The organism is Arthrobacter sp. Z4-13, assembly GCF_054792705.1.
Map to the genome: position 1 here is coordinate 171,054 of NZ_CP096459.1, position 57,051 is coordinate 228,104.

Here is a 57,051-nt window from a genome sequence, read left to right on the forward strand (position 1 = left end):
GCACGGATTGACACTGACAAGGGCCTGGAACTGCTTGCCGGCGACAACGTCGAGCAGGCCAAGATCTTTGACGGTGAAAACCGCGTTGACCTGGTGCTGAAGGAAAACTACCAACAAGACGGGCAGGACAAGGGCAAAAGCGTCCAGTTCTTCTTTGTTGACGCCCGTGCCCAGGACGTTGTCCGGGCCGTCACCGCTTCCGCTCCCACCGGCGGCTACACGGACCAGCCGATCGAAAGCAACTGGTTCTCCGGCCTGCTCTCCCTCCTGATCCCGGTCATCCTGCTGGGCGCCCTCTTCTGGTTCCTCATGACCCGCATGCAGGGCGGCGGCTCCAAGATCATGCAGTTCGGCAAGTCCAAGGCCAAGATGGTCAGCAAGGACATGCCGCAGGTGACGTTCGCTGACGTTGCAGGCTCCGACGAAGCCGTGGAAGAACTGCAGGAGATTAAGGAATTCCTGCAGGAACCGGCCAAGTTCCAGGCGGTTGGCGCCAAGATCCCCAAGGGCGTGCTGCTGTACGGTCCTCCGGGTACCGGCAAGACGCTCCTGGCCCGCGCCGTAGCAGGCGAGGCCGGCGTTCCCTTCTTCTCCATCTCCGGCTCGGACTTTGTGGAGATGTTCGTCGGTGTGGGCGCTTCGCGTGTCCGTGACCTCTTCGAGCAGGCCAAGGCCAACTCGCCGGCCATCATCTTCGTGGACGAGATTGACGCCGTCGGCCGCCACCGCGGTGCCGGTATTGGCGGCGGCAATGACGAACGCGAGCAGACCCTTAACCAGCTCCTGGTGGAGATGGACGGTTTCGACGTCAAAACCAACGTCATCCTGATCGCCGCCACCAACCGTCCGGACGTGCTGGACCCCGCGCTGCTGCGTCCGGGCCGCTTCGACCGGCAGATCGGTGTGGACGCGCCGGACCTGATCGGCCGCGACCAGATCCTGCAGGTGCACGCCAAGGGCAAGCCCATGGCGCCCGGCGTGGACCTCAAAGCCGTCGCCAAAAAGACCCCCGGATACACCGGCGCCGACCTGGCGAACGTCCTCAACGAGGCCGCCCTCCTTACCGCCCGCTCCAACGCGAACCTGATCGATGACCGCGCCCTGGACGAGGCAATCGACCGTGTGATGGCCGGCCCGCAGAAGCGCAGCCGCGTGATGAAGGAACACGAGCGCAAGATCACCGCGTACCACGAAGGCGGGCACGCCCTGGTGGCGGCTGCGCTCCGGAACTCCGCGCCGGTCACCAAGATCACCATCCTTCCCCGCGGCCGGGCACTCGGCTACACCATGGTGGTCCCGGAAAACGACAAGTACTCCGTGACGCGCAACGAGCTGCTGGACCAGATGGCCTACGCCATGGGCGGGCGCGTTGCCGAGGAAATCGTTTTCCACGACCCCTCCACCGGCGCCTCGAACGACATCGAGAAGGCCACCGGCACTGCCCGCAAGATGGTCACGGAATACGGCATGAGCGAGCGTGTCGGTGCGGTCCGGCTGGGCCAGGGCGGCGGCGAGCCGTTCCTGGGCCGCGACGCCGGGCACGAACGCAATTACTCGGACCAGATCGCCTACGTGGTGGATGAGGAAGTACGCCGGCTGATCGATCAGGCCCATGACGAGGCCTACGCCATCCTCACCGAGAACCGGGAAGTCCTGGACCGGCTGGCCCTCGAGCTGCTGGAACGCGAGACGCTGAACCAGATCGAGATCGCCGACATCTTCCGTGACATCCGCAAGCGCGATTTCCGCGAGGTGTGGCTCTCCAAGGAAACCCGTCCGGTGCAGAAGGCCGGCCCGGTGGAATCCCGTCTGGAAAGGGCAGAACGCGAGGCCCAGGAGGAAGCCAAGCGGGCGCGGCTGGATGAGCCGCTGGACGCCCAGCCGCCGCATCCGCAGGGAGTCCCGGAAGACGCCCCGTTCCAGGGAGGGATCCCCGACTCGGGGCCTGACGCCCTTCGCGGCTAAGCTTCTTACGTGACCCACTTCGACGACGACGACGTTTCCCCCTCCGCCGGACACCCTGCGGAGGGCGGCGCCCACCACTCCAAACACCTGAAGGTGGACCGGCCCCGGATCGAGGCAGCCGTCCGCGAGATTCTCCTGGCCATCGGAGAAGATCCGGACCGCGGCGGCCTCGTGGACACCCCAAAGCGGGTGGCCAAGGCTTACGCCGAGGTGTTTGCCGGGCTGCACCACGACCCCGCCGACGTCCTGTCCACCACCTTTGACCTGGACCATGAGGAACTGGTGCTGGTCAAGGACATTCCCTTCTACTCCACCTGCGAACACCACCTGGTGCCGTTCCACGGGGTGGCCCACGTGGGCTACATCCCCTCACATGACGGCAAGGTCACCGGGCTGAGCAAGCTGGCCCGGCTCGTGGACATCTACGCCCGCCGTCCGCAGGTGCAGGAGCGCCTCACCACGGAAATCGTCGAAGCGATGGTCACCCACCTCAAACCCCGTGGCGCGATCGTCGTTGTTGAATGCGAACACATGTGCATGTCCATGCGCGGTATCCGCAAGCCCGGAGCGAAGACCGTCACCAGTGCGGTCCGCGGGCAGCTTCATGACCCGGCCACCCGTGCCGAAGCCATGAGCCTCATCCTCGGAAGGTAATCATCAGACCATGGATTCACTAGCTGCAGCGCCGGGAACCGGCCCCGCAACCTCTCCACTGCCTGTCCTCCGCAAACCGCGGCCGGCGGCACGGTTCGAAGACCTGCCCACCGGCCGGACCCTGGTCATGGGCATCGTTAACGTCACCCCGGACTCCTTCAGCGACGGCGGCCAGCACGCGACGGCGGACACCGCCATAGCCGCAGGCCTGCGGATGTTCTACGCCGGCGCGGACATCATCGACGTCGGCGGCGAATCCACCCGTCCCGGTGCTGAGGACGTCAGCCCCGAAGAAGAGCAGCAGCGCGTGATCCCCGTGATCAAGGCGCTGGTGAAAGCCGGTGCCTTGGTCAGCATCGATACCATCCACGCGTCCACCGCCGCTGCTGCCCTGAACGCCGGCGCCGCCATCATCAATGACGTCTCCGGCCTCACCATGGAACCGGAAATGGCCGAGCTCGTGGCCTCGTCCAAGGCCCCCTACATCCTTACGCACCGCCGCGGCGACGCCCGCACCATGAACTCCCTTGCCGAATACACGGATGTGGCCGGTGAAGTAGTGGCAGAGCTCGCGGGAGTGCGGGACAAGCTTTACGCCGCCGGGGTCAGCCAGGAACAGATCATCATCGATCCGGGTCTGGGGTTCGCCAAGAATGACGCCCAGAACTGGGAGCTCCTGCAGAACCTGGACCAGCTGGAGAGCCTGGGCCACAGGATCCTCTTGGGCGCCTCCCGCAAGCGGTTCCTTGGCACCCTGCTGACGGTGGCCGGCAAGTCCGCCGCGCCTCAGGAGCGGGACGCGGCTACCGCTGCGATCACTGCGATCAGCGCGTCCCGGGGTGTCTGGGCTGTTCGCGTGCACGACGTCGGCCCGAGCCTCGACGCCGTCAAGGTTGCCGCGCGCCTGGCCACGCCCAGAACAACCCAGTAGGCCAGGCCATGGACAGGATTACGCTGACCGGCGTCACCGCTGTCGGCCATCATGGTGTCTTTGATTTTGAACGCCGCGAGGGCCAGCCTTTTGTTGTGGATGCGGTGCTTTATCTGGACTTCGCCAAGGCGGCGGAATCCGATGACGTCCGGGACACCGCGCACTATGGCGAAGTGGCTCAGCGTATTACTGAATGGATCTCGGGGGAGCCGCTGAACCTGATCGAGGCGCTGGCGGTCCGGATCGCGGACAGCCTGCTCAGCGAATTCCGGCTCCACGCCGTGGACGTCACCGTGCACAAACCCCAGGCCCCCATCGAGGTGCCCTTCGGGGATGTGGCCGTCAGCGTTCACCGTGCCCGCAACAACAGGGATGGACCAGTCCAGGGGGAGACGCGATGAACTCCGGTTATTCCAAAGTGGTACTGGCACTGGGCAGCAACCTGGGCGAACGCAACGAGACCCTGACTGAGGCGGTTGCGGACCTCGTTGACCCGCCCGAGATCCGGCTCCTCGCCGTTTCGCCGATAGTGCAGACCAAGGCTGTGGGGGGCCCTCCCAACCAGCCGGACTTCCTGAACATGGTGGTCACCGTCGAAACCAACCTCACCCCGTACGAACTGCTGGAACACTGCCAGTCAGTGGAGAACAAGCACCACCGCGTGCGGGAGGTGCGCTGGGGGCCGCGCACGCTCGACGTCGACATCATTACTTACGGTGACCTCCGCAGCGATGATCCTGTCCTCACCCTTCCGCATCCCCGCGCCGCCAGCCGCGCGTTCGTCCTTTACCCCTGGTCGCTCATCGAGCCGGCCGCCACCCTGAATGGTGAACGCATCAGCGCCCTGGCCGCGCGGGCGGAGGACTTCGGCGACCTTGCCCTTTTCGACGGCTTTGGTGAGTTCGACGGCCTGCCCACTGCGGGGGCGGTGGAGGAGCGATGAAACCCCTCAATCCGCTGCGCCTCCTGCTGATCGGTTTCATCCTGGCCGTTGCGGGCTGGTCCGCCACCGTAGTGACCAGCCGTTACAGCATGGCCACCCCGGTCCTTCCGCTCACGGCGCTGGCCACCATGGCCGTCATAGTTGTCATCACTTTGGTCCTCGGCATCAGGGTTCTTCGGTGGCGCAACAGCATCAAGCCCAACAGCACCAAAGAGAAAAGGGCACTCGATCCGCTCCTGGCAGCACGGACACTGGTGCTGGCCCAGGCCTGCGCCTATGCAGGGACGGTCCTGCTCGGCTGGCACGTGGGGATCTTCCTGGACCAGCTGAGGATCTGGAGCCTGCGCAGCAACCAGGGCATCACGTGGCTGGCGCTGGCCATGGCCGGCGGCGGACTGGTGATGATCGTGGTGGGCCTGCTGGTTGAACGCTTCTGCAGGATCCCGCCTGAGGACGGCGACACCAACGGCGCAGACGGCAAACCGGGCCGCGCGGTACGCGGAGAAGCCGCAGGGGAAGGCGAATATGCATACCGAGGCGATTGACCCGCCGGGAATCGTCTGGCAGCGGGTGTCACCCAAATACATCACGGTCCGGCTGGTCCAGTGGGCGCTGGGGAACCTCATCACGGTGCTTGTCCTGTCCCTGCCCCTGCTGTTTGTCCTCCTGGACGTCTGGGCCTGGCCGCCGCTGTGGCTGGCCGTCGCCGTGCCGGCCGCGGCGATGGTGCTCGCCATTTGGCGGCTGGTGCTGATTCCGCGCCAGGTACGGGCCATAGGGTACGCCGAGCGGGACGACGATCTCCTCATCAGGACGGGTATCTTCTTCCAGCGCACCATGGCCGTTCCCTACGGCCGGATGCAGTACGTGGATATCGGAGTAGGTCCCGTGGAACGCGGGCTCGGCCTCTGCTCCCTGAAGCTGCACACGGCCTCGCCCGGCACCAATGCCCAGATCCCCGGGCTGCCCGGGGCCGAGGGCGCGCGGCTGCGTGAGCAGCTCGCGGCCCGGGGCGAAGCCAGGCTGGCAGGACTGTGACGGCAGAGGGGCCGCGTCCGGAACCGGGGGGCCCTGTCACTGCCCCTGCTTCCGAGGGCGCTGCCCCAAACCCTTTGCCAGGCACCGCTGCCGACGGCGAATGGCTGCGCGTGCACCCGGCGTCGCCTTTCGTGCGTGGCTGGGTGGCCCTGGCGGCCATCGGGTTCTTCTTCGGCCGGGACGTCTTCGAGCGGGCGCTGCAGGGCCGGCCCATCCTGGAGGACGGATTTGCCGGCCGGGCGCCTTTGCTGCTGGCCGGGGGCGGAGTGCTGCTGCTCATCGCGGTGCTGGGCTTCATCCTCACCTGGTACTTCACCAAGTACCAGGTGTCAGGTGGCTACGTCCGGGTCAACACCGGGTTTATCTTCCGGCAGCAGCGCCAGGCGCGGCTGGACCGCGTACAGGCCATCGACATCGTGCAGCCCCTGCTGGCCCGGATCTTCGGCCTGGCCGAGCTCAAGTTCGAGGTGGCCGATGCCGGAGAGTCGGCCGTCCGGCTGGCCTACCTGAAGATGGACGATGCCCGGCAGCTCCGGGCCACCATCCTGGCACGGGCCGCCGGGGTGCCCCTGGACCCGTCGCGCCCCGAGGAGCCGGCACCCGAGGCGCCGGAATTTCCGGTACTGTCCGTGCCGCCGTCGCGCCTTGTCGGTTCCCTGCTGCTCAGCGAGCAGAGCATTTTTGTGGTGGCGGGCGCGGTGAGTGCAGTGGTCCTTTCCGCCACCACCGGAAACGCCGCCTTCTACTTCTACCTGATCCCGGCCGCCCTTGGCCTGGCGGCCAGCTACTGGGGCCTGTTCAACAAGGGGTACAACTTCACCGCGGCAATCTCGCCCGATGGCATCCGGCTCCGCTACGGACTGCTGGATACGCAGGCGCAAACCCTTCCGCCCGGCCGCATCCAGGCTCTCAAAGTAGCGCAACCGCCAATGTGGCGGGCGCTGGGCTGGTATCGGATCCAGGTCAATGTGGCCGGCTACGGTGCCCTTGAGGGTGCCGGCGAGGGCTCGGCACGGACCACGCTCCTGCCCGTGGGCAGGCTCGAGGACGTGATGTCGATTCTCGCGCTGGTGCTTCCGGACCCCGGGACGCCGCAGCCCGCCGTTGTGTTTGGTGCGGGCCTCCACGGGCTGGATTCCGACGGCGGATTCGTCACCACTCCGCGCCGGGCCCGCCTCCTGGCGCCGCTGGGATGGCGGCGGAACGGATTCTCCGCCACCGGTACCGCCCTGCTGATCCGCTCCGGCCGCTGGTGGCGCGAACTCGTGGTAGTGCCGCACCAACGGACCCAGTCCATGGCCTTGCACCAGGGCCCGCTGGCGCGCCGGTTCGAGGTGGCCGACCTGGTGCTGCACACCACCGCCGGGCCCGTCGTGCCGCGCCTTCGGCAGGCAGGCGTGGGGCAGGCGCTGGCGCTTTTCGATGCACAGTCTGCCCGCGCCCGGCTGGCTCGGAAGCGGCAAACCACCGAACAGTGGCTCGCCCAGGTGGCACCAGGTGCCCAGGTGGTTGAGCCTGTCGAAACCCCGGGCGCCACCTCTGGCCCCGCCCGGGCCACCACAACGCAGGAAGGCCAGCAGCATGGCTAAACCCGGACGCCTCGGCGTCGGAATCGTCGGTGCCGGCAAGGTGGGCGCCGTGCTCGGCGCAGCACTGCGCGCGGCTGAACACGCCGTCGTCGGAGTCTCAGCCGTTTCCGAAGCAAGCCGTGAACGGGCCGAGACGCTGCTCCCCGGCGTGCCCATCCTGGAGGTCCAGGAGATTGTGGAGCGCTCCGAGCTGGTGCTGCTGGCAGTGCCCGATGACGCCCTGCCCGGCCTGGTGGACGGCCTCGCGAAACTGGGTGCCTGGCAGCCGGGCCAACTCGTGGCGCACACGTCCGGCCGGTTCGGGGTGGGGGTGCTGCATCCGGTGCGTGCCGCGGGGGCGGTGCCGCTGGCCCTGCATCCGGCGATGACGTTCACCGGGATGAGCCTTGACCTGACACGCCTCCTGGACTGCACGTTCGGCGTCACCGCGGACGCGGCCATGCTGCCCATCGCGCAGGCATTGGTGGTGGAGATGGGGGCGGAGCCGGTGGCCATCATGGAGGCGGACCGGACGCTGTACCACGCAGCCTTGGCGCACGGTTCCAACCACCTCGTCACCCTCGTGGCGCAGGCGTCCGAGCTGCTTCGTGAGGTTGGGGTGGCGGCGCCGGAACGGATGCTGGGTCCGCTGTTGCGGGCAACCCTTGAGAACGCGCTGGCCTCCGGCGAGTCCGCCCTCACCGGACCCGTGGCCCGCGGCGACACTGGAACGGTGAAAGCACACGCCGAGGCACTGCGGGAGTTCGACGCCGGCGGGCACGGCGATGTGCTCGCGGCTTACCTGGCAATGGCGCGTGCCACAGCCCTGCGCGCCGAGGGCCGCGGACTGCTGAAGCCGAACCAGTTGGGGGAGCTGCGCAGGGCCCTGGAACCGGAGGAAGACTGAAGATGCCCATCAAAATCGTGACTACTGTTGCTGACCTGCACGCGGAGAGCGCCCGGTTGCTGACGCTGAAAGGCGGCACTTCGCAGGGCCTCGTCCCCACCATGGGAGCGCTCCACGAAGGGCATGCCGCCCTGGCCCGCACCGCCGTCGAACAAAACGACGTTGTGGTGGCCAGCATCTTCGTCAACCCGCTGCAGTTCGGCGACGCGACGGACCTGGACCGCTACCCGCGGACCCTGGACGCTGATGCTGCCCTGCTGGAAGAACAGGGCGTGGACCTGGTCTTTGCCCCGTCCGTGGACGAGGTGTACCCGGGCGGTGAGCCGCTGGTGCGCGTCACCTCCGGGCTCCTCGGTGACAAGTGGGAGGGTGCGTCACGGCCGGGCCACTTCGACGGCGCCCTGACGGTTGTGGCGAAGCTGCTGCACTATGGAATCCCGGGGTCTGGGCTGCCGGCTTCCGGAAGGGCACAGGGTGGGCTGCCTGCCTACCGCGCCTATTTCGGCCAGAAGGACGCCCAGCAGCTGGCGCTGGTCCGGCGGATGGTGGCGGACCTGAATTTCCCGGTTGAAATCGTCGCTGTGCCTACCGTTCGTGCGGAGGACGGGCTGGCGCTGTCCAGCCGCAACCGCTTCCTGGACGAGGACGAAAGGGAGGCCGCGCTGGTGCTGTCCCGCGCGTTGCGTTTGCTGGAGGGGCGGGCACGATCCCGCGAACCCCTGGACCTGGAGTCGGCGCAGGCGATGGTGGAGTCCCAGCCGCTGGTGGCTTTGGATTACTTTGATGTGGTGGATCCGGACACCCTGGAGCCGTTGGCCGAAAACTGCCGCGAGACTCCGTTCCGCGGGGAAGCGCTGGCACTCATTGCTGCCAAGGTGGGACCGGTCCGGTTGATAGACAACATGCCCCTGAGTTCGTAGCCGCCCGGTGAACGGCCCTAAAGCCTGTACCTAGATTCCTGGCCGTTCCCGGTTGAACGTCAACTGTTCGAGAAGCGCCCGCTCCGGTGCCCCTGGATGCCTGGCGACGCAGCGGCGCAGCCTCGCCCTGACCAGCTCCTCGGCCGGTTCCTCCCTGCACAGCACTTCGTCAATGATTTCCTGGGCCTGCCACCGAAGGGACTCGATGGCGAACTGACGAATCTCCGCAGGCGTGTCGGTGGCCATCCACGGGTCAGGGTCCGAGGGGACGCTCTGAAACATCCGCTCCGCTGACATAGGGGCCTCCTTGCACCAAGCCGAAGCGGTCGGTGGATGACCTCTACGGCGTCGTAAGCACTGCGCTAGAAGAAACACTACAGTGGGCAGACCGGTCTGTCTTTACCCGGCGGCGGTAAACTGGAAATGCCATGAACCCAGAAGCGGAATTCCCACAGGCTGCGGTGGGCCTCGAACCTTCAGCCACGCTTTCCGCGGCGGCTCCTTCACCTATGGTCGCCGAAGCACCCGCTCCGGAAAGCACCACCGCGAAGTCCGTCTCCAAAATTATGGCCGTGGCCTACGAACTTTTCTCACGGCGGGGCGTGCGGGACGTCGGCGTCAACGAGCTGATTGAACGGTCCGGGGTAGCCAAGGCCACTTTTTACCGGCACTTCCCGTCCAAAGACTCCCTGGTCCTGGCCTTCCTCGAACAGCGGGACAAACAGTGGACCGTGGACGCCATCGTCTCGGAGGCGCGCCGCCGGGGAGAAACGCCCACAGAACAGCTGCTGGCCATCTTCGACGTCTTCGGGGACTGGTTCCTGCGCGAGGATTTCGAGGCCTGTTCGTTCATCAATGTCCTGCTGGAGATGGGACCGGCCCATCCGCTGGGTCAGGCGAGCATCGATTACCTCGCCAGGATCCGCGGGCATGTGCAGGCACTGGCTGAGGAAGCCGGGCTTCAGCGGCCAGGGGAGTTCGCACGGTCCTGGCACATCCTGATGAAGGGGTCCATCATCTCTGCCACCGAGGGCGACATGCAGGCGGCCAAACGCGCCCAGCAGATGGCCGGCTGGCTGATTGAGCACCACCGAAGCTAGTCAACCGAACGGCTTGCACCCCGAAATACTCAGCTTGCTTATTACTTTCGTCCTTCCTAGGCTGGATCCTGTCAGGCAAACAACTCTCGAAGCGGTCCCGGCGCGCCCGAGGTGTAATGGGAATCCGCCTCAAGCGAGGAGGAAGAATGTCAGAACACAACATCGCAGGCAAGAAGGTCGCATTCCTTTTGACCGACGGCGTGGAGCAGGTTGAGCTCACCAGCCCATGGCAGGCAGTCAAGGACGCCGGTGGCCAGCCCACCCTGGTGGCGCTGAAGAGCGGCAAGCTGCAGGGATTCGAGGGGACCGAAAAGGGCGATACGTTCGACGTCGACCTGACGGTCGCAGAGGCGAACGCCTCGGACTTCGACGCGCTGGTGCTCCCTGGCGGCGTTGTTAACGCAGACCACCTCCGCGTGGACAAGGACGCCCAGAGCTTCACCAGGCGCTTCTTCGAACAGCACAAGCCGGTGGCATCCATCTGCCACGGACCGTGGCTGCTCATTGAGGCCGGCGTGGTGCGCGGACGGAACCTCACGTCCTACCACACCCTTCAGACGGACCTGAAGAATGCCGGCGCCAACTGGACCGACGAGGAAGTGGTGGTGGACCAGGGCCTGGTCACCAGCCGCAACCCGGATGACCTCCCGGCCTTCAACAGCAAGATGGTGGAAGAAATTTCGGAGGGCCAGCACGCCGGCCAAACGGCCTAGGCAGCTTGGCGGGGGCGGCCACGGCCGCCCCTTCAGACCCGCACTGTTCCCTCAGGGTTCAAGAAAAATCCAGCGCGGCGGAATTACTCCAAGCGGTAGAGTGTTGGAGACTGCAGCGGCATTGACCGCGCACCACTCACTTCCACAACTCCCTGAGGGAACACGCATGTCTACCGAAGTCTCTCCGAACGCCAGCGGCCAGTCCGTGCAAGCTCCCGGAACCAAGCCCGCCGCCCCGGAGAAGATGTCCCGCGAATCGGTGACCGTCATCAGCACGCTGCTGGTGGCGACGTTTGTGGTGATCCTCAACGAGACCATCATGAACGTCGCCCTGCAGCGGCTCATGGTAGAGCTCCAGGTGGACGCTCCCACGGTCCAGTGGCTCTCCACCGGATTCATGCTCACCATGGCCGTGGTCATCCCCACCACCGGGTTCATCCTGCAGAGCCTGTCCACCCGCGCCGTGTTTATGCTGGCCATGGGGCTTTTTGCAGGCGGCACTGCACTGGCCGCCGTGGCTCCCGGATTCGAGATCCTGTTGCTCGCCCGCATCGTCCAGGCCGGCGGCACCGCCATCATGCTGCCACTGTTGATGACCACTATCCTGACGCTGGTTCCGCTGGCCAAGCGAGGCGCCGTGATGGGCAACGTCAGCATCGCCATTTCAGTCGCGCCGGCCATGGGCCCCACGGTTTCCGGGCTGATCCTTGAGCACTTCACCTGGCGCTTTATGTTTGTGTTCGTCCTCCCGGTGGCCCTCGCCGCCCTCGCTATCGGCGGGAAGTACCTGACCAACATCGGTGAAGCGGAAAAGACAAAGCTTGATGCACTCTCGGTGGTGCTCACCGTCCCGGCGTTCGGCGGCCTGGTCTACGGACTGAGCCAGATCGGCGGCGGCCACGGCGGCCAGGCCGGCCCAGGTGCCACCGCAATCACCGCGCTGGTCATTGGCGTTGCCGGTATCACTGCCTTCGTCCTTCGCCAGCTGCAGTTGCAGAAGGCCGAAGCTCCGCTGCTGGATCTGCGCGCGTTCAACTTCCGCATGTTCACCGTTTCAGTCCTGCTGATGGTGGTGGCCATGATGGCGCTGTTCGGCGGAGTCATCCTGCTGCCCCTGTACCTGCAGGAGGTCCGCGGCCTGGGCTCCCTGGAGACGGGCCTGGCACTCCTTCCCGGCGGCCTGGCAATGGGCCTGCTGGGACCGGTCATCGGCCGGCTGTTCGACAAGGTGGGCCCGCTGCCTCTTACTGTCACCGGCTCCATCCTGATGGTGGCGGCCCTTTGGCAGTTCTCAATGCTCGACGCCGGCACCTCCATCGCGTGGATCGTCACCCTTCACGTGGGTCTGAGTTTCGGCCTGGCGCTGCTCTTCACCCCGGCGTTCACCACCGGCCTTAACCCGCTTCCGCCGCACCTCTACTCGCACGGTTCCGCAATCATGAGCACCACGCAGCAGGTTGCAGGCGCCGCAGGCACAGCCCTGCTGGTGTCAATCTTTGCTGTTGTTTCCGCGGTGTCGGGCCTCGTCGCCGGGATGAGCGCCGCCTTCCTGACGGCGACCGTCATAGCCCTCGCCGCCGTCGTACTTTCAGCGATGATGCGCAAGACCGAAGGTGCCGGCCCGGGCCATGGCCCGGCGCACTAACCCAACTGAGTAGCGCCAGGTGTGGTTTTGGTCCCTCAAAACGACACCTGGCGCTACCTGCTTGGGTCAGCCGGCGTAAAAGTCTGCGAGCTCCTTGATGAGCCTGTCCGGCGCCTTGATAACGCCGTCGTGCCCGTGGCCCGGCAGGATGGTGTAGCTGGAGCCCGAGAGGACGTCGTGGATCTGGCCGCAGGCCACGCCGAAGTAGGCCGGGCTCTTTTCGCCCACCACGATCAGCGTTTCCAGCGGCAGTTCCAGGAACGGCTCGGCCGGCATGTCCGCGGCGATGATCGCCTTGATCTCCCGGACGCCGGTCCTCATCATTTCCCGCTGCTGCTTGCCCTCTGACGTCGCGGCAGTCAGTTTGTTGGCCAGGGTCAGCATGGAGAGCGGCATGCGGGACGAGAACGCACCGCCGGCTTCAAGGCCACGCTGCAGCACGGCGAGGGCGCGGTCATCATCCCCGGCGGCGACGGCGCGCTCGTACTCGGTGGTCCAGTCGGCCTTGACACTGTGGTTTACGGAGACAGCGGGATCGTAGACAGCGAGCCGTTCCACCGGGAGCGTGCGGGCGGCATGAAGGGCTACGGCGCCGCCAAAGCTGTGCCCGAACACGTCCGTGCTGGAGGTGTGCTTCATGACGGTATCCAGGTCGCGGATATCCACGTCCAGGGTGTAGTCCTCCGGCTGGGGCGATGAGGAACCGCGGCCGCGGCGGTTGAAGGTGTGGACCGGACGGCCCAGCGCTGCGCTGAGCTTCTGCGCGAACTTCGTGTAGTCCGCGGCGGTCACCATGGAGGGCGGGACAATAACAACGCCCGAACCGGCGGAAGCGAACTCCGCACCCGTGGAGAAGAGCTCCAGCGTGCCGCCGTCGGGGGTCCTGATGTTCTCACGCGTCATGTTCCGAGCCTAGCCGAGCATCCTGAACGCGGGCACCATGACGCCGCCCGGGGCCGGAGACTGCAGGGGGCGTCAGCCGAGGCTTTGGATGAGCACGGCGCTTTGTTCGCGAATGGCCGCCAGCTCCCCGCCAAGCCCGCAGAGGATAAGTCCTGCGTCAGCCGCCTGTAGCGGCGAACCGGAGGTCGCCATTCCGTCAGCCCGAAGGTTGATCAGGGATTCGACAAGGCGGAAGGCAAGATCGCCCGGATCGTCTCCTGAAGCGACTGCAAGGTCTTCGGGGGACAGCGCCGCTCCCAGCTCCCGGTACAGGTTGCGCAGCTCCTGCCGGTTTGCGAGGAAACGCCCGAAGCGCGCGCTGCGGGCCTCGGGCAGGTGGTAGAGGACTCCGAGGTTCCAGCGGGCACTGCACAATTGCGTTCCGTCGTAGAGCGCGACGGCGTGGAGGCGGCTTCCGGCCGGCCCTTCAGTTGGCAGCGCCGCCACCGCGCGCGCAAACTTCAACCCGCCCAGCACGGTGCCCTCCAGCAGGTCCTCGAGGATGTCGTCCTTGGTCTTGAAGTGGTGATAGAGCGACGACTGCCTGATCCCCACAGCATCCGCAATGGAGCGGGTGGACGTGTTGGCGAACCCTTGGGTGGTGAAAAGCTCGGCCGCCGCGTCCAGGATTTCGTCACGCGCGGTGGCCCCGGGCCTGGAGGGCTGTTGGCTGCGGGGTCTCCCTGGTCCGGCTGAAGTCACCGCATCATTCTTGCACCCTCCTTCTGGCCGCCAGAGCACCGAACTGGACGGTGAGGGGACGGAAATACAGCGGAAACAAGATGTCTATGTGCCTTTTACAGACGCGAAACTCGTTGGGGACATCGCGCTGGAAAACTATCAATTGACCGGTATTCCGCAGCCATCGGCCGAGTGCTGCACTGCCGGGAAGCTCGATCCAGATGCCATTCCAGCCCCCGGAGAATCCGATGACTTCAACCGTTCTTCCCACCGTCCATGCGGACGATGCGGATCTGACGTCCCTTGGCTACGAGCCCACCCTGCACCGGAAACTCGGCCGCTACGCTTCCTTCGCCGCAGGCTTTTCCTTCGTGTCCATCCTCACCACCATCTTCCAGCTGTTCGCCTTCGGCTACTCATTTGCAGGCCCGGCCTTCTTTTGGACCTGGCCGGTTGTGCTGGTGGGCCAGCTGCTCGTTGCCCTGAACTTCGCGGAACTTGCTGCCCGTTACCCGCTTTCGGGGGCTGTGTACCAGTGGGCCCGCCGCGTTGGCGGCGAGGGCGTGGGCTGGTTCGCCGGATGGTTCATGGCCATCGCCCAGGTGGTTACTGCTGCAGCCGCGGCCATCGCCCTGCAGGTGGTGCTGCCCCAGCTGTGGGGCGGCTTCCAGGTAGTGGGCGGAGATCCTGCCCTCAACACCGTGACCGGAGCGGCCAACGCGGTGATCCTCGGTGCCGTGCTCCTGGTGGCCACCACCATCATCAACTCACTGGGCGTCAAGCTCATGGCCCACGTGAACTCCGTCGGCGTCACGTGCGAGATCGTCGGCGTTGTTGCCGTCATCCTGGCACTCATCAGCGCCGCCCAGCGCGGGCCGGAGGTTGTTGCGGACACCACCGTGCTGCAGGGCTCGGACCTTGGCGCAGTGGGTGCCTTCCTGGTCTCCGGCCTGATGGCGGCCTACGTCATGGTGGGCTTCAACTCGGCCGGTGAGCTTTCCGAAGAGACCAAGGACCCGCGCCGGACAGCTCCGCGGACCATTCTTTCCGCCCTGCTCATCTCCGGCCTCGGCGGCGCACTGATGATCATCACCGCGCTGATGGCTGCACCCAGCCTCGACGACGGCCGGCTCGCCACCGAAGGCCTGCCCTACGTCCTCACCGCAGTCCTGGGCACCTTCTGGGGCAAGGTGCTGCTGGTGGACGTGGCCATCGCCATCTTCGTGTGCACCCTGGCCATCCAGACGGCCGGTTCCCGCCTGGTCTTCTCCATGGCCCGCGACGGCAAACTTCCCGCCTCGGCGCTGCTGTCTTCCGTCCACCCCACCCGCGGGACGCCCATGTGGCCCTCAATCGTGATCGGAGCCCTGGCAGTAGGCGTGCTGGCCATCAACGTCGGCAACGCGGCCCTGTTCACCACCCTGACCAGCGTCTGCATCGTGATGGTCTACCTCGCCTACCTGCTGGTCACCGTCCCGCAGCTCCTGAACCGGCTTCGGGGGGACTGGGACCGCGTGGGCCAGACCCTTCCGGCGGGACTCTTCTCGCTCGGGCGCTGGGGGTTGCCCGTCAACATCCTGGCCGTCCTCTACGGGGCCCTGATGGTGGTCAACCTTGCCTGGCCCCGGCCAGAGGTATACGACCCCTCCGGCGAAAACGGAATCCTCCTCTACTCCGCACCGCTCATGGTGACCGTGGTCCTGCTCCTGGGCCTCTGGGTCCGGCGCCGGAATTTGGCCGCCAACGATTGAGCCCACAAAGCTTCCACAGCAACACCTTTCAATACCAACCGAGCTTCAGAACCAACACAGGATCGCCATGACACAAGTAACCGAAAGTCCAGCAACGGCCGGCACCGCCACCACCGCAGGTGCCCGTGCCCACGCCAGGGAGCAGCACGGCAGGACAGCGGACACCATGCGTTTCGTGCCCGCCGCTTCCGCCCCGGCGCGGCTCACCGCTGGCCTGGCTGAAGAAGCAATCACCAACCTTACCTGGGCCGAATCCCTCGCCTTCGGGCGCTACACCACGCTGAACTTGGCCCGCGGCACCAGGATCAGGCTCACGGACACCGCCGGTGACGCCTGTGTCCACACCCTCCTCTACCGCGCCGGGGCGCTGCATGAGCGGCTCAACATCGCGGACACCGTCAAGGTCCCCTGGCAGGCCTACCCTGCCGCCGGCCATCCGCTCGTTTCCGACGCCGGCCGGCTGATGGCCACGATCGTGGCCGACAGTTCGGCCCGGCACGACGCCCTGACCGGCGCCACCACACTGGAGGGCAACACGGCAAAGTACGGTGCCGGAACCGCCCACAGCGCGTCACCCGCCGCCCGCGAACTGCTCACGCTCGGAGCCCTCAAGAGCGGGCTCGGGCCCCGGGACGTGGCGCCGTCGCTGTCCCTGTTCAAGGGCATCAACGTGGACCCTTCCGGCAGCATCACCTTCACCGGGAGCGCCGGGCCGGGCGCCGCCGTCGAACTTCTCCTCCAAATGGATGCCGTGCTGGTCCTCGCCAACACCGCCCACCCGCTGGACCCCCGCGCCGGCTTCACCGGCACCGCCGTGGAGATAGTGGCCTGGCACACGCCACAGGACCTGGCCGCACTGGAAACCGGTGACCTCACCGGCGCTCTGGCACCCGAACACCTGCAGGCACTGCACAACACCGAACACGACCTCACCGCAAGGACCGCCCGATGAACACCGCCACCTACACCGATTCCGTCGCGGACGCCCGCGACATTGCACTGGCAACCGGCGACGTGGTCCTTGACGAGCTCGTCGAGGCCCGCGGCCCCTGGTCCGCGGTCGTGGCCGCCGGAGACGTTCTGACCATCGTGGACCTCGAAGGCAACCAGGCCGTGGACTGCCTGCTGTACGCCGCGGGCGACACCACCGTCCGCTACTCCGCCGCCGTCACCATCGCACGGCAGCAGTCGATCGTCCTGACCACCGGTTCCGTCCTCCGCGCGGAAACCGGAGTGCCCCTGATGACAGTGGTGGCGGACGAAGTAGGCGTGCACGACACCATCGGCGGCGCCTGCTCGCAGGAATCAAACACCCTCCGCTACGGGCAGCACACCCGCGAACAGCACGCCTGCGTGGAGAACTTCCTGATCGAGGGTTCCCGCTGGGGCCTCGGGAAGCGGGACCTGGTTTCCAACATCAATTGGTTCATGAACGTACCCGTGGACCCGGACGGCGCCCTCGGGATTGTGGACGGCCTGTCCGCCCCCGGAAAGCGCGTCGCACTGCGGGCGGAGGTGGACACCCTGGTGCTGGTGTCCAACTGCCCGCAGATCAACAACCCATGCAACGGCTTCAACCCCACTCCCGTCCGTATGATCGTCACCCGGCCGGAGGCTGCACGATGAGCAACAAAAACCTGAGCACTTTTGACACCCTGCTGATCGCCAACCGCGGCGAGATTGCCTGCCGCATCATTGAATCCGCCAGGAAGCTCGGCCTGCGCACGGTCGCCGTTTACTCGGAAGCGGACCGGGGCGCCAAGCACGTCCGGTTGGCAGATCAAGCAGTACTCCTGGGTCCCGCTCCGGCGAAGGAGTCCTACTTGCGCGTGGAGGCGTTGCTGGAGGCAGCGAAGTCCACAGGCGCCGGGGCCATTCACCCCGGTTATGGCTTCCTGTCCGAGGACGCCGCGTTCGCCGAGGCCGTGGAAGCAGCCGGGCTCGTTTTTGTGGGACCCACCGCCGAGCAGCTGCGCATCTTCGGCACCAAGCACACGGCGCGCGACGCCGCCCGGGCAGCCGGGGTGCCGATGATCGCCGGTTCCGGGCTGCTTGAGGACGTGGAGGCCGCCGTTGTTGCCAGCGCCGTGATTGGTTTCCCGCTGATGCTCAAAGCCACGGGAGGTGGCGGCGGGATCGGCATGACGGTCTGCCGCACCCAGGCCGAGCTCGTGGAAAGCTTCCCCCGCGTCGCCCGCCTGGCCGGTGCCAGCTTCGGCACCGCAGGTGTCTTCGCCGAAAGGTACGTCGAGAACGCCCGCCACGTAGAGGTCCAGATCTTCGGCGACGGCGAAGGCCGGGTGGTCAGCCTCGGCGACCGGGACTGCTCCCTGCAGCGCCGCCACCAGAAGGTGCTTGAGGAGGCACCGGCTCCGGACCTGCCGGACGGGCTCCGCGAGGAACTTCACCGCAGCTCCCGCGCCCTCTGCGCCTCCCTCAACTACCGCTCCGCCGGAACGGTCGAGTTCGTCTACGACTCCGCCCGCCGCGAAGCATCCTTCCTCGAGGTCAATGCCCGGTTGCAGGTTGAGCATCCCGTCACCGAGGCCGTCACCGGAGTGGACCTGGTGGAGTGGATGCTGCGTCTGGCCCAGGGCGGAAGTGAAGCCTCAATGGTCCTTGACGGAGTCCCTGACAGCCTGCCGGTTTCCGGCCACGCCGTGGAGGCACGGGTGTACGCCGAGGATCCTGCCCGTGGTTTCCAGCCCAGCGCCGGCACCGTGACCAACGCGGTCTTCCCGGCAACCGAGGGCGTCCGCGTGGACGCCTGGGCGGAAACCGGAACTGAAGTCTCCACGAACTACGATCCACTCCTGGGTAAGATCATCACGTCCGGGGCGAACCGCATCGAAGCCCTCGACCGGCTGGCGGCCGCGCTCGCCGGCACCCGGATCGACGGGATCGAGACCAACCTCGGAATGCTCCGCGCCGCCACCGCGCTGGATGTTGTCCGCAGCGTCCAGCACTCCACCAGCACGCTGAACAACGTGGGCGACCCCGAGCCGCGCATCACCGTGGAACGTCCCGGCCTGCAGACGAGCGTGCAGGACTGGCCCGGCCGGACCGGCCTGTGGCAGATCGGTGTACCGCCGAGCGGACCCATGGACGATCTGTCCTTCCGGCTCGGCAACACCGCCCTCGGCAACCCGGAAGGTGCTCCGGGCCTGGAATTCACCATGACCGGTCCCAGCCTGACCTTCACCCACCCCACCACCGTCTGCGTCACCGGCGCGGAAGTAACGGCGACTGTTGACGGGACGGAGGTGCCCATCTGGGCGCCCGTCACCGTCCCCGCCGGAGGAACGCTCGACGTCGGCACGGCCGGCAGCAAGGGCCTCCGCGGCTACATCCTCTTCCAGGGCGGCCTGGACATACCGCAGTACCTGGGCAGCGCCTCCACCTTTACCCTCGGCCAGTTCGGCGGCCACGCGGGGCGGGTCCTCCGCGCCGGCGACGTGCTGCGGGCTGTGACGCCTGCTGCCGGTACCACGGAAGCGCCCACCGCAGCAGTGCCGCTGGACAGCCGGCCTGCCCTGACCTCAACGTGGGAGCTGAGCGTTGCGGAAGGGCCGCACGGTGCCCCGGAATTCTTCCAGCGCGAAGACATCGAGGAACTCTACGCGTCCGAGTACGAAGTCCACTTCAACTCCGCCCGCACCGGTGTCCGCCTCATCGGGCCCAAGCCGCGCTGGGCGCGGACCGACGGCGGCGAGGCAGGCCTGCACCCGTCCAACATCCACGACACCGCCTACTCGGTCGGCGCACTGGACTTCACCGGCGACACCCCCATCCTGCTCGGTCCCGACGGGCCCAGCCTGGGCGGCTTCGTCTGCCCCGTCACGGTGGTGACGGCGGACCGCTGGAAGCTCGGCCAGCTCCGGCCGGGGGACAAGGTCCGCTTCGTTCCCATCCGCGTCAGCCAGGCGCCGTCGGCCAAGGATCTTGGACCCGGCCGCCAGCTGGTGTTGCCCGGCGACGCCGGCTGGTCCGTTGACATCTCCACGACCGCGGCAGCGGCGTCCGCAGCGGCTCCCACCGTCAGCGCTGCCCGCGGGGATGGCGACGATGGCGTGCTGGGCCGGGTGCCGGAAGGCCAGGGACGGCCCGCGGTCACCTACCGCCGCTCCGGCGATGACAACCTGCTGGTGGAGTACGGCGAAATGGTGCTGGACCTCGGGCTCCGTGCCAGGGTCCACGCCCTGCACCAGCACATCGAGCAGCTCCGCGTGCCGGGAATCGTGGACCTCACCCCGGGGATCCGCTCCCTGCAGATCAAGGTGGATCCCTCGGTTCTGTCCACGAGGCGCCTGCTGGACATCGTCGGGGAGATCGAGGCGGCGCTCCCGGCGAGTTCCGAACTGGTGGTTCCCAGCCGCACCGTCAGGCTGCCGCTGTCCTGGGACGACCCCGCAACCCGTGAAGCGATCCAACGCTACATGGCAGGCGTCCGCGACGACGCCCCCTGGTGCCCCTGGAACATTGAATTCATCCGCCGGATTAACGGACTGGACTCGGTAAACGAGGTATTCGATACCGTCTTCAACGCTGAGTACCTGGTCCTGGGACTGGGCGACGTTTACCTTGGCGCCCCGGTGGCGACCCCGCTGGACCCACGCCACCGCCTGGTCACCACCAAGTACAACCCGGCCCGCACCTGGACGCCGGAGAACGCGGTGGGCATCGGCGGCGCGTACATGTGCATTTACGGCATGGAAGGGCCCGGCGGCTACCAGTTCGTCGGCCGCACGACGCAGGTCTGGTCGCGCTACGCGGACTCCGCCCCGTTTGAGACGGGTTCGCCGTGGCTGCTGCGCTTCTTCGACCGTATCTCCTGGTACCCCGTCAGCCCGGAGGAACTCCTGGATCTGCGGGCGGACATGGCCGCCGGCCGGGGCCTGGGCGTGGAGATCGAGGACGGCACATTCTCACTCGCAGAGCACGAGGAGTTCCTCGCGGAAAATCGGGAGTCCATCACGGCATTCCGGGACAAGCAAGGAGCGGCGTTCGCGGTGGAACGGCAGGCGTGGGCCGATGCCGGAGAGTTTGACCGCGCGGATGCACTGGCCGCTGTTGTGCCACCGGTTGTAGACGAGGTGACGGTGCCGGACGGCGGATCGCTCGTGGCAGCGCCGTTCGCGGCAAGCGTCTGGAAAGTTGATGTGAAGGCCGGCGACCGGGTGGTGCAGGGCCAGCCGCTGGTGTCCCTGGAAGCCATGAAGATGGAAACAGTGCTGGAAGCGCCCTGCGACGGCGTGGTGCTGCGGGTCCTGCCCGTTGCCGGTTCGCAGGTGGTGGCAGGCGAAGCGGTGGTAGTACTCGGCGGTGCGGATGCGGACCTCGAGCCCGTAGCTCCGGGTGTTGAACTGGAAACACAGGAACTGGAAGAGGCCGCAGTATGAACAACGGAACCCCAGGTCCGGCCACCAAGCGTGCCCGGGCAGCCCTCGCCGCGCTGGAAACCATCGGCCGCCCGGAAATCTGGATCACCCTCCGCGGCGCGGACGAGCTCCTGGCCGAAGCCACTGCCATCGACACCGCTGCGGCGGGCGGCGGAGACCTGCCGCTCGCCGGACTCCTGCTCGCCGTCAAGAACAACGTGGACGTCGCAGGTATCCCCACGACGGCTGCGTGTCCCGGGTTCGCTTACCTCCCTGAGGAGGACGCCGAAGCGGTGGCACGGCTGCGCGCCGCCGGAGCGCTGGTGCTCGGGGCCACCAACCTTGACCAGTTCGCGACGGGCCTTGTGGGCACCCGAAGCCCGCATGGAGCGGTGCGCGATTCCCGCCGTCCGGACTTCATCTCCGGTGGCTCCAGCTCCGGTTCTGCGGTTGCCGTTGCCTTGGGGCTCGTAGACATCGCGATCGGGACGGACACGGCGGGCTCAGGCCGCGTGCCCGCCGGACTGCAGGGGATCGTCGGCATCAAGCCCACCCTGCACGTTGTTTCCACCACGGGGGTCGTGCCGGCCTGCAAGTCCTGGGACGCCGTCACCATCTTCGCCCGCAACTTGGCCACGGCCGAGTTGGCCATGGGCGTGATGGCGGGAGGAGCGCGGGAATGGCCGGCGGACCTCCGCCTGGCGGCACCGGAAAAGCCGCGCGTCGCCTACCCCGCAACCCTTCCGGCGCTGCCCGAAGCCTGGGCTGCCGAATTCCACCGGCATGTCGACCGGCTTCAGGCCATGGGCGTGGAAGCCGAACCCATCGAATTCGAGGTGTTCCTCGACGCCGCCCGGCTGCTGTACGACGGCGCGCTGGTGGCAGAGCGTTACGCCGCCGTCGGCGATTTCATCGAAGCCGCCGCCAGTGATACGGACAACCAGGCCGGTATTGACGCCACGGTGGAGCGCATTATCAGGGCAGCCGGTAAGGTGCCCGCCCACCGCTATGTCGCAGACACGGCAAAGCTGGAAGACCTGCAGCGCAGGGCGATGGCGGGGCTTGAGGGCTTCGACGCCCTGCTGATTCCTACCGCCCCCTTCCATCCCACACTGGCCACGGTGGCGGCGGACCCGGTAGGGGTGAACTCCCTGATGGGCACCTACACAAACTTCTGCAACCTGTTCGACCTCTGCGCCGTTGCTGTCCCGGCTGGTGAGGTGGACGGCGCCCAATTCGGCCTGACAGTGGTGGGCCGGACCTTCGATGACGCTGTTGCCGCGGACATCGCCCGCCTGCTGGAGGCAACCCCGGACTCTCCGGCGCTCTTCGCCGCCGGTGCGGCGCTTTCAGCTGCCCACTCACCCAGCCGGCCGTCGTCGTCCGCCCCCTGGCCTCTGGCAGCAGGCGCAGCCGCTGTACCGCTGGTAGTGGTGGGCGCGCACCGCAAGGGGCAGCCGCTGGCGCCGCAGCTTGAGGAACTTGGCGCCGTCTGGGACGGCCCGGTGCGGACTGCTGCCCGCTACCGGATGGTGTCACTGGACACGGTGCCGCCAAAGCCCGGGGTGTACCGCTCGGACGACGGCGGCGCGGAGCTTGTGGGTGAACGGTGGCTGGTGTCCGAAGCGGGGCTTGGGCGATTCCTGGCTTCCCTCCCCGAACCCATGCTGCTCGGATCAGTGGAGCTGGCGGATGGTTCGAAGGCCGTCGGGTTTGCCTGTGATGCTGTCGCGGCTGCACACGGGGAAGACATCACCCGCTACGGAGACTGGCTGGCAGACCGGACTGAGCCGGCAGGCCCGGACGGGCAGCATGAGGCGCGGAGCATGTGGCAGAACCTGGGCGACGCCGCGCTGGCAGGCTTCAGCAGGGGAGCCTAGCCTTTGAAATATTTGGAGATGTCGGTGACCAGTTCGTTTACGGCCGCCGGAATGGAGCCGTGGAAGCCCTTGGGGGAGAGCTCGTAGGTGCTGCCGGGGACGGACGCATGCAGCCGCTCGGCGGTGGCCTTGTAGTAGCTGGGGCTCTTGCCGCCGGCCATGAAATGGGTGTTCGCGGGCAACACACTGAAATCCCTGGCGTGGTCCGCCTCTTTGTAGGCGGCGCGCAGCTCGCCAACGCCACTGGGCATCACCTCGCGGAACATCCTGTTTACCTTCGTCCGGGACAACAGGGCCATCAGTCCGGCGAGCACGGGCGCGGGGATCTTCGCCATCGTCGACCCGGGGCTCGTGGCCTTCTTCATGTGCGCAAGGGCGTGGCCAACCTTGCCGTTGTCCACTGCGTCTTCGAAACCGGACAACCAGGAGGTGTCGATGCTGCCATCGATATTGACGGCCGCGTCGTACACGGCCAGCTTGTCCGGAACGTAGGAGGTTCCGGTGAACTCCTGCACGGCGTTCAATGCCACCGAGCCGCCCAGGCTGTGGCCCAGGATATTCCGGGCACCGGTGGCGTCCAGGACGGTGCGGACATCGGCAATCTCCGTGGCCATGGAATAGCCGTCCGGTTGCTCCGAGGAGCTTCCGCGCCCACGGCGGTCGTAGACGTCCACGGCCCACCCCTCACCCAGGCCTTTGACTAGCGCGACTGAGAACGGGCGATAGATCAGGGCAGTCAGGAACGCGCCGCCGATCAGGAGCACCCGGCGTTCTCCCGGCGCATCCTCGGTGCCGTAACTGTATAAGGCCAGGCGGCCGTCGTCGTGCGTTGGAAGTACCTGTTCTTTCACCACCCCATCCTAGGCGGGGGCCCGGTTCCGCCTGCGAAGCCGGGCCCGTCCAAGTCCCGGTAAACTTGATGATTGTGACTTCCCAAAACACCCCCTCGTCCAAAAACGCCCCAGAGCCGCTCGATGCCAGCGAGCAGATGCGCATCCGCATGGAGAAGCGCGCCAAGCTGATTGAGCGCGGCGTCGAGGCGTACCCGGTGGGGGTGGAGCGGACGCATTCGCTCGCGGAGGTCCGCGAAAAGTATGCCCACCTCGAGGCGGACGACACCACGGGCGACACCGTCGGCGTCACCGGTCGCGTTGTATTCGTGCGCAACACCGGGAAGCTGTGCTTCGCGACGCTTCAGGAGGGCGGTACCGACGGCAAGGGAACCCGCCTGCAGGCCATGCTCAGCCTCGCCAACGTGGGTGAGGAAGCGCTCGCCGACTGGAAGGCGCTGGTAGACCTCGGCGACCACGTGTTCATCAGGGGTGAGGTCATCTCCTCCCGCCGCGGCGAGCTGTCCGTTATGGCCGAGTCCTGGTCCATGGCCTCCAAGGCGCTCCGCCCGCTGCCGGTACTCCATGCCGAGCTGAACGAGGAGACCCGCGTTCGCCAGCGTTATGTGGACTTGATGGTCCGTGACGAAGCCCGCGAGATGGTCTACACCCGTGCCGCCATCACGCGTTCCATCCGCGAGTCGCTCTTCCGCCACAACTACGTGGAAGTCGAAACCCCTATCCTGCAGCTGGTCCACGGCGGTGCCCTGGCACGTCCGTTCGAGACCCACATGAACGCTTTCGACCAGAAGATGACCCTGCGCATCGCCACCGAGCTCTACCTCAAGCGTGCGGTGGTGGGCGGCATCGACCGCGTCTACGACATGGGGCGCGTGTTCCGGAACGAGGGCGTAGACTCCACGCACAGTCCCGAGTTCACCACCCTTGAGTGCTATGAGGCGTGGGCAGACCAGTTCGTGATGGCGCAGCGGATCAAGGAGATCATCCTCGACGCCGCGGACGCCGTGGGCGCCGGCCGCGTCCTGCAGACCGAGGCGGGGGAGATTAATCTCGACGGCGAATGGGCTTGGGTTTCCGTCTACCCCGGACTGTCCGACGCCGTTGGACAGACAGTCACACCGGAAACTTCGCTGGAGGTGCTTCGCGAAATTGCCGAAAAGCACGAAGTCAAGGTCGACCCCAAGTGGGACGCCGAGAAGCTGGCGGTGGAACTCTTCGGCGAAATAGTGGAGCCAACCCTGCTGAACCCCACCTTTGTCTACGACTACCCGCCCTCCGCCCAGCCGCTGGCCCGACCACACCGGGAGGACGGCCGGCTGATCGAGGCCTGGGACCTCATCATCGGCGGCATGGAGCGTGGCACCGCGTTCTCCGAACTGATCGACCCCGTTATCCAGCGCGAACGGCTCACCGAGCAGTCCCGCCATGCAGCCGCCGGTGATGATGAGGCGATGCAGCTGGACGAGGACTTCCTGCGCGCGCTCGAATACGGTGCCCCGCCGATGGGCGGCATCGGGCTCGGGATCGACCGGCTGGTGATGCTGTTCACCGGTGCCGGGATCCGCGAAACCATCCTCTTCCCGCTGCTCAAGCCCGAAGGGCACTAATAATGGAATATGTAGCTGTACTGCTGCCCTCCCTGGTGGTGGGCCTGCTCTTCTGGTTCGCCATGAAATCGATCTTTAACGCGGACAAATCCGAACGCCGGGCGGAGGCGCAGGCCCAGGCTGAAGCCGATGCGCGTACCGCCGGGCGTGCGGACCGCCCGGGTCCGGAATCGAATAGATAAACCCTCGATTTTCCGCTTTTATCCCCAGGAACCAATTAGCGCTTTGACGCGTTGCCATAAAGAGAGTCATACTTTTAGGGAAACATCCAGCTTTTCTGAAAACCGAACCCTTTCCAAGAGGAAGACTTTAAATGGCACAGAAAGTAAACATCATCCTCGTTGATGATTTGGATGGGGGATCCGCAGACGAGAATGTTAAGTTTGGCCTTGACGGGGTCAACTATGAGATTGATCTATCGGCAGCCAATGCCGCTGAACTTCGTTCCTCGCTGGAACGGTTCATCGGTGCTGCGCGCAAGGCTTCCGGCAGCAGTGGCCGGGCTGCCCGGACCAAAGCGCCGGGCGGAGGCCGCAGCCATGATTCGGCGCAGATTCGCCAATGGGCGCGGGAAAATGGTTACACCGTTAACAGTCGCGGCCGAATTCAGGCCGAAATCCAGGAAGCCTACCAAAAGGCCAATTCCTAGTTTCAGCCGCACTCGGCCTAAAGCCCTGCTTCCCACTTTGGAAGCAGGGCTTTTTGGTTCCCTAAGCTGAAATGCACGGCAGGGCCGCAATTGATCCGCTGCGCTGCGATGGCTGCAGGGGTGGATTTACGGCGAAGGCGGGGCAGGAGGGCCGCGGCCGCAGGCTGTTCGCAAACGTGGAACACAATCGCGGCATGTCACCGGATCTGGTCGGGATCAATCCGGAGCCGAGTGCGGCGGGACCAAGGACCACGGGCATGGCGGCCGTTCCTGCTGCCGCGACGTGCTGCCCACCACCCTGCGCTGCCCTTTGAAGAGTGTCCCGACGGCGCGGACAAGAGCTTGGGCTTGCACTCTTTACCCGCCAACACAAGGAGCTGGATGTGCTGCCGGAGGGTGACTGATGGACGCAATTGCACCATCACGGTTTCCCCCGTGGCGAACACGCTCCACAAGTATGGGCAGGCCACGTAGCATCAAAGTACGTCGTAGCTAGGAGTGTGGCGAAATGTTTGAGCGATTTACGGACCGTGCCCGTCGCGTAGTTGTGCTTGCCCAAGAAGAGGCACGCATGCTGAACCACAATTACATTGGTACCGAACACATCCTCTTGGGTCTTATCCATGAGGGTGAGGGCGTTGCCGCCAAAGCTCTTGAGTCCTTGAGCATTTCGCTCGACGGCGTTCGCGAGCAGGTGCAGGAGATCATCGGGCAGGGCCAGCAGGCGCCGTCCGGCCACATCCCCTTCACCCCACGTGCCAAGAAGGTGCTGGAACTCTCGCTGCGCGAAGCCCTCCAGCTGGGCCACAACTACATCGGCACGGAGCACATCCTGCTGGGACTCATCCGCGAGGGTGAGGGTGTTGCTGCCCAAGTGCTGGTCAAGCTCGGCGCCGACCTTAACCGGGTCCGCCAGCAGGTCATCCAGCTCCTATCGGGCTACCAGGGCAAGGAAACCACCGGTGCCGGCGTCGGCTCCGGCCAGCCTGAGGGCACGCCTGCAGGATCCGTCGTCCTGGACCAGTTCGGCCGCAACCTGACCCAGGCTGCCCGCGAGAACAAGCTGGACCCGGTCATCGGACGCGAGCAGGAGATGGAACGCGTCATGCAGGTCCTCTCCCGCCGCACCAAGAACAACCCGGTGCTGATTGGTGAGCCCGGCGTCGGCAAGACGGCCGTCGTCGAAGGCCTCGCCCAGGCGATTGTCCGCGGTGACGTCCCGGAAACCATCAAGGACAAGCAGCTGTACACCCTGGACCTTGGTTCCCTGGTGGCAGGGTCCCGGTACCGCGGTGACTTCGAAGAGCGCCTCAAGAAGGTCCTAAAGGAAATCCGCACCCGCGGCGACATCATCCTCTTCATCGACGAGATCCACACCCTTGTGGGTGCCGGTGCCGCCGAAGGTGCCATCGATGCTGCGTCCATCCTGAAGCCCATGCTGGCCCGCGGTGAACTGCAGACCATCGGCGCCACCACGCTTGATGAGTACCGCAAGCACATCGAGAAGGACGCCGCGCTGGAGCGCCGCTTCCAGCCGATCCAGGTCAAGGAGCCCTCGGTTGCGCACGCGATCGAGATCCTCAAGGGCCTGCGTGACCGCTACGAGGCGCACCACCGCGTCACCATCACCGACGGCGCCCTCGCCTCGGCTGCCAGCCTCGCCGAGCGTTACATCTCTGACCGCTTCCTGCCGGACAAGGCGATCGACCTGATCGACGAAGCCGGCGCACGGCTCCGCATCCGCCGCATGACCGCTCCGCCGGAGCTCAAGGCCATGGACGAGCGCATCGCCAAGCTGAAGATGGAAAAGGAGTCCGCGATTGACGCGCAGGACTTCGAAGGTGCAGCCGCGCTCCGTGACAAAGAGCAGAAGATGATCACCGAGCGCTCCGAGAAGGAACGCCACTGGAAGTCCGGCGGCATGGACGACATCTCCGAGGTGGATGAGGATCTCATCGCCGAGGTGCTGGCCAACTCCACGGGCATCCCCGTGTTCAAGCTGACCGAGGAAGAGTCCTCGCGCCTGCTGAAGATGGAAGACGAACTGCACAAGCGTGTGGTAGGCCAGAACGAGGCCATCAAGGCCCTGTCCCAGGCGATCCGCCGCACCCGTGCAGGACTTAAGGACCCCAAGCGTCCGGGTGGCTCGTTCATCTTCGCCGGCCCCACCGGCGTCGGCAAGACCGAGCTCGCCAAGGCACTCGCGGAGTTCCTGTTCGGTGAAGAGGACGCCCTCATCACCCTGGACATGTCCGAATACTCCGAGAAGCACACCGTCTCGCGGCTCTTCGGTGCCCCTCCGGGCTACGTCGGCTACGAGGAAGGCGGCCAGCTGACCGAGAAGGTCCGGCGTCGTCCGTTCTCCGTTGTGCTGTTCGACGAAGTGGAGAAGGCCCACGCGGACCTCTTCAACTCGCTGCTGCAGATCCTGGAAGACGGCCGTCTGACCGACTCCCAGGGCCGTGTGGTGGACTTCAAGAACACCGTGATCATCATGACCACCAACCTTGGCACCCGGGACATCTCAAAGAGTGTTGCCACCGGCTTCCAGTCCGGCACCGACACGCAGACCGGCTACAACCGCATGCGTGCCCGTGTGACCGAGGAGCTCAAGCAGCACTTCCGCCCCGAGTTCCTGAACCGTGTGGATGACGTTGTGGTGTTCCCGCAGCTCACCCAGGACGAGATCATCGAGATCGTGGACATGTTCGTTGCACGCCTGGAAAAGCGCCTCAAGGACAAGGACATGGGCATCGAGCTCACGCCCAAGGCCAAGGTGCTGCTGGCAACCCGCGGCTACGATCCCGCCATGGGGGCCCGGCCGCTGCGCCGCACCATCCAGCGCGAGATCGAGGACCAGCTCTCCGAGAAGATCCTGTTCGGCGAAATCCATGCCGGCGATATCGTCGTGGTGGACGTGGAAGGCGACGGCGACGACGCCAAGTTCACGTTCGCCGGCAACGCCAAGCCGCGCATCCCGGAAATCGCTCCGAGCGTCTAGATCTATAGACACACCGCACCAAAACGAAGGCCCCGCCACTCTGCAAGGAGCGGCGGGGCTTTCGCTTTGCCTAAGCCCGTGTCGAAGCGACGAAGGAGCAGCAAGCGGCAAATGACCCCGGTGCCGGAGCGGCCCCAGCCACGGAGACACACCCAAGGACGCGTGGCGGCTGTGATCTGAGGCACAACTCGGGTTGAATCGGGGCATGGCTAATCTGAATCCGGCGATCCCGGACGAGCAACCTTTGACCCCTTTTCACGACGTTGACCATTACCTGTCCATCCCGCGGGTGAGTGGCCTGGCGATGAGCCCTGACGGCCGGCGGCTGGTTACTACCGTGGCCACCCTGAACGCCAAGGGGACTGAATTCGGCACAGCGCTGTGGGAGCTTGATCCTGCAGGGCAGAAGCACGCACGCCGCATCACCCGCAGCGCCAAGGGGGAGGCCGGAGCGGCATTCGCGGCCAACGGAGACGTCTACTTCACCTCAGCCCGGCCCGATCCTGACAGCCCCGAAGGCGAGCCCGTCAACGCCCTCTGGCTCCTGCCCGCCGACGGCGGCGAGGCACGTGTGGTGCTGAACCGCCCCGGCGGCGTCGGCGCCGTGATGACAGCCAAAGCGGCGGACGCCGCCTTCGTGGTCGCGGAGGTTTTGGCGGGCTCAACGGATGAAGACGACGACGCCGAACGGCGGAAGTCGCGCCAGGACAACAAGGTCTCTGCCATCCTGCACAGCGAATATCCGGTGCGTTACTGGGACGCGGACCTTGGGCCCGGCCAGCCGCGGATCTTCGCTGTCGAGCCCGGGAAAGGGCAGTATCCCGGTAAGCCCGCCACTGTGGACGCCACGGCTCCGCTGGCTCTCCGGAACCTCACGTCCGATGCTGGTGCGCGGCTGCGCGAGGCGGAAACTGCGGTCAGCCCCGATGGCCGCACCATTTACGCGAGCTACACCAAGCCGCTGGCCAAAGCGGACAGCCGCTCCGTCCTGGTGGCCATTGACGTGGCCTCCGGCAACACCAGGGTGCTCCTGGACCACGAGGGCATGAGCTACTTTCCCGGTCCGGTCAGCCCGGACGGCAACACCCTGGTGGTGCTAAGCGAGAGCGACACCACCCCGCGCCAGGCGCCCCAGGTCAAGCTGCACCTCCTGGATGTCTCCGAAGCGTCCACATCCGGCACCGGGCAGCTGACGCCCCTTGCGCACGACTGGGACCGCTGGGCCAAACCGGCAGCCTGGCTGCCCGACGGATCCGCCCTCCTGGTCACCGCGGATGACGACGGCGCGTCGCCGGTCTTCCGGATCAGCGTTCCGGCGTCTGCCGCTGAAGTGAGCGTCACCCGGGTGACGCAGGACGCGGCGGCCTACACCGACGTCGTGGTTTCGGCTGAGGGGCGCAGTGCTTATGCCCTCCGCAGTTCCTACGAATTCCCGCCGGAGGTTGTACGCATCGATCTACAAACCGGCGGGACCACCCGGTTGCCGGCGCCGGCGGAACGGCCCACCCGTCCGGGCCGGCTGGAACGGATTGCGGCAACGGCGGCGGACGGCTCGCGCGTCCCGGCGTATCTCGCGCTGCCCGAGGGTGCGTCCGCCGCGTCCCCGGCGCCGATGCTCCTTTGGATCCACGGTGGACCGCTGGGATCCTGGAACGCGTGGACCTGGCGCTGGAACCCTTGGCTGCTGGCCGCAAAGGGGTACGCGGTGCTGTTGCCCGATCCTGCCCTCTCCACCGGCTACGGCCAGAACTACATCCAGCGGGGCTGGGGCGAATGGGGCAAAGGCCCGTTCACCGACCTTATGGCCGTGACTGATGCCGCCGTCGACCGCCCTGATATTGACGCGGACCGCACCGCAGCCATGGGAGGCTCGTTCGGTGGCTACATGGCTAACTGGGTTGCCGGACAAACGGACCGGTTCAAGGCCATTGTGACCCACGCGAGCCTCTGGGCGCTTGACCAGTTCGGCCCCACCACGGACGCCTCACAGTACTGGCTGAAGGAAATGACTGAGGAGATGGCGCTGGAGAACTCGCCGCATCTTCACGTCGAAAAGATCAGCACGCCCATGCTGGTGATCCACGGGGACAAGGATTACCGGGTCCCCATCGGGGAAGGCCTGCGTCTTTGGTACGAGCTGCTGTCCAAATCGCAGCTTGCAGCGGACCAGGACGGCCGCACGCCCCACCGCTTCCTGTACTTCCCGGACGAAAACCACTGGGTCCTTCAGCCGCAGCACGCAAAGGTCTGGTACGGCGTGGTGGAGAGCTTCCTGGCCCGGAACGTCCTGGACCAGGACATCGACCTGCCCAAGGAGCTCGGCCTCTGACCCGCGCCAACAGGAAGCTGAGCCGCAAGCGTACGCCTCGTAGGATTGCTCTGTGACTGACTCCTTCCATATCCGCCCTGCGCGCACCGGCGATGTTTCCGCCATTAAGAGATTGGTGGCGCCGCTGGCAGACCAACGAATTCTCATGGCCAAGGAGACGGTGGCCTACTACGAGAGCCTCCAGGAGTTCCGAATCGCCCAGTCCACCGACGGGGAGGTTATCGGCTGCGGCGCACTCCATGTCATGTGGGAGGACCTTGCTGAGGTGCGCACCCTGGCAGCTTCGGAGGACTGGCGGGGAAGAGGCGTGGGGCACGTGCTGGTGGAGAGTCTGCTTGAGGAGGCGCGCGCTCTCGGCGTTTCCCGGGTGTTCTGCCTCACCTTCGAAGTGGACTTCTTCAAACGCCACGGCTTCGAGGTGATGGCAGACCAGTCGGCAGTGGATCCAGTGGTGTATTCGGAGTTGCTCCGGTCCCATGACGAAGGCGTGGCTGAATTCCTGGACCTGGCAAGGGTCAAGCCGAACACTCTCGGGAACACCCGCATGATCAAGTTCCTTTGACCTGTTCCGCGCTGCCAAGTCCTTATTGCAGCCCTGCCGGGAATAGCCGCGATAGCGCCACCAGCGCTTCCTTTTACTCGAATTGATGGATAAACTGTCCACGGCCGGGATGGGGGCCCAAGGAAAGGGACAGTCATTGGGGGCTGTCCCTTTTCCATGTCTCTGGCGGAAGCGGAACCCTACCGCCTCCCCAGGGGCCGGTAGTAGGGTCGGGAATGTCATCCTCCAGGAAGCAACCCAGGAGTACCGCCATGAAAAAGCTCATCAACGATCCCAAATCGGTAGTTGACGAATCCGTGCAGGGCTTTGGCCAGGCACATTCAGACCTCGTCACTGTTAGCGCCGATCCCACCTTCATTACGCGCAAGGACGCGCCAGTGAGTGGGAAAGTAGGCCTTGTCTCGGGTGGCGGCAGCGGCCATGAGCCGCTCCACGCCGGGTTTGTGGGTCGTGGCATGCTCGACGCTGCCGTGCCCGGCGCTGTGTTCACATCGCCCACGCCGGACCAGATCCTCCCGGCGACGCTCGCCGTTAACTCGGGTGCCGGCGTCGTGCATATCGTCAAGAACTACACCGGCGACGTGCTGAATTTCGAGACAGCAGCCGAGCTCGCCGAAGCGGAAGGCATCAACGTCCGCACCGTCCTGGTCAACGATGACGTTGCCGTAGAAGACTCGCTGTACACGGCAGGCCGGCGGGGAGTGGGCGGGACGGTGCTTGTGGAAAAGATTGCCGGAGCCGCAGCTGAGCGCGGTGACGGTCTCGACGCCGTGGCCGCCATCGGCGAACGCGTCAACAGCAATGTCCGCACCATGGGGGTGGCGCTGACGGCGTGCACCGTACCGCATGCGGGGTCGCCCAGCTTCGACCTGGCCGAGGATGAGATTGAGATCGGCATTGGGATCCATGGCGAGCCGGGCAGGCACCGGATCGCGATGGAAAACGCAGACGGCATCACGGACCGCCTGCTGGAACCTGTGCTGACGGACCTGGGAATCGCTTCGGGGGACCGGGTGCTGCTGTTCGTGAACGGAATGGGCGGCACCCCGCTGAGCGAGCTGTACATCGTGTACCGCCGGGCCGCGCAGGTGCTCGCGGACAGGGGAGCCGCCGTCGAACGCTCCCTGGTGGGGAACTACATCACCGCGCTGGAGATGCAGGGCTGCTCCATCTCCGTGCTGCGGCTGGATGACGAACTCACCGAACTGTGGGACGCGCCCGTGCACACGGCAGCATTGCGCTGGGGCGTGTAGCTGTGGTTTTGGACGTTAACTGGACGGTCAAGTGGCTGACCCTGTGCGCGCAGGCAATGGCGGAGCACAGGGTGGAGCTGATCGAGCTGGACCGGGCTATCGGGGATTCCGATCACGGTGAAAACATGGACCGCGGCTTCCAGGCTGTCCTGGACAAGCTCTCCGACTCCCCGCCGGAAACGCCCGGCGCGGCGCTGAAGCTGACTGCCATGACCCTGATGTCCAAAGTGGGCGGCGCGGCTGGCCCGCTGTACGGCACGGCGTTCCTGCGCGCGGCCACTTCCCTCGGCGACTCTCCGGAGATAGCCCCTGCTGCCTGGGCCGGTGCCCTGACTGCTGCCCGGGACGGGATAGTGGCACGGGGAAAAGCGGAGCCAGGGGACAAAACCATGGTGGATGCCTGGACGCCGGCGGCGGAGGCAGCAAGCAAGGCCGCCGCAGACGGCAGTCCGGATGCCTTGACAGTCCTGGTGGCCGCGGCAGAGGCCGCCGAAGCCGGAGCCGTGGCTACTGATCCACTGGTGGCCCGGAAGGGACGCGCAAGCTATCTCGGGGAGCGAAGCGCCGGGCACCGCGACCCCGGCGCTGCTTCCAGCGCCCTGATCCTCCGAGCCGCTGTGAAGGCGGCTGCGTGACCGTCAGCATTGTGGTGGTTTCCCATAGCGAAAAGATCGCCGACGGCGCCGTGGAGCTTGCCGCGCAGATGGCGCCCGACGTCGTGCTGCTGGCAGCGGGCGGAACCATGGACGGCAGGATCGGCACAAGTTTGGAAAAGGTCCTGGCGGCGCTGGACAAGGTGGCCAGCGGTGATGGCGCTGTCATCCTGACCGATCTGGGCTCGGCCGTGATGACTGCGGAGTCCGCGTTGGAATTCGCAGAAAGCGCGTCGGAGATGGTGCTGGCTGATGCGCCCCTGGTGGAGGGACTGGTGGCAGCTGCAGTCGCTGCACAGGGTGGCGGGGACGTCCAGGCGGTCAAACGGGCGGCGGAAGCCGTGTCCGGCCCGGCCAGGCAGGGCGGAACCCCGGCGTTGCAGGCTATCGGGGAAGGCTCCGTCACCGGTTCCGGCCCGGATTACACAGGGGACTTTGAGCTCGTGAACCAGGCCGGCATGCACGCGCGCCCCGCCGCGAAGATCGCCGGCGGGCTGTCGTCGCTGGACGCCGAGGTGCAGGTCAATGGGGTGGACGGTGCATCCATGACGGCCCTGATGACGCTGGCGGCCGGCAAGGGATCAGTGCTGCACGTTGAAGCGTGGGGAGCGGACGCGGAACGGGCAGTGAACTACGTCGGGGGGCTGGTGCAGGCCGGCTTCGGCGAACCCTAGGAAGCCCTCCGCACACCGAATATTGGCTGAGCGGTGTGTTCCCGGCACTGCAGCGGGCTCCTGCGAATAAGCTCGATGCCATGGAACGGCTGGACCTGGAAGACAACTCCCCGGATATCGAAGTGCTGGAGGGGCAGATGTCGGTTGAGGAACTCCTCGCCGAGTTGGGTTTCGAGTGGCGGCCGGAGCCAGGGGCCGGGGGACGCGCGGACGAGGCTGCGACGGAGGATAGCTTCAGCCAGCCGGCGCTGTTCTGATAGGTCAGGCCTGCTCGCTGCCGCCCCTGAGCCCACCGCCACCCAGCGGGAATCAGGGCAGTGGGAAGACGCCGATGAACCAGAACAGCGCTGCCGCGAAGACTGCGAAAAACGGGGTCAGGCACCCCATAGCTGTCTTGGGGGCGGACGAGACCTGGAGCGACTCATGGGGGTTGGCGGGGTTATACGCCACCTCAATCAAGGACCCAGGCACCGGCCTGCTGGCGAAGGACACTTCGGATTCGCCTGCGAACAAGGTGCCGTGGGGGTCGGCGAACTGGTAGGTGGGAAAGAAGCGCCGGCTGCGGCTGGAACCGCCGCCGCCGTTGGTCCACCCGGAAATGCTGCCGGTGACGGTTGCCTGCACCCTTGGCCAGGCTGCAGTCAACTGCTCCCGGCGCTTGGTCTTGCCCGTGGCATGGATGAGGGCGAAAACGGCCGCCGCAACGAACAGCGCCCAGATGATGTACAAGATGATTCTCACGGTTTCCCCCGGTTCCGGTCATCAAGAAGTATGCCATTTGCACGTGCCGCCACGGCGCAGCGTTCCGGGCAGGCTCAGGCGGGGAGCCGGTACCCGCCGTCATGCAGTTCCGCCAGGCCATCGGTGAGCAGCCCTGCAAGGGCACGTTCCAGCTGCTCAGGAGCAGAATTCAACCTGCGCAGGACACCCAGCGGTACGCCAATCCCTTCCGGCGCGAAACCAAGGTCGGCCGGCTCCCGCTGGAACATCTCCGGCGGCACTGGCGCCTCGGCCTCGCGCAGCACGGCCATTACGGCTCCGCGCACCTGGCGGTCAGTTCCGTGCCAGGCCTGGCCCTTGGGGACGTACGACGGCGGAGGTTCACCGGCTGCGCGCCACGCACAGGAGTCGCTGACCGGGCAGTCGCTGCACTTGGGTGCCCGGGCTGTGCAGACGAGCGCCCCCAGCTCCATCACCGCAGCGTTCCAGCGCACGGAGGTGCCGTCGTCGTCCGGCAGGAGCTGGGCGGCGAGGCGCATTTCGGCGGCGGACAGCGCAGGGGCGGGGAGCGCAACTCCGGAAATAAGCCTGGCGTGGACACGCCTGATGTTCGTGTCCACCACCGTTTCGCGGCGACCATAGGCGAAAGCAGCCACTGCCGCGGCCGTATAACTGCCCACCCCGGGCAGAGCCAGCAGTTCAGCGTAGTTGGCCGGCACCTTGCCGGCGTGGTCCTGCACGATGGCCACTGCTGCCGCGTGCAGCCGCAGCGCACGGCGGGGGTAGCCCAGCCGGCCCCAGCAGCGCACTGCCTCACCGGCGGGTTCGCCCGCCAGGCCCGCGGGCGTGGGCCAGCGCTTCAGCCACTCCTGCCAGACGGGCAGCACCCGGACCACCGGCGTTTGCTGCAACATGATTTCGCTGACCAGCACACCCCAGGGCGAACATTCCGGCTTACGCCAGGGAAGGTCCCGGGCAATTTCCGCGAACCAGCTGTTGATGCGGCCGTGCAGCATCTGCAGTTCCGTCCCGGCGGGAAGAAGGGCGGGCGCAGCTATGGTGGGGGCTTGAGTGTCGATCCCAACACTGTAATTGATCCGGCTACTCGGCTGTAAACGGAATGTGACCAGAGCGTTGGCAGGGCGGCGGCGTGGTGGCCGGGCAGATCCGCGTCCGTTCTCTAGCCTAGAAGGATGGGCAGGCAAGGCGATTCAGCATCACGCGGCAGGGCGACGGCATCCGTTTCCAGTACGGTCCGTAAGCCGAGCCCTGCTGTGTACCGCCGGCGTCGGCTTTTCCTTGGCGCGGCGCTGCTGATGGTGATCGCGCTGGTGGCCGGGGGGTTCGCCCTGGCAGGGGCCTTCAGCGGCAAGTCCGAGCAGGCGTCGTCCACCGACCCTGCCGCCGGCGCGACGGCGTCGGCGGATCCATCCACGGAGGCATCGCCGTCCGCCTCGGCTCTGGAACCCACGCCAACACCATCAGCCACGCCCACCTGCAACCAGAACCTGGTCACAGTCTCGGCGTCCACGGACAAGGCCGCCTATGCGCCTGGGGAAAAGCCGATGCTAAGCCTCAAGGTAACCAACGGCGGCACAATGCCCTGCGAGGTCAACATCGGAACCTCCCAAATGGAGTACCTGGTGACCAGCGGCCCGGACCGTATCTTCTCGTCCCGGGATTGCCAGGCAAAGAGCGCGGACCTGGTAAAAATCATCGCGCCCGGCGCCAGCGAAACCGCCAACTTCCCGTGGTCCCGGAACCGCAGCGTTGAAGGCTGCCAGCCCGTGGAAGCCACACCCGGAGGCGGCGGGGCTTACTACATCTTCACGGCCAAACTGGGCTCAAGAGCCAGCCCCGAGGCTGTCTTCCAGTTGAACTGACGAGGTCCGGGGAAGCCCTACAGGAAACGGTCCAGCAGGCTTGCTTCGGCCATCCGGCTCAGGCCTTCCCGCACTGTCCGGGCTCGCTGGTCGCCGATGCCGTCCACGGTCATCAAATCATCGATGGTGGCTGCCATCAGGAACTGGAGCCCGCCGAAGTGGTCCACCAGCCGGTCCGCCACGGCCTTCGGAACTGCCTTCAGCCCCGAGAGCAAGCGGTAGCCGCGGGGCTGCACCACGGCATCCAGGTTCGCCTCGCCGCCCGCAAAGCCGACGATCCCCGAGATTTTGCCGAGGTCAATCAACTCGGTGGGCCCGAGGTTCACCAGGGCACTGACGGCTTTTTCAATGTCCTCAGGGGAGGCTTGAGGCGAGGCGTAATCGCGGATGATGACGTCGCTTCCGGGCCCGCGGCCCACGGTGAGCTCGTCAAGCTGGAGCGAGAGGAGGCGGCCGTCTTCTCCCAGTTCCAGGACGTACTGGGAGATCTCTTCCGAGATGCGGCGGACCATTTCCTGCCGCTGCAGGGTGACGGCCACATCCCGGACCGTCACCATCGCTTCAATCTCCAAGGCAGACAGCGAGCTGGTGACCTGGTCCAGGCGCGAGCGGTAGCGTTCGAGGGTGGCGAGGGCCTGGTTGGCGCGCGCCAAAACCTTCTCCGAGCCCTCCAGGACGTGGCGCAGCCCGTTGACGTACAGGGCGATGATCTGCATCGACTGGCTGACGGAGATGACGGGCACACCGGTCTGGATGGCAACCCGCTCTGCGGTGCGGTGGCGGGTGCCGGATTCCTGGGTTTCAATGCTGGAGTCCGGGACGAGCTGGACGGCCGCGCGGAGGATGTTGCCGGCGTCCTTGTCACAGATTATGGCGCCGTCCATCTTGGCAAGCTCGCGCAGGCGGGTGGGGGAGAAGTCGATGCCGATGTCGAAGCCACCCGAGCAGATGGAGTCTATGGTCCGGTCCGAGCCAAGTACGATCAGGGCGCCGGTCCGCCCCCGGAGGATGCGCTCAAGGCCGTCGCGGAGCGGCGTTCCGGGTGCCACCCTGCCCAAAGTTGCCCTCAGAGATTCTTCGGGGCTCCGCGCCATCAGGTGTTTCCCTTCAAAGGTGCGGACTGTCGCCCGCAGAAATGCCGGCTTTCACGCTTCGCCGGCAGGAACAAAAGTACTCATTTTCCCGCAAGCTCAATGATAGGGGCAAGAATGCCAACTTCCGCACGGGCAAGCCCTAAAGTACCCCGCGGGGGGACATGCCGAAGTGGGCCGGGAACGTGTTGGACGGCGGGTGGCCGGGTGGGTACTTTTGCTTCCGCTTCGTTTATTGGCCGCCGGCGGTTGCAGGAATATCTGCCGGAGTCAGTGGCTTGTCGCTACTGAACCGACGACCGCTTTATGCCCGCCGTGCCCGCAGTGCACGTCCCCATCGGAGCCAAATCACCTGGCCCGGGCGGGGCGCGGGAAGCACCAACCAGAAGGAGCACCATTGGATTTCGGCGCAGGAACAACAACGCTTACCCAGCGCACGGCTCTCGTAGTGGGGGCCACGGGAATTGCAGGGTCAGCCCTTGTGGACAATTTGGCCGCCGAAGGGTGGACCGTCCTCGCCCTGTCCCGCAACGCCGGGGCGGAGCGCCCCGGTGTCCGGTGGCTCTCCGCAGACCTGACCTCGGCTGCATCATTGGCAGCTGTGCTCGGGCCCGAAAACCCTTCGCATGTCTTCTTTACGGCATGGTCGCGGCGTGACACGGAGGAGGAGAACATCACCGTCAACGCCGGCATGGTCCGCGATCTCCTCGCTGCACTCCGCGGCAAGAATGTGGCCCACGTGGCCCTGATGACTGGTCTCAAGCACTACCTCGGACCCTTCGAGGCATACGCAGCCGGAGAGATGGCGGACACGCCATTCCACGAGGAGGAACCGCGCCTGCCGGTGCGGAACTTCTACTACGCGCAGGAGGATGAGCTGTGGGCCGCGGCGGCTGAGCAAGGGTTCACCTGGTCCGTCCACCGCGCGCACACGGTCATCGGGCACGCGGTGGGCAATGCCATGAACATGGGACTTACGCTCGCCGCGCAGGCGACCCTTTGCAGGGAAAACGGCGAGCCGTTCGTTTTTCCGGGATCCGAGATGCAGTGGAACGGCCTGACCGACATGACGGAAGCCGGCCTGCTCGCCGAACACATGATCTGGGCGGCCACCACACCGAAGGCCGCCAACGAGGCCTTCAACATCGTCAACGGCGATGTGTTCCGCTGGCGCTGGATGTGGCCGAAGCTCGCCGCCTACTTCGGTGTGGAGTGGGAGGGGTTCGAGGGGCAACCCCGCCCACTCGAACAGTCCATGTCAGGCCGGGAAGACCAGTGGAGGGAACTTGCCGGGCGCCATAACCTCAGCGAGCCGGACTTGGACCGGCTGGCGTCCTGGTGGCACACGGACAGCGACTTGGGACGCAACATCGAGGTAGTAACGGACATGGGCAAGAGCCGCGATGCCGGGTTCACCGGGTACCGGCGGACGTTTGACGCGTTCATCGCACTGTTTGACCGTTACCGGGCGGAGAACCTCATTCCCTGACCATGGCGCCAGGAGCCGGAGGACTGCCGGGAAATTGCAGGGAACGGGGACGGACATTGGCTGGGTGAAACGCCCTGCCGAAGCCGGTTGCAGCCCTGCGATAAACTGGAACTTGGCTGTTTGCCAGCCCGTTCCCCCGGTCCCCAGCCGCAGCGCCTGATGAGGCAGTGCCCGGGGTTGCCCAAACCGCAGCGAAAGTAGCACCGTGTCCCAAGATGTCCTTAGCCCCGCCCGGGTCCACGAGATTCACAAACAGGCGGCCCGGCGTCGGACCTTTGCTGTTATTTCGCACCCTGACGCCGGCAAGTCCACGCTGACTGAAGCGCTCGCCCTGCACGCGAAGGTGATTGGCACCGCCGGCGCCTCCAGCGGCAAGGCCAACCGCAAGGAAACCGTCTCGGACTGGATGCAGATGGAAAAGGACCGCGGCATCTCCATCAGCTCCGCGGCGCTGCAGTTCTCCTACCGGGACACCGTCATCAACCTCCTCGACACCCCCGGCCACGCAGACTTCTCCGAGGATACATACCGGGTGCTCGCCGCCGTCGACTGCGCAGTGATGCTCGTGGACGCCGCCAAGGGCCTGGAAACCCAGACCATGAAGCTGTTCGAAGTCTGCAAACAGCGGAACCTGCCCATCATCACCGTCATCAACAAGTGGGACCGGCCGGGCCTGGACGCGCTCGCCCTGATGGATGAGATCACCGAGCGCACCGGGCTGCAGCCCATGCCGCTGACCTGGGCCGTGGGCATCTCCGGCGACTTCCGCGGTGTCTGGGACCTGCGCAATGACCGATTCGCCCGCTTCCAGCGCAATAACGCCGGCGCGCAGATCGCCCTCACCGAGTACTTCACCCCGGAGGAAGCGGCCGAAAGCCAGGGCAGCAACTGGTCCGATGCCGTGGACGAGGCCGGTCTGGTCATCGAATCGAACCTGGAGTTCGACGTCGAAAGCTTCCACGCCGGCAAGGCCACCCCCATCCTGTTCAGCTCAGCCGCGCTCAACTTCGGTGTCAAGGAACTGCTGGACGCGCTGGTGGATTTCGCCCCGCCGGCAGCTCCGCGGCCGGATGTGGACGGCACTCCCCGTCCGGTGGCTTCCCCGTTCTCCGGCTTCGTCTTCAAGGTGCAGGCCGGCATGAACAAGGCCCATCGCGACCACGTGGCCTTCATCCGGGTCTGCTCCGGCGTCTTCGAGCGCGGCATGGTGGTCACCCAGACCCGCACCGGCAAATCGTTCGCCACGAAGTACGCGCAGCAGGTGTTCGGCCGCGAACGCGAAGTGATCGATGAGGCCTACCCGGGCGACGTGGTGGGCCTGGTGAACGCGTCCTCCCTGCGCGTGGGGGACAGCCTCTTCCTCGAGGACGCCGTGGAGTACCCGGCCATCCCGCTGTTCGCTCCGGAACACTTCCAGGTGGCCCGCTCCAAGGACCCCAGCAAGTTCAAGCAGTTCCGCCGCGGCATCGAGCAGTTGGAGCACGAGGGCGTTATCCAGGTGCTCCGCTCCGACGTCCGCGGGGACCAGGCGCCGGTGCTTGCCGCCGTCGGCCCCATGCAGTTCGAGGTGGTGGAGGACCGGATGGCGCACGACTTCAGCGCCCCCATGCGGCTGGAGCGCCTGCCTTACTCCATCGCCAGGATCTCGACGGCGGATGCCATGCCTGCGCTCGCAAACGTACCGGGCGCCGAGGTGCTGCTGCGGTCCGACGGCGAGTACCTCGCTTTGTTCAATGACGTTTGGGCCCTTCGCCGGATCGAAAAAAACCACCCGGACCTCACCCTCGTGCCCATCGGCACCCACAACCCCGCAAAGTAGGAACCGTGAACGCTGTTCAAGAAGGCGCGGTTCAACCGCGCGCGCTGGTCACTGGCGTAGGCACCATCAATCCGCTTGGCTCCTCAGTGGCCGAAACCTGGTCCGCGCTGGTGGCCGGGAAGTCCGGCATCGCACCGCTTGAGGACGCATGGGCGGAACAGTTGCCCGTGAAGATTGCCGGACGGGTCACCACTGACCTTTCCGCCCACCTCAGCACGCGCGAAATGAAGCGCATGGACCGCTGCGGACAGCTTGCGCTCATCGCCGCCCGCGAAGCCTGGAAACAGGCCGGCGCCCCTGAGGTGGACCCGGAACGCTTCGCCGTGGTGATCGGCTCCGCGTATGGCGGGCTCGGCTCCACCCTGGAGCAGGACCGGACCCTTGCAGAATCGGGTCCCCGCAAAGTCTCACCGCACACGCTTACCCGCCTCATGGTCAACGGTCCGGCGGCATGGGTCTCCATCGACCTCGGTGCCCGCGGCGGCGCCCGGACCCCTGTCAGCGCCTGCGCGTCCGGGGCCGAAGCGATTGTCCAGGCAGCCGAGATGATCCGCTCCGGCGCAGCCGACGTCGTTATTGCCGGCGGCGTTGACGCCTCGGTCAACGACCTGGTGATCACCGGCTTTTCCCAGATCCGCGCGCTGTCCACCCGGGCCGGTGATCCGCAGCGGGCATCACGCCCGTTCGACGGCGGCCGTGACGGGTTTGTCCTCGCGGAGGGCGCCGGCGTGGTGGTGCTGGAGAGCGAGGAGCACGCCCTCGCCCGCGGCGCAGCCGTGCTGGGTGCCGTGGCAGGCGGCGCGGTGACATCAGACGCGAACGACATTGTGGCCGCCGATCCTGCCATGCAGCGGCGGGTTATGCAGAAGGCGCTTGAGTCCGCCGGTTTGGCGGCCGAAGACATCGGGTTTGTGCATGCCCACGCCACCTCCACGCCTGTGGGGGACCGGCTGGAGGGCCAGGCAATCAATGCGATTTTCGGTCCGAACATTCCGGTTACGTCCACCAAGGGCCATACCGGCCACCTGCTGGGCGGCGCCGGTGCGCTCGCGGCGGTGGTGGTGGTTGAGGCCCTGCGTACCGGCATGCTCCCGGGAACACTCAACGTGCAGGAGCTTGACCCCGAGGTGGACCTTAACGTCGTCGCCGAAGACGTCCGCCAGCTCCAACCGGACAATGCCCCGGCGGGCCTGGTGAATGCCTTCGGTTTCGGCGGGCACAGCGTTGCCCTGGTAATTACCGGCTCGTAGCATAAAGCCCGGGCCAGTTCCTGGCCCGGGCTTTATGTGCTGACCGACGGGTTCCTACCCGGGCCTGCTGGGCGCTAAACCCGGCTCGGAACCGGTGCCTCCACTGGAACTTCGCGTGCCTCCGGCGCTGCATCTTGTGCACTGCGGCGTTCCTTCAGGAAGTACACCAGGCCCGCCGCGATGGTGGAGGCCGCGGCCAGCGCAAACAGGCCCGGGATGACGCTTCCGGTCTGCTCTTTGATGATGCCGAAGCCGAACGGGGCAACAAAGCCGCCCAGGTTGCCCAGCGAGTTGATGATGGCGATGGCCGGGGCAAGCACCAGTGGGTGCAGCCCGGACTGCGGGATGGTCCAGAACAGCGGGGAGGCGCTCTTGAAGCCCATGGCGGCAATGGCCAGGAATACCAGGGCCATGACCGGTGACGCGATGGCTGCCGCGAAGGTGCCAACTGCTGCGACCAGGAGTGCAACCACCAGCAGCGGGCGCTTGGACTTGGCCTTGTCCTGAAGCTTCGCGGCGAAGTACATGGCAAACACGGCGCAGACCCACGGGATGGAGGACAGGAAGCCGACGGTGAGGTCGGTGGTGCCGGGGATCTGCTTGATGATGCTGGGGAGCCAGAACGTGTTGGCGTAGATGGACAGCTGGATGGAGAAGTAGATGCCGCACAGCAGCAGGATCTGCGGGTTCAGGAGCATCTTCCAGCGGTTGATCTTGCCGCCGCCCGCTGTGATGTGCTGCGCGTCCTCGTCCGCAATCGCCTGGGACAGGGCGGTCTTTTCAGCTGCGGTGAGCCACTTGGCGTCCTTGATTTTGGCGTCCAGGAGGAAGAAAACGGTAAAACCCACAACTACGGACAGGGCGCCTTCGAAGCCGAAGAGCCACTGCCAGCCACGCAGCCCAAGGGCGCCGTGGAGGCTGAGCAGCATCCCGGCGATGGGGCCCGACAGTGCGGCGGCGATGGACGAGCCCGCAATGAAGATGGCCGTGGCCTTGCCGCGCTGGCCTGCAGGAACCCAGCGGGCGAAGTAGAAGATGACGGCGGGGAAGAAGCCGGCCTCTGCGGCACCCAGCAGGAAGCGCAGCACATAGAACATGGTCTCGTTCTGGACGAACGCCATCAGGAAGGAGACGATGCCCCAGCTGACCATGATGCGGGCCAGCCACACCTTGGCGCCGTACTTCTCCATCATCACATTGCTGGGCAGTTCGAAGATGGCGTAGGCAATGAAGAACAGCCCTGCGCCGAAGCCGTAGGCGGCGGCGCCGATGCCCACGTCAGCCTGGAGGTGGTCCTGGGCGTAGCCGATGTTGGAGCGGTTCAGCTGGTTGCAGACCAGCATGACCAGCATGATGGGCAGCACGCGCTTGAAGAACTTTCTCGTGGCTGTGGCCACATCCGAGACAGCATTGTCCACAGACATCATTAAAAATTTCCTTTGGGATAGAGATTGCGGGCCGGCTGTGGGGCGGGGAATATGTGGGGCCTGCCACAGCGACCCTCCTACTTTAGGGTGCCGGTGTGATGCACGTCCAACACGCCTTGGGCATCGCTTTATGCCCTGCGGGCATGGCCCCGGCAGCCTGCGGCGGAAACGCCCGCGGCCCCTTCCACGCTGCGGTTGCAGGGCGGAAGGGGCCGCAGGTAATGCCTCGGCGGACTGACTACCGGACCAGGCAGGGCCGCTTGGGGTCGAAGGACCAGCCGTCAACGTAGTACTGCATGCCGATGCTGTCGTCGCGGGCGTCCAGGCCGTGCTCCAGGTACAGCTGGTGCGCCTTGCCCAGGGCGTCGCGGTCCAGCTCGATGCCCAGGCCGGCGGCTGCCGGCACCTCGATGGCGCCGTCCTTGATCTGCAGGGGATTCCTGGTCAGGCCCTGGCCGTCCTGCCAGATCCAGTGGGTGTCCAGGGCCGTGATCTCGCCGGGAGCCGCGGCGCCGGTGTGCGTGAACATGGCCAGCGAAATGTCGAAGTGGTTGTTCGAGTGCGAGCCCCAGGTGAGGCCGAACTCGTGGCACATCTGCGCCACCCGGACTGAGCCGTGCATGGTCCAGAAGTGCGGGTCGGCCAGCGGAATGTCCACGGCGTTGCTGCGGATGGCGTGGGACATTTCCCGCCAGTCAGTGGCGATCATGTTCGTGGCCGTCTTCAGCCCGGTGGCGCGGCGAAATTCCGCCATTACTTCGCGGCCTGAGAAGCGCCCTTCGGCACCGCACGGGTCCTCTGCGTAGGCCACCACGCCCTGCATCCGCTTGCCGAGCCTGATCGCCTCCTCCAGGAGCCAGCCGCCGTTCGGGTCCAGCGTCACCCGCGCCTCCGGGAAACGCTTGGCCAGCGCCGTCACCACGTCAACCTCGTCGTCGCCGGCCAGCACGCCGCCCTTAAGCTTGAAGTCGCTGAAGCCGTAGCGTTCCTGTGCAGCTTCCGCCAGCGCGACGACGGCTTCCGGAGTCATGGCCTCCTGGCGCCGGAGCTCCTCCCAGCGGTCCGCCGGCGCGTCCTCCACGAGGTAGGGCAGGTCGGTCCGCTGGTGGTCGCCAACGAAGAAGAGGTAGCCCAGCATGGGCACGGACGTGCGCTGCTGCCCGTCGCCGAGCAGTTCAGCCACGGGGACGCCCAGGAACTGCCCGTGCAAATCCAGCAGGGCTGACTCGACGGCGGTCACGGCGTGGACCGTGGTGCGCAGGTCGAAGGTCTGCAGGCCGCGGCCGCCGGCGTCGCGGTCGGCGAACTCCGCGGCAACCTCGCGCAGGAGCGAGCGGTAGCGGGCCACCGGCTTGCCGCTGATCAGCGCGCCGGCTTCCTCGATGGTGGTGCGGATCTTCTCGCCACCGGGGACCTCGCCGAGGCCGGTGCGGCCCTCCGAGTCGGTAATGATGACGATGTTGCGGGTGAAGAAGGGGCCGTGCGCGCCGCTGAGGTTCATCAGCATGCTGTCGTACCCGGCGACGGGAACAACCTCGACGCCGGCGATGGTGGGCCGGTTGCTCATGCGCTGACCTCTGCCTTTGCTGCTGCGGGAACCACGTCGCCGTTGATACGGCGGTTGAGGTGCCACGGGTTGGTGTCCTGCAAGGAGGCAGGCAGGAGTTCCTGGGGGATGTTCTGGTAGGCGACCGGGCGGAGGAAGCGGTTGATCGCGAGGGTTCCCACGGAGGTGGTGCGGGTGTCGGAGGTGGCGGGGAAGGGGCCGCCGTGGACCATGGCATGGCCTACTTCGACGCCGGTGGGCCAGCCGTTAACGATGATGCGGCCCACTTTCTGTTCGAGAACGGGGATCAGGGGAGCCGCCGTCGGGTAGTCCGCTTCGGTGAGCTGCAGCGAGGCGGTCAGCTGGCCTTCGATGCGGGCGGCGGCCTGGAGCAGGTCCTCCATGGAGGAGTAGCGGATCACCAGGGACGCGGCACCGAAGATTTCCTCGTGCAGGACGTGGTTGTTCACAAACTGGGTCACGCCGGTGCCGAAGATGGCCGGCCCCGGGGCGTTCCTGGTTTCCCCCGGGGTGCCTTGGCCGAGAAGTTCGACGCCTTCGGCCTTGCCGAGTGCTTCGGTTCCGGTGTTCCAGGACGTGGCGATGCCTTCGGTGAGCATGGTCTGCCCGGCGCACGCTGCGACGGCGCGTCCGACGGCGGCAGCAAGTTTGTCGCCCAGTTCGCCTTCGGGGGCGAAGAGCAGGCCGGGGGACGTGCACAGCTGGCCTGAGCTGCCGGTGACGGCGGTGACGTACTGCTGCGCAAGGGCGTCGATGTCACCCTTGAGTGCGCCTTCGAACACGAAGACCGGGTTCAGTGAGGACATTTCCGCGTAGACGGGAATCGGCTCAGGGCGGGCGCCGGCGGTGCGCATCAGGGCGACGCCGGCGGCCTGGGAGCCGGTGAAGCCGACGGCTTTGATGACGGGGTCGGAAACGAGGGCCTGCCCGATGCTCGCGCCGGGGCCGTAGATCAGGGAGAACACACCAGGGTGCAGGCCGGTGTCCTTGACGGCTTTGGCGATTGCCTGGCCCACGAGTTCGCTGGTGCCGGGGTGGGCGTTGTGGGCCTTGAAGACCACGGGGCAGCCTGCGGCGAGAGCGGAGGCAGTGTCTCCACCCGCCGTCGAGAAGGCAAGCGGGAAGTTGCTGGCCCCGAACACGGCGACCGGGCCGAGGGGGATCTGGCGCTGGCGGATGTCGGCGCGGGGCAGCGGAGTGCGGTCGGGGATGGCGGGATCGATGCGGACGCCGCGGAAGTCGCCCTGCCGGACCACGTTCGCGAAGAGCCGCAACTGGCCTGTGGTGCGGGCACGTTCGCCCTGGAGCCGGGCCGCGGGCAGGCCGGTTTCCTGGCCGGCGCGGACGAGGAGTTCATCGCCGATGGCCTCGATGTTGTCCGCGATGGCTTCGAGGAAGGCAGCGTGGGTGTCAGGGTCAAGGGTGCTGAACGACGCGAAGGCCTCCGACGCAGCCGTAGTAGCCTGCTTGAGCTGGCCTTCGGTGAGCAGGGTGTAGGCCGGCTCGAGCGCCTCGTTGCTGGCCGGGTTGAAGCCGAAAGTGGTCTTGCCTTGGCCAACAACAGGCTGGCCGGCAATCAGGGAATGTCCGGTGAGGGTCATGGATTCCTCCTGTGTCTGGGACGGTTAGGAAACGCGGGCGATGAGGGCTTTGAGGTCTGCGAGGTCCTGCTCGGCGAGGTTCTGAAGCGGCGGGCGGACCGGACCTGCGGAGCGGCCGATTGCGTCCAGGCCGCCCTTGACGATGGAGACAGAGTAGCCCTTCACGCGGTCGCGGATGTCCAGGTACGGGATCACGAAGTCATTGAGCTTCTTGTTCACAGCCACGCGGTCGTTGTTGCGGACATCCTGGTAGAAGTCGAGGGCGAACTGCGGGACGAAGTTGTACATGGCGCTGGAGTAGGTGCTCATGCCAAGCTGCAGCAGCGGCAGCGCGAAAGTTTCCGCGGTGGGCAGGCCGCCCAGGTAGAAGAGCCGGTCGCCCAGCTTGGCGTAAACGCGGGCGTCGTGCTCGAGGTCGCCCACCCCGTCCTTGAAGCCGATGAGGTTTTCGTGGCGGTCGGCCAGGGTGGCCACGGTGGTGTCCTTGTAGATGGCGTTGGCGCGGTTGTAGATGATCACGCCGAGGGAGGTGGCGCTGCAGATGGCGCTGACATGCTCAACCAGGCCGCCCTGGTCCGCTTCGGTGAGGTACGGCGGGAGCAGCAGGAGGCCGTCCGCGCCGGCTGCTTCCGCAGCTTTGGCATTCTCGATGGCCTGGGCGGTGGAGCCGCCTGCGGACGCCAGGACAGGAACCTGGTTGCCCACTTCCTCGACGGCGGTGCGCACTACGCGCTCTGACTCGGCCGGAGTGAGCGAGAAACCCTCACCGGTACCGCCGGCCGCGAACAGGCCGGCCACCGGGAAGCTTGCCTGCCACGCCAGGTGCTTGCGGTAGTTCTCCTCGTCGAACTGCAGCTCTGCGTCGAACGAGGTGACAGGGAAGGACAGCAGGCCTTCCTTGAGGGTGTCCGCCAGTTCCTGGGGTGAGTACTTTGCCACGGTGTGGTCCTCCGGTGTGTGTGCCGCGGGCGGCGGGCTGATGATTCCTTTCCAGACTAGGAGGGCAAATTATGCCTGTCCAAGTGCTTTTTTGAATGTATTGATACCCTCCGGGCATGGTCCTTGCCGCGCAGACTTCATTCCATCGAGAACATAAGGTCACGCAGCAGGCGGGCCAGCGCGGGGTTGGTGATCCTGCGGTTCCAGATCGCATGCAGTTCCACCTGCTCCCCGTCGCCTGCCACGAGTGGCAGGAACTCGACGCCCTTGATGCCCAGCAGGGTGGCCGAGTGCGGCACAAAGGCCACCCCCCGCTTGGCCGCTACCAGCGACACCATCGTTAGGATCTGGCTCACGGTGTGCACCACATTCGCGTGCCGTATGGGGAGCATCCTGATCACCAGGTCGTAGAAATAGCGGGCCTGGGTTGGCGAGTGCATGATCAACGGTTCCACCTTGAAGTCTTCCGGCGAGATATCCCGCGCCAGCAGTGTCAAGGGGTGGCCGGACGGGACGGCCAGCACCATGGACTCGCGGTAGAGCAGATGGGAGTCGAAGGTCTCCTTGTCGAACGGAGGGCGGGCCAGGCCCAAATCAAGTTCGCCGGTCAGCAGGCCGTGGAGCTGATCTCCAGTGACCAGTTCCTGCAGGTCCACATCCACCTCTGGAATGATCGCCGAGAGCTCCTCCAGCAGCGGGCCCAGGATGCTGAAGCCGCTGGCAGCAGTAAACCCGATACGCAGCAGGCCGGAGCGTCCCGAGGCGATCCGCCGGGCGGTCACCGGGGCGCGTTCGGCCAGCGCCATCAACCGGCGGGCCTCCTCCAGGAACGTCTGCCCCGCGTGCGTCAGTTCGACTTTCCTGTTGTCCCGTTCAAGCAGCTCAACCCCGACGGTCTTCTCCAGCTTTTGAATCTGGCGGCTCAGCGGGGGCTGGGTCATGTTCAACCGCTCCGCCGCCCGCCCGAAGTGAAGCTCCTCGGCCACTGCAATGAAGCCGGCCAGCTGGTCAAAAGTAAACATGATGCCTTCCAGGTATCAAATGATGCAGATTTGGGCTTAGACATGCATCATAACCACTCCCTACACTCGACAAAGCGAACGGGGTGACCCGCTTCACAGATGTTCCGGGCCCCAACGCCCGCCGTGCCAACTAGGAGTACCAATGATGCACTTCCCCACACGCCGAGCCATTCTCGGAGCGGCGTCCGCCGTCACGCTGTTGGCGCTGACGGCTTGCGGCAATGTCGCCGGCGGCGGCACGGCCGATTCCGCTAAATACCCGTCCGGTCCCGTCAACCTCTCAGTAGGCCAGGCTGCCGGCGGCAGTACCGACCTCATCGCCCGCGCCCTCGCCGAGGGTGCTTCCAAGACCCTCGGCCAGCCGATGCCCGTGGTCAACAAGCCCGGCGCCAACGGCGCCCTGGCAACCAAGGAAGTGGCCGGCAAACCCGCTGACGGCCAAGAGCTGGTCCTGCTGACCGCCTCCCTCATTACCATCACCCCGTTGGCAGTGACACCGGATGAGGCCGTCAACATCGACGACCTGGATATCATCGCCGGACTCTCCCAAGACGACTACGTCCTGGTGGCCAGCGCCGAGTCAGGCTTCAAGAGCTTCAAGGACGTGACCGATGCCGGCCGCAGCGTCACGTTCGGCACCACCGGTGTTGGCACCGGAAGCCAGCTGGCCCAGACGGTGCTCTTTAAGCAGGCCAAAGTCACCGGCACGGACATCCCCTTTGACAGCGGCAAGCCTGCCCTGACGGCCGTCCTGGGCAACCAGGTGGAGCTCGCCACCATTCAGCTCGGCGAAGCCATGCCGCAGATCCAGGCAGGGAAGGTGTCCCCGCTCCTGGTCTTTTCCGAGGAACGCAACAGCTTCCTGAAGGACACCCCGACGGCGAAGGAAGCAGGCTATGACGTTCCCGTGGCCCAGTACCGGGCCGTGGCCGCGCCCAAGGGCACGCCGCAGGACGTCAAGGACAAGCTCCTCGCCGCGTTCCAGGAAACCTTCAAGTCGGACGCCTACAAGGAGTTCAACGAGAAAAACATGCTGACTCCCAAGGAGATCTCCGGGGAGGAAGTAGTCACTGAGTGGAAGGGCTACGCCGCTAAGTACAAGGAACTGGTGGAGAAGTACGACATCAGCCTGAGCGGAAATAAGTGATTCCTGTGAAAGGAACCCCCGCAGGACCCGCCGGAGGCAGCAGCGATACTGCTGCCTCCGGCGGGGACGCCCCGCAGTCCCTCCCGGACGAAGTCCTGGACGACCTGACGCCGGAGCAGCTGGCAGCCCAGTGGGAGGAGGAAAAGCCTCCCGCAGCCGGCGCTCTCGCCAACGCTGCTTCGTCGTTGGTGGTTCTCGGCGTCGGCATTGCTGCAGCCGTTCTTTCAATGGCCATGGGGCTGGGCACCCCGGCCACCCCGCAGCCCGGCCTGTGGCCGTTCATCATCAGCTGCGTCATGGTGGCCCTGGGAGTGTTCCAGCTGATTGCCGGCCGCCACAACCGGGACGCGGAAAAGTTCACGCGAATGTCCACCGCGCCGCTGACCGGCCTGGTGACCCTCGCTGCGATGGTGGCCCTGATGCCGCTGATCGGCTTTGAACTGCCTGCCCTGGCGCTGTGCGTCATCTGGATGCGCTTCCTCGGCGGTGAAACCTGGCGCTCCACCCTGGTGGTCAGCGCGAGCGTCGTTATTGGTTTTTATGCCATCTTCGTCCTCGCCTTGAACACCTCTATTCCCCACCTCTTCTAGGAGACCTTCCGTGGATTTTCTCAATCCCGTTATCAACGGATTCGCGGTAGTCCTGGAGCCCACCAACCTCCTTTACTGCCTGATCGGCGTCGTCATCGGCATGCTCATCGGTGTGCTGCCGGGCCTCGGGCCGGCGGCAACCATCGCCATCCTGCTTCCGCTCACCTACAACGTGGAGCCGGTCACCGCCATCATCATGTTGGCCGGGATCTTCTACGGCGCACAGTACGGGGGCACCATCACCTCCGTGCTCCTGCGGCTGCCCGGTGAAGCGTCCTCCGTGGTGACAGTGTTCGACGGCTACCAGATGGCCAAACAGGGCAGGGCCGGCACTGCGCTCGGACTGGCATCCATCGGCTCCTTCATCGGTGGAACCGCGGCAATCATCGGCCTGACCTTCCTTGCCCCGCTGGTGGCAAGTTTTGCCCTCGACTTCGGGGCGCCGGAGTACACCGCCCTGGCGATGCTCGGCATCCTCCTCGTGGCCACCATCAGCAGCGGATCTAAAGCCAAGGCCCTCATCGCAGCAGCCCTTGGCCTCCTGCTCGCCACCGTTGGCCGCGACATCTTCACCGGTGAAAGCCGCTTCACGTTCGGCAGCCTGCAACTGGCTGACGGCATCGATTTTGTGCCGATCGCCATGGGTATTTTCGGCCTCGGCGAGATCCTCTACAACCTCGAGGAACGGCACCGGGCCGCCAAGGCGCCGTCGAAAGTTGCCAACGTCTGGCCCTCCCGCAGAGACCTCAAGCAGGCATCAGGGGCCATCGGCCGCGGGTCCGTGCTGGGCTTCTTCCTGGGCATCCTTCCCGGCGGCGGCGCCACCATTGCCTCCATGGCCTCCTACGCCATGGAGAAAAAGCGGGCTAAGCAGCCCGAGCGCTTCGGCAAGGGTGCCCCGGAAGGGGTCGCCGGTCCGGAAACCGCGAATAATGCTGCCGCCACATCGTCCTTCATTCCGCTGCTGACGCTTGGCATCCCCGCCAACGCCACCATGGCGCTGATGTTCGGTGCGCTGCTGATCCAGGGTGTCACCCCCGGCCCGCAGCTGGTGGAGCAGAACCCGGAGCTCTTCTGGGGCGTGGTGAACTCCATGTACATCGGCAACATCCTGCTGCTCATCATGAGCCTGCCGCTGGTGGGGATCTTCGTGCGGATCCTCCGCGTCAGGGCCGCCATCCTGGCACCCGTCACCGCCCTCATTACGCTGCTGGGTGCCTACACCATCAACAACAGCATGTTCGACGTGACGCTCGTGGTGGTCTTCGGCATCGTCGGCTACCTCATGAAAAAGTTCGGCTTCGAACCCGGCCCCCTGGTGCTGGCCTTCGTGCTTGGGGAACTGCTGGAAAGCTCCATGCGGCGCTCCCTGCTGATGTTCGGCGGTGAGCCCATCGGCTTCTTCGGCCGTCCTATCTCGGCAACGCTGCTGATCATTTTTGTCCTGGTGGCTGTGCTTCCGGTCATCCGGAAGGCCATCGCCAAGAGCAAGTCCACAGCCATAACACCGGCCGCCCAGCCGGACATCAAGGAGAAGGTATGAGCATCGTCGTTGGATTCGTTCCCACACCGGCAGGGGAAGCTGCCCTGGCGGCCGGCATCGCCGAGGCCCGGCTGCGGAACGAGGATCTTCTGATCGTCAACTCCGCCAGGGAAGGTGCGCTGGTGGACAAGTCCGTGGCTCCGGAGGAACTGCTGGCAGAAGCGGCCCGCCGCGCAACCGATGCCGGAGTGCAGGCCCGGGTAGTCCAGCCGCCGTACCAGCACGACCTTGCCGATGAGTTCCTGGAAGTGGCCCGTGAAGCCAACGCGTCCCTGATCGTCATCGGGCTCCGGCACCGCACCCAGGTAGGCAAGTTCATCCTGGGCAGCCACGCCCAGCGGATCCTGATGCAGGCCGACCGCCCGGTCCTGGCCGTCAAGGCCAACGGCGGCAACTTCTAGTATCCGAAGGACGGGACCAGCATGTACAGGCACAAACCCACTCGCCGGGAAAGGCCACTGACCCAGGCTCCGGTGCCGGATTGGTCAAGACTCTCCAGGAACGACCACGTAGAGATTCGTTCGCACGGCACGGTTATCGCTGGAACGATCGACATGATCGCCGCCAACCGGAGTGTTTTCTGGCTGATCCGCAGCGACGGTGCCGGCAGGACCATGGTGTGCTTCGGCGACGACGTGTCCGTTACCAAGGTGGCGCAGCACCGCCAGTTTGCTGCGGCCTAGCTGCCGCGGGCATCACCAATAAGTGTGCGGTGAGGCCGGTGGCCCCTTCAGGGGCCGCCGGCTTCTTGCGTTCGACGGCGGATATGTTCGGTGAGCGCGTCAAGGACCGGCAGCTGGCCCTTCACCAGCTTGAGCCGGGCTTCCGCCTCCGGAAACCAGCGGGCGTCGTCAATTTCCGGGTAATGCTGGATCCGGCCTGAACCCTTGGGCCATTCCAGCGGGAAGGTGTTGCTGACGATCTTTTCCGGCCGGAAGTCCTGCTCGGCAGTGAAAACCGTGATGACCTTGCCGGACGGCTGCCGGAACTGTCCGAGCTGCTGGTATTCCGCGGCCGGGGCAGGGGATCCCATCTCTTCGGCAAACTCCCGGAGCGCCGCCGCCAGCGGATCCTCGTCCCCCCTATATTCGCCCTTCGGAATTGACCAGGCATGTGCATCCTTGCGTGTCCAGAACGGTCCGCCCATGTGGGCTATCCAGACCTCCAGGCCCCCCGGGTTTGTTCTCTTGTACAGCAGTATTCCTGCGCTCAAAACCGGCATTTGTCCTCAACTTCCTGTGAGTTTCGAAACGAACGGAAACTGCCGTCCAACGTTAACCTGCAGTTCATGGCGCTGCTTTAGGTTATTCCTTCAGGCACTCTGCTCGAAGGGACCCGTCATGGCCAACATCGCTGAGGTTTTGGGACGGCTCACGCCGGATGAACTTGATGAGCTTCGCACTCTTGGTCCGCAGGGCCATCTGCCGCGGTACCTGGTTGACGCCCTGGACCGTGCGGCCGGCGGACCCGGGGCGGGCCGTGGCTATTACGTGCCCACCGGAAACGTCAGCGCTACCGGCGGCCCGCTCCTGGTGCTGCGAAGCGACGTTTCCGGCTGGCTCTTCAACGCACACAGGGACGATCCGGACCAGCTTCGGCAGCACCCCTAAGCTCTTAACCCTGCCCAACGGGCAGCAGCCGCTCCCCGGTCAGCCTCGGGTTGGGTCAGTTCCGTGGTGCCTGTCAGGGCGCGGGGAGGATGAGGGTTGCGGTGGTACCCGCACCGGGGGTGCTGTCGAGACCAATTGAACCGCCGTGCGCTTCAATAATGGTTTTGCTGACCGGCAAACCCAGGCCGGCGCCCGGGATGGCTGTTTCACGGGACCGGGCTGACCGGAAGAACTTCGTGAAGGCCTGCTCCTGCTCTTCGGCGCTCATGCCGACGCCGGAATCCGTGATCGAACAGAAAAGCTCTGCCCCGTTCCTTCGCGCCAGCGCCGTGATCCGTCCACCCTCATTCGAATACTTGATTGAGTTGGAGAGGAGGTTGCCGAACACCTGCCGAATCCGGTTCGCGTCCACACGGGCGGGCAGGGGCTGCTCGACGTCGAGCACCAGTTCGATCCCGGTCATGGCGGCTTTGGGAATCGTCGAGTCAACCACTTCGGCCAGCAGCTTTGCCAGGTCGGTGTCCTCCAGGGACAGCTCCATCCGCTCTGACGCAACAGCAATGAGGTCGTTGACCAGGCCCAGCAGGTGTTCAGCGTTTCTTTGCACCACCAGGAGCTCTGCCTGGATTTCCTCGTGGCCCGGCTCGTCCAGTACCAGTTCCAGGTAACCGAGTATCGAAGTCAGCGGCGTGCGCAGCTCGTGGGAAACGGTGGCGACAAAGTTGTCCTTGGCTGCCAGTGCACTAATCAGCCTGGTCACGTCCACGAATGTCAGGACCGAACCGCCGTCCTTCCCTTCGGCGGCAGGAATGCCGTGGGCGCTCACGGAATAGGCACGCTGCTGGGCTTGATCTGAGGGATGGCCAGCCCAGTACAGCTCATCCAGGATGGTGGAACCGTCCACGGCGCGCGATACAGGCGACAAATACGGGGGCACAGGGGAGGACCGGTCGGCCAGGTAAAGCCCGCCGAGGCCAGCCGTTTCGGCAAGGGCTGCCAGCGCGGGATCAGCCTGCATGGCCTTGTTCGTCAGGACGGTCCTGCCCTCAGCATCAACCACCCAGACGCCAATTCCCACCGCTGCCAGCACTGCATCCAGAAGGCGCTGGCGACGCACGTTTTCTGCGAGCGTCTGCGCGAGCTCGTGTTCGCTTTGCAGAAGTCTTTGGCGTTGCCGGAGAACGATGCCGGCTGCCGCGTACGCTGTCACGGCGATAGCGGACATCACAAGGGGCAGGAATAACATCCTGATCATTGCCGCCGGAGTCTGGGCCGAGCCGGCGACTGCGGTGGGAAGTACAGTGCTGAGCACCACCCCCACAACGGCCAGGAAAAGCATGTGCCGGTGGCGGCGCACCGAAAGCCACATGACGGGAAACACCAGCAAGAGGCTCAGCACGTTGAAGGCTGCCCCGCCTGCCTCCCTGGTGAACCCGATGGCTACGCAGTCAAGGATGGCTATGACCGCAGACGCGCCTGGGGGCAGCTTCTCCCAAGGTACGGCGAGGCAGGCGGCGAAGATCGCCGCGTGGGCCAGTAGTGCCGCGCGGAACATGTCGCTCGCCAGGGTGGCCGGGCTGAATAACGCCGCGGCCGCCACCACGAGGCAAACGGTAATGGTGAGGGGCAGTTGGGCCAGTACAACCCGGCCCCGGACTCCGAGCCTTCCGTGCAGCGCATCGATGCGGTCCGCCAGGGGTCCGTTGATGGCCAACTCACCGGCGTTACCGTGCGCTGCCCTGTCCGATTCTTGATGTTGCTTCATCAACCTGGCCCCCCAGCGCAGAATTAGATACCTCCAGCTGCCTGAAGGTAGTCCCCAGAGTACCGGTGACAGCAGGACCTGGCCCGCCTTTCACCGCCGGCAAGCGATCCCTAAGCAGTAAGCCCTATCCAATCAGCAGACTCAGGGCCTCCGTCAAGTGCTCCACTTCGCGGACCGAGAAACCGGCCGGCACCGGGCCCGGCCCGGTGTGGCTTGCGGGGACAACGGCGTGGGTGAATCCCAGCCGGTGGGCCTCCTGGATGCGTTGGTTGATGCCGGGGACCGGGCGGACCTCACCTGCGAGGCCCACCTCGCCGAAGGCAATCAGCCGGATGGGCAGCGGTTTGCGGGCCTTCGCCGAAGCCACAGCAAGGGCAACAGCAAGGTCCGTGGCCGGTTCGCTCAGCTTCACCCCGCCCACTGTGGCCACGTATGAATCGTCCTTGTGCAGCAAGGTGCCCGCGCGCTGCTGCAGCACGGCCAGCAGCATGGAAACCCGGGAACTGTCCAGGCCGCTGGTGGCCCTCCGCGGCTGCGAGTTGGGGCTTTCGGCGAGCAGCGACTGCACCTCGGCCAGCAGCGGACGCCGGCCTTCCATCGTCACGGTAATGCACGTGCCCGAGACCGGCTCCTTGGTGCGGCTGACAAACAAACCGCTGGGATCGGCGAGACCTTCAATGCCGTTTTCGTTCAGGTCGAAGCAGCCGACGTCGTCGGTAGGTCCGTAACGGTTCTTGACGGCGCGAAGCAGCCGCAACCGGGAGTGGCGTTCGCCCTCGAACTGGCACACCACGTCCACCAGGTGCTCCAGCAGCCGCGGCCCCGCGATGGAGCCATCCTTGGTCACGTGGCCGACCAACAGGGTGGTCATGTTCCTCCGCTTCGCCGCGGCAATGATGGACGCAGCAACTTCCCGGACCTGCGAAACGCCGCCGGCGCTGCCGTCCACATCGGCACTGCTGAGGGTCTGCACGGAGTCCACGATCAGGAGCC

53 protein-coding genes (2 of these 53 running past the window's edge) are annotated in these 57,051 nt (G+C 65.8%); 38 read left to right on the forward strand and 15 right to left on the reverse strand.

What is annotated here, in order from left to right:
- The 10 genes in view from ftsH to panC are tightly spaced (at most 10 nt apart) and all read left to right on the forward strand, a layout consistent with a single transcriptional unit that may run on beyond the window.
- Nucleotides 1–1,965, forward strand: the 3' portion of a protein-coding gene (gene ftsH / locus M1E07_RS02640) for an ATP-dependent zinc metalloprotease FtsH (RefSeq protein WP_461188753.1). The gene continues 99 nt to the left of window position 1, outside the view; only the last 1,965 of its 2,064 coding nucleotides appear in the window; the start codon falls outside the window, past its left edge; its stop codon occupies nt 1,963–1,965.
- 9 nt (nt 1,966–1,974) lie between these two features.
- Nucleotides 1,975–2,619, forward strand: a complete 645-nt coding sequence (gene folE, locus M1E07_RS02645; protein WP_461188754.1) for a GTP cyclohydrolase I FolE — start codon at nt 1,975–1,977, stop codon at nt 2,617–2,619.
- Between the two features lie 10 nt (nt 2,620–2,629).
- Entirely contained in the window at nt 2,630–3,550 is a 921-nt protein-coding gene (folP, locus tag M1E07_RS02650; RefSeq protein WP_461188755.1) for a dihydropteroate synthase, read from the forward strand.
- Nucleotides 3,551–3,558: 8 nt separating this feature from the next.
- Nucleotides 3,559–3,951: a dihydroneopterin aldolase gene (gene folB / locus M1E07_RS02655; RefSeq protein ID WP_461188756.1), complete on the forward strand. Its 393-nt coding sequence runs from the start codon at nt 3,559–3,561 to the stop codon at nt 3,949–3,951.
- Complete coding sequence (gene folK, locus M1E07_RS02660; protein ID WP_461188757.1) at nt 3,948–4,493, forward strand: 2-amino-4-hydroxy-6-hydroxymethyldihydropteridine diphosphokinase; 546 nt, start codon at nt 3,948–3,950, stop codon at nt 4,491–4,493. Before folB ends, folK begins: the two co-directional genes overlap by 4 nt.
- Entirely contained in the window at nt 4,490–5,038 is a 549-nt protein-coding gene (locus tag M1E07_RS02665; protein ID WP_461188758.1) for a DUF3180 domain-containing protein, read from the forward strand. Before folK ends, M1E07_RS02665 begins: the two co-directional genes overlap by 4 nt.
- A complete protein-coding gene (locus M1E07_RS02670; protein ID WP_461188759.1) occupies nt 5,019–5,531 on the forward strand; it encodes a PH domain-containing protein in 513 nt (170 codons plus the stop codon). The genes M1E07_RS02665 and M1E07_RS02670 overlap by 20 nt, the downstream gene beginning before the upstream one ends.
- A complete protein-coding gene (locus M1E07_RS02675; protein WP_461188760.1) occupies nt 5,528–7,120 on the forward strand; it encodes a PH domain-containing protein in 1,593 nt (530 codons plus the stop codon). The genes M1E07_RS02670 and M1E07_RS02675 overlap by 4 nt, the downstream gene beginning before the upstream one ends.
- A complete protein-coding gene (locus tag M1E07_RS02680) occupies nt 7,113–8,006 on the forward strand; it encodes a Rossmann-like and DUF2520 domain-containing protein (RefSeq protein ID WP_461188761.1) in 894 nt (297 codons plus the stop codon). The genes M1E07_RS02675 and M1E07_RS02680 overlap by 8 nt, the downstream gene beginning before the upstream one ends.
- 2 nt (nt 8,007–8,008) lie before the next feature.
- Nucleotides 8,009–8,926, forward strand: coding sequence for a pantoate--beta-alanine ligase (gene panC / locus M1E07_RS02685; RefSeq protein ID WP_461188762.1), 918 nt, complete (start codon nt 8,009–8,011; stop codon nt 8,924–8,926).
- Nucleotides 8,927–8,956: 30 nt separating this feature from the next.
- On the opposite strand, the gene M1E07_RS02690 is transcribed toward panC, so the two are convergent.
- Complete coding sequence (locus tag M1E07_RS02690) at nt 8,957–9,223, reverse strand: hypothetical protein (RefSeq protein WP_461188763.1); 267 nt, start codon at nt 9,221–9,223, stop codon at nt 8,957–8,959.
- Between the two features lie 212 nt (nt 9,224–9,435).
- Between M1E07_RS02690 and M1E07_RS02695 the strand changes: the two genes are divergently transcribed.
- The 3 genes from M1E07_RS02695 to M1E07_RS02705 all read left to right on the forward strand — a co-directional run bounded on the left by M1E07_RS02695 (nt 9,436) and on the right by M1E07_RS02705 (nt 12,384).
- Entirely contained in the window at nt 9,436–10,026 is a 591-nt protein-coding gene (locus M1E07_RS02695) for a TetR/AcrR family transcriptional regulator (RefSeq protein WP_461190468.1), read from the forward strand.
- A gap of 146 nt (nt 10,027–10,172) precedes the next feature.
- Nucleotides 10,173–10,739 carry a type 1 glutamine amidotransferase domain-containing protein gene (locus tag M1E07_RS02700; RefSeq protein ID WP_461188764.1) on the forward strand — a complete coding sequence of 189 codons (567 nt, stop codon included), beginning with the start codon at nt 10,173–10,175 and terminating at the stop codon, nt 10,737–10,739.
- A 166-nt stretch (nt 10,740–10,905) separates the two neighbouring features.
- Nucleotides 10,906–12,384 (forward strand): DHA2 family efflux MFS transporter permease subunit, encoded by a 1,479-nt coding sequence (locus M1E07_RS02705; protein ID WP_461188765.1) that lies wholly within the window; start codon nt 10,906–10,908, stop codon nt 12,382–12,384.
- A gap of 66 nt (nt 12,385–12,450) precedes the next feature.
- On the opposite strand, the gene M1E07_RS02710 is transcribed toward M1E07_RS02705, so the two are convergent.
- Both M1E07_RS02710 and M1E07_RS02715 read right to left on the reverse strand, forming a co-directional pair.
- Nucleotides 12,451–13,287, reverse strand: coding sequence for an alpha/beta fold hydrolase (locus M1E07_RS02710; RefSeq protein WP_461188766.1), 837 nt, complete (start codon nt 13,285–13,287; stop codon nt 12,451–12,453).
- Nucleotides 13,288–13,359: 72 nt separating this feature from the next.
- Nucleotides 13,360–14,028, reverse strand: a complete 669-nt coding sequence (locus tag M1E07_RS02715) for a TetR/AcrR family transcriptional regulator (protein ID WP_461188767.1) — start codon at nt 14,026–14,028, stop codon at nt 13,360–13,362.
- A gap of 227 nt (nt 14,029–14,255) precedes the next feature.
- Here M1E07_RS02715 and M1E07_RS02720 point away from each other — a divergent pair, with 227 nt between their 5' ends.
- From M1E07_RS02720 to atzF, 5 genes are all read left to right on the forward strand, one after another.
- Nucleotides 14,256–15,758 carry an amino acid permease gene (locus M1E07_RS02720; RefSeq protein ID WP_461188768.1) on the forward strand — a complete coding sequence of 501 codons (1,503 nt, stop codon included), beginning with the start codon at nt 14,256–14,258 and terminating at the stop codon, nt 15,756–15,758.
- A gap of 67 nt (nt 15,759–15,825) precedes the next feature.
- The gene (locus M1E07_RS02725) at nt 15,826–16,710 is read left to right on the forward strand and encodes an urea amidolyase associated protein UAAP1 (RefSeq protein ID WP_461188769.1); all 885 of its coding nucleotides are present in this window, start codon (nt 15,826–15,828) and stop codon (nt 16,708–16,710) included.
- Nucleotides 16,707–17,384, forward strand: a complete 678-nt coding sequence (locus M1E07_RS02730; RefSeq protein WP_461188770.1) for an urea amidolyase associated protein UAAP2 — start codon at nt 16,707–16,709, stop codon at nt 17,382–17,384. The genes M1E07_RS02725 and M1E07_RS02730 overlap by 4 nt, the downstream gene beginning before the upstream one ends.
- Nucleotides 17,381–21,157 carry an urea carboxylase gene (uca, locus tag M1E07_RS02735; protein ID WP_461188771.1) on the forward strand — a complete coding sequence of 1,259 codons (3,777 nt, stop codon included), beginning with the start codon at nt 17,381–17,383 and terminating at the stop codon, nt 21,155–21,157. Before M1E07_RS02730 ends, uca begins: the two co-directional genes overlap by 4 nt.
- Complete coding sequence (gene atzF, locus M1E07_RS02740; protein ID WP_461188772.1) at nt 21,154–23,016, forward strand: allophanate hydrolase; 1,863 nt, start codon at nt 21,154–21,156, stop codon at nt 23,014–23,016. Before uca ends, atzF begins: the two co-directional genes overlap by 4 nt.
- Here atzF and M1E07_RS02745 read toward each other — a convergent pair.
- The gene (locus M1E07_RS02745; RefSeq protein ID WP_461188773.1) at nt 23,013–23,867 is read right to left on the reverse strand and encodes an alpha/beta fold hydrolase; all 855 of its coding nucleotides are present in this window, start codon (nt 23,865–23,867) and stop codon (nt 23,013–23,015) included. The two genes, atzF and M1E07_RS02745, sit on opposite strands and share 4 nt — an antisense overlap.
- A gap of 68 nt (nt 23,868–23,935) precedes the next feature.
- Here M1E07_RS02745 and lysS point away from each other — a divergent pair, with 68 nt between their 5' ends.
- The 10 genes from lysS (at nt 23,936) to M1E07_RS02795 (ending at nt 34,852) form a co-directional block, all read left to right on the forward strand.
- Nucleotides 23,936–25,474, forward strand: a complete 1,539-nt coding sequence (gene lysS, locus M1E07_RS02750) for a lysine--tRNA ligase (protein WP_461188774.1) — start codon at nt 23,936–23,938, stop codon at nt 25,472–25,474.
- Between the two features lie 2 nt (nt 25,475–25,476).
- The gene (locus M1E07_RS02755; protein WP_461188775.1) at nt 25,477–25,656 is read left to right on the forward strand and encodes a hypothetical protein; all 180 of its coding nucleotides are present in this window, start codon (nt 25,477–25,479) and stop codon (nt 25,654–25,656) included.
- A 131-nt stretch (nt 25,657–25,787) separates the two neighbouring features.
- Nucleotides 25,788–26,123, forward strand: coding sequence for a histone-like nucleoid-structuring protein Lsr2 (locus M1E07_RS02760; protein WP_461188776.1), 336 nt, complete (start codon nt 25,788–25,790; stop codon nt 26,121–26,123).
- A 508-nt stretch (nt 26,124–26,631) separates the two neighbouring features.
- Entirely contained in the window at nt 26,632–29,124 is a 2,493-nt protein-coding gene (locus M1E07_RS02765) for an ATP-dependent Clp protease ATP-binding subunit (RefSeq protein ID WP_461188777.1), read from the forward strand.
- A gap of 205 nt (nt 29,125–29,329) precedes the next feature.
- The gene (locus M1E07_RS02770) at nt 29,330–31,453 is read left to right on the forward strand and encodes a S9 family peptidase (RefSeq protein WP_461188778.1); all 2,124 of its coding nucleotides are present in this window, start codon (nt 29,330–29,332) and stop codon (nt 31,451–31,453) included.
- Nucleotides 31,454–31,505: 52 nt separating this feature from the next.
- On the forward strand, nt 31,506–32,015 hold the full coding sequence (locus M1E07_RS02775; RefSeq protein WP_461188779.1) for an amino-acid N-acetyltransferase: 510 nt from the start codon (nt 31,506–31,508) through the stop codon (nt 32,013–32,015).
- Nucleotides 32,016–32,266: 251 nt separating this feature from the next.
- Entirely contained in the window at nt 32,267–33,268 is a 1,002-nt protein-coding gene (dhaK, locus tag M1E07_RS02780; RefSeq protein ID WP_461188780.1) for a dihydroxyacetone kinase subunit DhaK, read from the forward strand.
- A 2-nt stretch (nt 33,269–33,270) separates the two neighbouring features.
- Nucleotides 33,271–33,903 (forward strand): dihydroxyacetone kinase subunit DhaL, encoded by a 633-nt coding sequence (gene dhaL, locus M1E07_RS02785; protein WP_461188781.1) that lies wholly within the window; start codon nt 33,271–33,273, stop codon nt 33,901–33,903.
- Entirely contained in the window at nt 33,900–34,595 is a 696-nt protein-coding gene (gene dhaM, locus M1E07_RS02790) for a dihydroxyacetone kinase phosphoryl donor subunit DhaM (RefSeq protein ID WP_461188782.1), read from the forward strand. The genes dhaL and dhaM overlap by 4 nt, the downstream gene beginning before the upstream one ends.
- An 80-nt stretch (nt 34,596–34,675) precedes the next feature.
- Nucleotides 34,676–34,852: a hypothetical protein gene (locus M1E07_RS02795; protein ID WP_461188783.1), complete on the forward strand. Its 177-nt coding sequence runs from the start codon at nt 34,676–34,678 to the stop codon at nt 34,850–34,852.
- Nucleotides 34,853–34,904: 52 nt separating this feature from the next.
- Here M1E07_RS02795 and M1E07_RS02800 read toward each other — a convergent pair whose 3' ends face one another.
- Nucleotides 34,905–35,336 carry a DUF3592 domain-containing protein gene (locus M1E07_RS02800; RefSeq protein ID WP_461188784.1) on the reverse strand — a complete coding sequence of 144 codons (432 nt, stop codon included), beginning with the start codon at nt 35,334–35,336 and terminating at the stop codon, nt 34,905–34,907.
- A gap of 74 nt (nt 35,337–35,410) precedes the next feature.
- Entirely contained in the window at nt 35,411–36,331 is a 921-nt protein-coding gene (locus M1E07_RS02805; RefSeq protein WP_461188785.1) for an HhH-GPD family protein, read from the reverse strand.
- 177 nt (nt 36,332–36,508) lie between these two features.
- Here M1E07_RS02805 and M1E07_RS02810 point away from each other — a divergent pair, with 177 nt between their 5' ends.
- Nucleotides 36,509–37,198: a hypothetical protein gene (locus M1E07_RS02810; protein ID WP_461188786.1), complete on the forward strand. Its 690-nt coding sequence runs from the start codon at nt 36,509–36,511 to the stop codon at nt 37,196–37,198.
- Between the two features lie 17 nt (nt 37,199–37,215).
- On the opposite strand, the gene disA is transcribed toward M1E07_RS02810, so the two are convergent.
- Complete coding sequence (gene disA / locus M1E07_RS02815; RefSeq protein WP_461188787.1) at nt 37,216–38,292, reverse strand: DNA integrity scanning diadenylate cyclase DisA; 1,077 nt, start codon at nt 38,290–38,292, stop codon at nt 37,216–37,218.
- Between the two features lie 394 nt (nt 38,293–38,686).
- On the opposite strand from disA, the gene M1E07_RS02820 reads away from it, so the two are divergent.
- The 3 genes from M1E07_RS02820 (at nt 38,687) to M1E07_RS02830 (ending at nt 42,847) form a co-directional block, all read left to right on the forward strand.
- Complete coding sequence (locus M1E07_RS02820; RefSeq protein WP_461188788.1) at nt 38,687–39,778, forward strand: SDR family oxidoreductase; 1,092 nt, start codon at nt 38,687–38,689, stop codon at nt 39,776–39,778.
- Nucleotides 39,779–39,983: 205 nt separating this feature from the next.
- Complete coding sequence (locus M1E07_RS02825; RefSeq protein ID WP_461188789.1) at nt 39,984–41,597, forward strand: peptide chain release factor 3; 1,614 nt, start codon at nt 39,984–39,986, stop codon at nt 41,595–41,597.
- Nucleotides 41,598–41,602: 5 nt separating this feature from the next.
- Nucleotides 41,603–42,847: a beta-ketoacyl-[acyl-carrier-protein] synthase family protein gene (locus tag M1E07_RS02830; RefSeq protein WP_461188790.1), complete on the forward strand. Its 1,245-nt coding sequence runs from the start codon at nt 41,603–41,605 to the stop codon at nt 42,845–42,847.
- 74 nt (nt 42,848–42,921) lie between these two features.
- Here the strand turns inward: M1E07_RS02830 and M1E07_RS02835 are convergent, their stop codons facing one another.
- The 5 genes from M1E07_RS02835 to M1E07_RS02855 all read right to left on the reverse strand — a co-directional run bounded on the left by M1E07_RS02835 (nt 42,922) and on the right by M1E07_RS02855 (nt 49,403).
- Complete coding sequence (locus M1E07_RS02835; RefSeq protein WP_461188791.1) at nt 42,922–44,274, reverse strand: MFS transporter; 1,353 nt, start codon at nt 44,272–44,274, stop codon at nt 42,922–42,924.
- Nucleotides 44,275–44,512: 238 nt separating this feature from the next.
- Nucleotides 44,513–45,841 (reverse strand): enolase C-terminal domain-like protein, encoded by a 1,329-nt coding sequence (locus M1E07_RS02840; protein ID WP_461188792.1) that lies wholly within the window; start codon nt 45,839–45,841, stop codon nt 44,513–44,515.
- Complete coding sequence (locus M1E07_RS02845) at nt 45,838–47,442, reverse strand: aldehyde dehydrogenase (NADP(+)) (protein WP_461188793.1); 1,605 nt, start codon at nt 47,440–47,442, stop codon at nt 45,838–45,840. The genes M1E07_RS02840 and M1E07_RS02845 overlap by 4 nt, the downstream gene beginning before the upstream one ends.
- Before the next feature lie 24 nt (nt 47,443–47,466).
- A complete protein-coding gene (kdgD, locus tag M1E07_RS02850; protein ID WP_461188794.1) occupies nt 47,467–48,381 on the reverse strand; it encodes a 5-dehydro-4-deoxyglucarate dehydratase in 915 nt (304 codons plus the stop codon).
- Between the two features lie 137 nt (nt 48,382–48,518).
- Nucleotides 48,519–49,403, reverse strand: coding sequence for a LysR substrate-binding domain-containing protein (locus M1E07_RS02855; RefSeq protein WP_461188795.1), 885 nt, complete (start codon nt 49,401–49,403; stop codon nt 48,519–48,521).
- Nucleotides 49,404–49,545: 142 nt separating this feature from the next.
- Between M1E07_RS02855 and M1E07_RS02860 the strand changes: the two genes are divergently transcribed.
- Genes M1E07_RS02860 through M1E07_RS02880 form a run of 5 tightly spaced genes read left to right on the forward strand, consistent with a single transcriptional unit; the run spans nt 49,546 to nt 53,366 of the window.
- Nucleotides 49,546–50,550, forward strand: a complete 1,005-nt coding sequence (locus M1E07_RS02860; protein WP_461188796.1) for a Bug family tripartite tricarboxylate transporter substrate binding protein — start codon at nt 49,546–49,548, stop codon at nt 50,548–50,550.
- Between the two features lie 5 nt (nt 50,551–50,555).
- On the forward strand, nt 50,556–51,140 hold the full coding sequence (locus M1E07_RS02865; RefSeq protein WP_461188797.1) for a tripartite tricarboxylate transporter TctB family protein: 585 nt from the start codon (nt 50,556–50,558) through the stop codon (nt 51,138–51,140).
- Between the two features lie 10 nt (nt 51,141–51,150).
- Entirely contained in the window at nt 51,151–52,683 is a 1,533-nt protein-coding gene (locus M1E07_RS02870) for a tripartite tricarboxylate transporter permease (RefSeq protein ID WP_461188798.1), read from the forward strand.
- Complete coding sequence (locus tag M1E07_RS02875) at nt 52,680–53,084, forward strand: universal stress protein (RefSeq protein WP_461188799.1); 405 nt, start codon at nt 52,680–52,682, stop codon at nt 53,082–53,084. The genes M1E07_RS02870 and M1E07_RS02875 overlap by 4 nt, the downstream gene beginning before the upstream one ends.
- Before the next feature lie 21 nt (nt 53,085–53,105).
- Entirely contained in the window at nt 53,106–53,366 is a 261-nt protein-coding gene (locus tag M1E07_RS02880) for a hypothetical protein (RefSeq protein WP_461188800.1), read from the forward strand.
- Nucleotides 53,367–53,413: 47 nt separating this feature from the next.
- Here M1E07_RS02880 and M1E07_RS02885 read toward each other — a convergent pair whose 3' ends face one another.
- A complete protein-coding gene (locus tag M1E07_RS02885; RefSeq protein WP_461188801.1) occupies nt 53,414–53,905 on the reverse strand; it encodes an NUDIX domain-containing protein in 492 nt (163 codons plus the stop codon).
- Between the two features lie 118 nt (nt 53,906–54,023).
- Here M1E07_RS02885 and M1E07_RS02890 point away from each other — a divergent pair, with 118 nt between their 5' ends.
- Nucleotides 54,024–54,293: a hypothetical protein gene (locus M1E07_RS02890; protein WP_461188802.1), complete on the forward strand. Its 270-nt coding sequence runs from the start codon at nt 54,024–54,026 to the stop codon at nt 54,291–54,293.
- A gap of 73 nt (nt 54,294–54,366) precedes the next feature.
- On the opposite strand, the gene M1E07_RS02895 is transcribed toward M1E07_RS02890, so the two are convergent.
- Nucleotides 54,367–56,058 (reverse strand): sensor histidine kinase, encoded by a 1,692-nt coding sequence (locus tag M1E07_RS02895; RefSeq protein ID WP_461188803.1) that lies wholly within the window; start codon nt 56,056–56,058, stop codon nt 54,367–54,369.
- A 124-nt stretch (nt 56,059–56,182) separates the two neighbouring features.
- Nucleotides 56,183–57,051 carry the 3' portion of a DNA repair protein RadA gene (radA, locus tag M1E07_RS02900; RefSeq protein WP_461188804.1) on the reverse strand. The gene runs 505 nt beyond the window's last position, so only the last 869 of its 1,374 coding nucleotides appear in the window; its start codon lies beyond the right edge, outside the window; it ends in the stop codon at nt 56,183–56,185.

What these genes read in the sequence shown, in the direction of transcription:
- folP (WP_461188755.1), top strand. Translation starts at nt 2,630, where the DNA reads ATGGATTCACTAGCTGCAGCGCCGGGAACCGGCCCCGCAACCTCTCCA.
- folB (WP_461188756.1), top strand. Translation starts at nt 3,559, where the DNA reads ATGGACAGGATTACGCTGACCGGCGTCACCGCTGTCGGCCATCATGGT.
- folK (WP_461188757.1), top strand. Translation starts at nt 3,948, where the DNA reads ATGAACTCCGGTTATTCCAAAGTGGTACTGGCACTGGGCAGCAACCTG.
- M1E07_RS02665 (WP_461188758.1), top strand. Translation starts at nt 4,490, where the DNA reads ATGAAACCCCTCAATCCGCTGCGCCTCCTGCTGATCGGTTTCATCCTG.
- M1E07_RS02670 (WP_461188759.1), top strand. Translation starts at nt 5,019, where the DNA reads ATGCATACCGAGGCGATTGACCCGCCGGGAATCGTCTGGCAGCGGGTG.
- M1E07_RS02680 (WP_461188761.1), top strand. Translation starts at nt 7,113, where the DNA reads ATGGCTAAACCCGGACGCCTCGGCGTCGGAATCGTCGGTGCCGGCAAG.
- panC (WP_461188762.1), top strand. Translation starts at nt 8,009, where the DNA reads ATGCCCATCAAAATCGTGACTACTGTTGCTGACCTGCACGCGGAGAGC.
- M1E07_RS02690 (WP_461188763.1), bottom strand. Translation starts at nt 9,223, where the DNA reads ATGTCAGCGGAGCGGATGTTTCAGAGCGTCCCCTCGGACCCTGACCCG.
- M1E07_RS02695 (WP_461190468.1), top strand. Translation starts at nt 9,436, where the DNA reads ATGGTCGCCGAAGCACCCGCTCCGGAAAGCACCACCGCGAAGTCCGTC.
- M1E07_RS02700 (WP_461188764.1), top strand. Translation starts at nt 10,173, where the DNA reads ATGTCAGAACACAACATCGCAGGCAAGAAGGTCGCATTCCTTTTGACC.
- M1E07_RS02705 (WP_461188765.1), top strand. Translation starts at nt 10,906, where the DNA reads ATGTCTACCGAAGTCTCTCCGAACGCCAGCGGCCAGTCCGTGCAAGCT.
- M1E07_RS02710 (WP_461188766.1), bottom strand. Translation starts at nt 13,287, where the DNA reads ATGACGCGTGAGAACATCAGGACCCCCGACGGCGGCACGCTGGAGCTC.
- M1E07_RS02720 (WP_461188768.1), top strand. Translation starts at nt 14,256, where the DNA reads ATGACTTCAACCGTTCTTCCCACCGTCCATGCGGACGATGCGGATCTG.
- M1E07_RS02725 (WP_461188769.1), top strand. Translation starts at nt 15,826, where the DNA reads ATGACACAAGTAACCGAAAGTCCAGCAACGGCCGGCACCGCCACCACC.
- M1E07_RS02730 (WP_461188770.1), top strand. Translation starts at nt 16,707, where the DNA reads ATGAACACCGCCACCTACACCGATTCCGTCGCGGACGCCCGCGACATT.
- uca (WP_461188771.1), top strand. Translation starts at nt 17,381, where the DNA reads ATGAGCAACAAAAACCTGAGCACTTTTGACACCCTGCTGATCGCCAAC.
- atzF (WP_461188772.1), top strand. Translation starts at nt 21,154, where the DNA reads ATGAACAACGGAACCCCAGGTCCGGCCACCAAGCGTGCCCGGGCAGCC.
- lysS (WP_461188774.1), top strand. Translation starts at nt 23,936, where the DNA reads ATGATTGTGACTTCCCAAAACACCCCCTCGTCCAAAAACGCCCCAGAG.
- M1E07_RS02755 (WP_461188775.1), top strand. Translation starts at nt 25,477, where the DNA reads ATGGAATATGTAGCTGTACTGCTGCCCTCCCTGGTGGTGGGCCTGCTC.
- M1E07_RS02760 (WP_461188776.1), top strand. Translation starts at nt 25,788, where the DNA reads ATGGCACAGAAAGTAAACATCATCCTCGTTGATGATTTGGATGGGGGA.
- M1E07_RS02765 (WP_461188777.1), top strand. Translation starts at nt 26,632, where the DNA reads ATGTTTGAGCGATTTACGGACCGTGCCCGTCGCGTAGTTGTGCTTGCC.
- M1E07_RS02770 (WP_461188778.1), top strand. Translation starts at nt 29,330, where the DNA reads ATGGCTAATCTGAATCCGGCGATCCCGGACGAGCAACCTTTGACCCCT.
- dhaK (WP_461188780.1), top strand. Translation starts at nt 32,267, where the DNA reads ATGAAAAAGCTCATCAACGATCCCAAATCGGTAGTTGACGAATCCGTG.
- M1E07_RS02795 (WP_461188783.1), top strand. Translation starts at nt 34,676, where the DNA reads ATGGAACGGCTGGACCTGGAAGACAACTCCCCGGATATCGAAGTGCTG.
- M1E07_RS02805 (WP_461188785.1), bottom strand. Translation starts at nt 36,331, where the DNA reads ATGCTGCACGGCCGCATCAACAGCTGGTTCGCGGAAATTGCCCGGGAC.
- M1E07_RS02810 (WP_461188786.1), top strand. Translation starts at nt 36,509, where the DNA reads ATGGGCAGGCAAGGCGATTCAGCATCACGCGGCAGGGCGACGGCATCC.
- disA (WP_461188787.1), bottom strand. Translation starts at nt 38,292, where the DNA reads ATGGCGCGGAGCCCCGAAGAATCTCTGAGGGCAACTTTGGGCAGGGTG.
- M1E07_RS02835 (WP_461188791.1), bottom strand. Translation starts at nt 44,274, where the DNA reads ATGATGTCTGTGGACAATGCTGTCTCGGATGTGGCCACAGCCACGAGA.
- M1E07_RS02840 (WP_461188792.1), bottom strand. Translation starts at nt 45,841, where the DNA reads ATGAGCAACCGGCCCACCATCGCCGGCGTCGAGGTTGTTCCCGTCGCC.
- M1E07_RS02845 (WP_461188793.1), bottom strand. Translation starts at nt 47,442, where the DNA reads ATGACCCTCACCGGACATTCCCTGATTGCCGGCCAGCCTGTTGTTGGC.
- M1E07_RS02855 (WP_461188795.1), bottom strand. Translation starts at nt 49,403, where the DNA reads ATGTTTACTTTTGACCAGCTGGCCGGCTTCATTGCAGTGGCCGAGGAG.
- M1E07_RS02860 (WP_461188796.1), top strand. Translation starts at nt 49,546, where the DNA reads ATGATGCACTTCCCCACACGCCGAGCCATTCTCGGAGCGGCGTCCGCC.
- M1E07_RS02875 (WP_461188799.1), top strand. Translation starts at nt 52,680, where the DNA reads ATGAGCATCGTCGTTGGATTCGTTCCCACACCGGCAGGGGAAGCTGCC.
- M1E07_RS02880 (WP_461188800.1), top strand. Translation starts at nt 53,106, where the DNA reads ATGTACAGGCACAAACCCACTCGCCGGGAAAGGCCACTGACCCAGGCT.
- M1E07_RS02885 (WP_461188801.1), bottom strand. Translation starts at nt 53,905, where the DNA reads ATGCCGGTTTTGAGCGCAGGAATACTGCTGTACAAGAGAACAAACCCG.
- M1E07_RS02890 (WP_461188802.1), top strand. Translation starts at nt 54,024, where the DNA reads ATGGCCAACATCGCTGAGGTTTTGGGACGGCTCACGCCGGATGAACTT.
- M1E07_RS02895 (WP_461188803.1), bottom strand. Translation starts at nt 56,058, where the DNA reads ATGAAGCAACATCAAGAATCGGACAGGGCAGCGCACGGTAACGCCGGT.